Consider the following 57,671-nt stretch of genomic DNA (forward strand, 5'->3'; position numbering starts at 1 on the left):
GTGCGTGAAGCCGATGTTGCCTTGGAATTGGAATACTTCATGCGCAAGCAAGGTGCGACAGGCTCAGCTTTTGATATCATCGTGGCGTCAGGTGTGCGCGGCGCTCTGCCACATGGACGTGCGTCCGAGAAAGTGATTCAGGCAGGGGAAATGGTTACACTCGACTTTGGTGCTGCTTATCAGGGCTATCATTCCGATATCACACGCACATTGTCTGTGGGAGAGCCAGACCCGAAAATGCGTGAAATCTACGATATCGTTCTGCGTGCACAGCTGGCCGGTTTAGAAGCACTGAAGCCAGGTGTATCCGCAAAAGACGCTGACGCAGCAACGAGAGATCTCATCACAGCAGCAGGCTATGGGGATGCCTATGGACATAGCGCAGGTCATGGTCTCGGATTGGAAGTTCACGAACTGCCAGGGCTGTCGACTGTAAGCACCTTCGTATTGGAGCCAGGTATGCTCGTAACGATGGAGCCAGGCATTTATGTATCAGGACTTGGTGGCGTTCGGATCGAAGACGATGTGTGGATTACAGATGATGGCCATGAGAACCTGAACAAGTCTACGAAAGAGTTGCTCATTTTGCCTGTGTAATTTATACTTATTCTGTTATTGATTGATTTGGGAGGACTACCATGATCTCTGTAAACGATTTTCGTACCGGTTTGACAATCGAAGTGGATGGCAATATTTTTACCGTGCTAGAATTCCAACACGTAAAACCAGGTAAAGGTGCGGCATTCGTTCGCTCCAAACTGCGCAATCTGCGTAGCGGCAACACGACAGAAATGACCTTCCGCGGCGGTGAAAAAGTTAACCCTGCCCGCATCGAATCCAGCACGATGCAATACCTGTATGCGAGCGGAGACGAGTACACTTTCATGAATACGGAAACATATGAGCAAATGACGTTCACTCGCAACCAAATCGAGCGTGAACTGCGTTTCCTCAAGGAAAACATGAACGTGCAAATCATGCAGTACAACGGAGAAACAATCGGTATTCAATTGCCGAATACGGTTGAACTCGTTGTAACTGAATGTGAGCCAGGTGTAAAAGGTGACACTGCTTCTAACGTAACAAAGAAAGCAACCTTGGAAACTGGTTTCGTAGTAAACGTTCCTCTCTTCGTAGAAGAAGGAGAGCGTCTGATCATCGATACTCGTACGGAAGCATACGTTTCCCGCGCGTAAAAGTACGGATTGCAAGAAAAAGCTGTGCCCAAAAGGGTGCAGCTTTTTTTATTTGCTTCGCTATCGATGCATGATTGTAAAAATTATGCAATTGAACTACATTTAGTAGTACAGAGAAATAGTGAGGTGGAGGGGTTGGCTTTGAGAACGGAACAAGAAATGATGAACTTGCTGATTGATTTCGCTAGGAAAGATGATCGAATCCGTTTGGTAACTATAGAAGGATCACGCACGAACAAAAATATACCCGCTGATCCTTTCCAAGATTATGATATTTCGTATTTTGTGACAGAGATGGCTTCTTTCAAGGAAAATGATCAATGGCTCGATGCTTTTGGGAATCGGATCATGATGCAAAAACCGGAGGACATGGAACTTTTTCCGTCCGAGTTAGGGAATTGGTTTTCCTATCTCATGCTATTGGAGGATGGAAATAAAGTGGACCTGACGCTGATCCCGATAGACGAGACAGAGCAGTATTTTGTAGATAGCGACGGTCTGGTTGAGGTTTTGCTGGATAAAGACAAGCTTGTCAAACACGAGGTGCTCCCTTCCGATCGCCAATATTGGACCCGGAAGCCAAGTGCCAGAGAGTTTGACGACTGTTGTAACGAATTTTGGATGGTCTCTACTTATGTTGTCAAAGGTTTGGCGAGAAAAGAAATTCTGTTTGCGATTGACCATCTCAACGAAATTGCCCGACCAAATTTGCTCCGCATGATGGCATGGCAAATCGGATGCGAGAAAGGATTTACCTTTAGTGTCGGGAAAAACTACAAATTTATCGATCACTATCTTCCAAAAGAAGATTGGGAAGCGCTACTATCCAGCTTTAACGAAAACGGCTACCCGCAGATGTGGGAATCGTTATTCACTTGCTACGAGCTATTTCGAAAGTACTCCAAAGCGGTGGCAGAAAGTCTCGAATATTCGTATCCAGATTACGATAAAGCCATTACCAAATACGCGGAACATATATACCATTCATGGAAGTGATGGATGGAACTCAACCGCCTTTTATCAAGGGCGGTTTTCTTATGTTTTGTAGACGCTCGACCAACAAAGCTGACGAGAAGAAAAAGCACAGAGCTCGTAGACCTTGACAACGCCAACCCAGTCGGAACTTAAAAAAGGGGACCAAACTTGTCGAACACTTCTTCTTCGAGAAACATCCGCCCGTAGGATGGCTTTGGCTCTTCGGTCCCCTTTTTTAAGTGTAGACGGCCAGTGAATCCCCCTTGCTGGCGTGTCAGAGTCGAAGAGCACTGTGCTTTTTCTTCTCCTCCACCATGTTGACTCAAACTTTTTTTAAAAAATTGCACTCATTTGTGGAAAGAAAATCCAAAATAATCCGTTAATCCATATGAACCTGCCAAAACGAACGCTGCGCAGCGAACTTTTTTAAAACGGGAGGACTTCCTTTGCAGGATGATTGGTTGCTCATACAACAGGTACAAAAAGGGAATCGCGATGCCTACGCGTACCTGGTCGACAAGTACAAAGAACGGTTATACAGCTATCTTTATCGAATGACGGGACAGCAGCAGGATGCTCAAGACCTGACACAAGAGGCTTTCATCAAAGCGTACTGTCAACTCGATAAATATAAGCCGACAGATGCTTTTTTGGCCTGGCTGTATCGGATTGCGTCCAACTTGTGTATAGACGCGTGGCGCAAGAACAAGCACTACGCCAAAACACCTTTGGAAGAGACAAGACTGATTGAATCCGATACACCTGAAAAAGCTTATTTGGAAAAAGAAAAGCAAGATACCTTACAGCAGCAAATCATGGCGTTGGGAGAAGAATACCGCGTTGTGTTTTTGCTGAAATACCTGGAACAGATGAGCTACAAAGAGATTAGCCAAATCTTGCATGTTCCGGTTACAACTGTACAAATGCGTATCCATCACGCCAAGAAAAAGCTCCGGGCTAGTATCGCGCAAGAAATGTCAGGAGGTGCTGCTATCTATGAATTGCTCCAAAACTGAAGAGTTGCGCAGGTATTTGACTGGTGAGCTATCTGCAGGTGAAGCTAGACTGCTGGAACGACATGTCGAAGAGTGCCTGCTCTGCCAGAGGCTGATGATGGAGGAAGAGGATAGCGACGAGGAGTTCCCGAGTCTGCACGTTCCAAGCGCTTTGCCCACAGATTTTACTTCCCAGGTAATGACGGCGTTAGAGCAAGTGCAATTGCCAAAACCAAAACCAAACTGGAAAAAAAGGAGTGTAAACATTTTGAAGAAAACAGCGTTAGCTGTGGCGAGTGTCACAGCAATCATTACGTTTGGGTCCATGGTGTCTCCGACTTTTGCGAGCTACGTAAACAGTGTCATACAATCCATACAAGGTATCGACCAAGGAATGAAGCAGGCAGCTGAGAAGGGTTATGTCCAGGAGATCAATAAAAAGGTAACGGATCAAGGAATTACACTGGTTGTAAAAGAAGTAGTTGCGGATCCAGTGCGGATGGCGATCATTGCAAATATCGTGGATCAAAATGGCAAGCGTATCCCGTTTGATGAGGAAAAAGACGGATTGTCCCTTACTTACAAAACCAAGGCAGGTGAAGACCTGAATCCTGGGGGAGGGGGCTATACCTACGGTGAGGAAGGAGAGTATCTTGTCGTCAGCCATGATATTTTCCGATTCCTGAAAGATAGCAAAACATTGCCGGATGAGATCATCGTCGGTGTCGAAGCAACGATTCTGGGTGGGAAAGAAGGGAACTGGAAGGTTGAATTTCCCATTGATATGAAAAAGACGAGGGAAGTAGCAAACCATACAGAGATCGGGCAAACGTACACGACCCCGCAAGGAATAAAAATCAATTTACAAAACATCATGACGGTTCCGAGTACCAGTTTGCTAGAGTTGGAAACAGTCTGGACAAAAGAAAGAGAAGAACAAATCCAAAAATGGAAAGAACAAAATGGCTGGATTGTAAAAGAACCAAAAACAGGTGTGTTTACAGAAGCCCAGAGGATGGAGAGGTATTTCATCGACATGGGCATAGCGTTCCAAATATACGATGAAAAAGGAAATGTAGTAGCAGGTTGGGACGATGCCTTGCATGAAGAGCTTAACCAAATTCGAAAGAACAACGTAAATCATTCGTACCGAGGAAAAGTGCATAATGACGGGAAAGGAGTTACGAAATGGAATGGGATAACTCCACTGGCAAAGGATCAGACGTACAAATTAAAAATGCACTCCCTGTACCTGTATGAGCCATCGAAATTTCAGGCATCCATCCCGGTGGATACCTTGTTAAAGGATAAGGTGGCCGTGACGAACAGTGACAGTACTTATACCTTAACGGGCTTTACCTTAAAAACAACGGAGGACGAAGAAAAAATCGGGGATGAGACCTATTTTGGAAAAGGTGCTCTGATTTCGTTCTCGGCCATTCTTCCAGAAGGGATCGTCTACACGACTGAATGGTCGGCACTGGATGAGTCCAAACAAACATACAAGGTATCTCTTAACGGAACAACATATACAAGAGGCAAGGATGGAAGAGTGCATGTTGCAGGCACATTCTTCATCCGCGACCTTGAAAAACAGCCGAAAGAATTAAAGCTGTCTCACGCTATTCAACAACGCCAATACCAAGACCTCAACTGGGAAGTTCCGTTTGAGACCACAAGTAACACGAAGTAAACGGATAGAACTCGACCGCCTTTGCAAAGGGCGGTTTTTTTATGCCGAAAAATATTTTAGAAAAAATGTAATTTCGTGGAAAGAAAAAACAAAAAGAACCGTTAATCCATATAAACCACCAGATTGAAAAAAGGAGTGTAAACATTTTGAAGAAAACAACGTTAGCAGTAGCCAGTGTTACAGCAATCCTTACGCTTGGGTCCGTGGTGTCTCCGACATTGGCGAGCGATGTAGGAAGTGTCATCCAGTCGATTAAAGGTGTGGACCAAGGAATGAAGCAGGCTGCCGAGAAAGGACATGTTCAGGAAATCAATAATAGTGAGACAGACCAAGGCATTACCCTATTCGTAAAAGAAGTGGCTATAGATCCGGTACGGGTAGCGATTATTGCAAAACTCGTGGATCAAAATGGCAAGCGTATCCATATTGATAAGGAAAAAGACGAGTTTTCCATTACTTATAAAACCAAATTTGGAATCGACTATATAGTTGGGGGAGGCGGCTTTTCTTTCGTAGAAGAGGGAGAGTTTCTCGTCATTAAACATGATATCTTCCCATTCCTGATAGACAAAGAGACACAGCCAGATGAAATGATCGCCAGCATCAAGGGAACCATATTAGGTGGAAAAGAAGGAAACTGGAAAGTTGAGTTTCCCGTCGATATGAAAAAGGCAAGGGCAGTCACCAATTATACCGAGATCGGACAAAAATACACGACACATGGAATTGAGATCGCTCTGCAAAACATGATGACGGTGCCTAGCACAAGCTTGATGCAATTTGATACATACTGGACAAAAGAAAGAGAAGAGCAAATCCAAAAATGGAAAGAGCAAAACAGCTGGATTGTAGAATCGAAGCAACCAGAAGAATTTACAGAAGAATACACAGTAGAAGAAATCGTGGATCGTTATTTTACTGACATTGGATTGGCCTATCAAATCATGGATGAAAAAGGTAATGTGGTAGTTGGATGGGACGATGCCGTGCATGAAGAGCTTAACCAAATTCGAAAAAACAACGTTGAGATATGGCGCAAAAATAAAGTGCATGTAGATCGTAAGGGAGAGACGAATTGGAGTGGGTTAACTCCCTTAGCAAAAGGCGAGTCTTACAAATTGAAAATGCATTCCCTGTACCTGTATGAGCCATCGAAGTTTCAGGCAACCATCCCGATTGGTACCCTGTTAAAGGATAAGGTGACCGTGACGAACAGTGACAGTACCTATACCTTAACGGGCTTTACCTTAAAAACAACGGAGGGAGAAGAAAAAATCGGAAATGAGACCTATTTTGGAAAAGGTGCACTGATTTCGTTCTCGGCTATACTGCCAGAAGGGATCGTCAATACGACTGAATGGTCGGCACAGGATGAGTCCAAACAAAAGTACGATGTCTCCCTCAAAGAAAAGTCTACGAGAGGCAAGGATGGACGCGTGCATGTTACAGGAACATTCTTCATCCGCGACCTTATAAAACAGCCGAAGGAATTAAAGCTGTCTCATTTGCTTCAACAACGCCAATATCAAAACCTCAACTGGGAAGTTCCGTTTAAGAGCTAAAACAACATAGACAAATCCCCCTCCTGGATGTAAAAGAGGGGGATTTCGTTTTTATCTGCTTCCAAACCATTCCCACAGCTTCAACACAAACGCTGTAATACCAGCAGCCATCAAAGGCCCGACGGGAATACCCCGAAAAAACACAATGCCAATAATCGATCCAATCACTAGACCGACGATCATATGTGGCTCCGAGCGTAGCAAATCAAGTCCTTTTCCATTCATCCAGGTGGCAATGGCCCCACCAGCCAGTGCGGTTAAGCCGACAACCGTAGTGAAAAGAGGCGTGACGTCTTTCCATGATATTTTTTCGCTGGCGAATGGAACCAGTACGGAAATGGTCAAAAAGAGCAGCCCGAGCTCCAATCCGCGCCGTTCTACTGTTGGGAAAAAACGCTCCAGTGCCGTTAGCTTCAACACCAACAATATACTTGCGGCAGTCGCAATAATTGGTGAGCGCCCAATAAGACCGATAACGATTAGGATGACCAGCATTACTTCTCCAGACATCATTGGCATCAAAACCCCTGTCCCTGTTCTCTTTTCACATTATGAGACAAGGTGTGGGAGTATGCGTTTCTCCTTGATGTAGGGAACGATTTGATACTGATCCACTTGAGCACAGTACCGTATGTCGCTTGCGAGATGGTGCTGGATGAGCCTTTTTCCTGTTGTCGTGTGGGGTAACAGCTCGCTCAGTTTTTCCGCGTAATAAAGGTAGCTCGCCTTTAGCACTTCACCCAGATCACAGATTTGGATGCTCGGTAACGATTGTTGTGCCTGTGCAATCATCAAGCCGGCAGCCAGACCGTCTTCCAGAGCGAATTCCGATCGGGTACCTGCACAGTACAGAGTTATGTCGAGATGATACGAAAGAGCGTGCCGCATGCATGCAGTGGCATTCAAGAAGCAGCCAATCAAGAGAGCAGTGGCACGTTCTGCTTTTTGGATCGCGCGAGTCCCGTTCGTCGTAGTGAGAATAAGCTGGCTCCCCGTTTTCCCCAAACCTGCGATTTCGGTTGGTGAGTTATTGCAGTCGAATTCGGGGATTTTCCTGCAGTGGCGTTCCCCGGCCAAAATACAGTCGCTCGTGCGTAGGGAGTTCGCTTGCCCAATGGTTTCGACCGGGATGACGCTGCGAAATCCATTCCCTAATGCGGTGACAATCGTACTGGAGGCACGAAGCACATCGATGACGATGACTACATGATTGCTGATCTGTTCAAAACGAATTTCTTCCACGGTCGGCACCACTTCTATTCGCACGGAAAACAACTCCCTCTATCCATGATTAGGGCTGTATCGCCGCGCAATCCGCGTCGTAGCGTCTCCAAAGAGAATACATCCGTATACGCAATATTTCCGAGGTTCACGTCACTGCCAATGGCCTTGATGAAGCAGACCTGTTGATCCTTTTGTGGTGCTTCCCAGATCAGACGGGAGGCCTTTTCTTTAGCGGCCGCAACAATGTCTAAAATGAAGGAATCGTCAATCTTGCCATCCCCGTCACACACGCCGACGGTACCACTTTCCCTCGCTTCCACAATCACGTGACTAGCACCATTGTGCAGGTCGAAGCTAAGCGTCTCCAGCAATTCCTCTCGACAAGTGCGATAGTCGGCAGCTTTTTTTCCGACCTCTGTGTAGACCACCAGATCGTTGTCTAACGCGTAATTGATGGCTTCCTGTCGCTGTGCAAAAGATAAAGGGAACGTTCCATCGGATATTTCCACCGCAGAAAAACCGAGAGAGCGAATCAGCTTCATATAATCTTCGATTGTATTGTGGCGAATGGCGACTTCAAAAAAAGTTCCTCCTGGCATGATGTGTACACCATATTGTTTTGCGAGGGTCAGTTTTTGGTTGAGTATTTCGAGGGGGTACAGAGCAAGAGTGCCAAAACCGAGTTTGTATAGATCGATATAGGGAGCAGCCAGCGCTAACAAGTCGGTATATGCAGTAAGTCCAAGCCCTTTGTCAATCACCATGGTTAAGCCCTTCACACGGGGCTTTTCTCGTATTTGCCCGGACGGGTTTGCCCAGCTATCAGGTAAAAACGATTGATCACACTCTACCATCGGCAAGTTCCTCATTTCTTCTAGGCGTATGGTTCAGTGTATGCCCAGTGAAGGGGAGGAGTGAGGGCAAAAGCCTATAGAGATGATTCAAAAAGTGCTGAAATGACGTGGTACAGGCATAGAGTGAAAGGAGGGGAGGACGAGACGGTATGTTGGAAAAAGCGATTATGGGTATGGCAGCACTTAGGGTCTTTTCGGGCAGTATCGAGATCATTGCAGCTTTGCTCATTTTAAAAGTGAACCAGGTCGAAAAAGCTCTGCTCATTAATTCAGGGCTTGCGATTGTTGGGCCAATTATCTTGATCACCACTACGACAATCGGTTTGTTAGGCATGTCGGATCGGGTTAGCTTCGCCAAAATAGCTTGGATTCTGGTGGGGATCTCGTGCATCTTGATTGGCGTCCGTAAATGATTACCCATTTCCTTCCATTTGTAAATGACATCACGATGGGGAACGATAAGTGGGAGAGATTGGATGGGAGGGAATGTGGATGCAAGAATCATTGGCGAATCGAATCGCATACTTGCAAGGGTTGGCAGATGGATTGGAAGTGGGGGAGAAGAGCCCCGAAGGAAAAATTATGGTAGAGATGATTGAGCTTCTAAATGAGGTGCAGGGTCAGCTACGAGAGCTTCACGCGCGAGTGGAAGAGACGGAGGATTATGTGGAGGCCTTGGATGAAGACTTAGAGGACATTGAGCTCTACCTTTTTGAAGATGATGATGACTTGTATGAAACCGTTGTTGATTGTGAGGATGATGACGACGAGTATGCGACTTTCTACGATTTGGATGATGATGAAGACGCACAACAATACGAAGCACAAGTAGATCCCCATCTCGATACGACTTACGAGTTTGCATGTCCAAGCTGCCAGAAAGAAATCTATCTGCACGAAGGCAAAGATGAGGAAGGTTTCAGACACTATGTAATAGAGCCGGTGGACAACAAGAAAACGAATAATCGGTGATTCCAATAGGAAAAGCTTGCACTCGTCTTTCTAGCACGAGAGCAAGCTATTTTTTTTGCATAAATCTCGTCCACCTCTGCATAGGATGGAGGTAAGTCAAAGTGGACAAAGACAGAAGGCTGCAAAAAGGAGGGTACCTGATGAATGAGATCTTGACGATATTGCCAGCAACTTTACGAACGATTTTGACGGCCCTTCCTATCGCGGTAAGAGAGAATCTGGAAGAAATTCGGCTTCGGCAAAACCAGCCGCTAGAAGTCCGGTTTGGCCAACAATCCAGCTATGTGACATCGTCGGGGCAAATCACCTCGATACCCGCACAAGGATGGCTTTTTTCAGCAGAAGAGGCAGCAAAACTCTTAAACCAGGTCAGCCAGCATTCTCTTTATGCCTTGGAAGAAGAGTTGAAAAGAGGTTACATCACGGTAGTTGGCGGTCATCGCATTGGCATTGCGGGGAAAGTGGTGCTGGACAAAGGAGAAGTGAAGGGAATTAGAGATGTGACCAGCTTCAACATCCGGATTGCCCGCGAGAAAAAGGGCGCGGCCAAAAAGGTCATGTCGTATTTGTTTGAGGATGGCAAATTGCAAAACACGCTGCTCATCTCCCCACCCCAATGCGGGAAGACAACCTTGTTGCGTGATATCGCACGAACCATCAGCTACGGGAGCGAGTGGTCTTCAAGTCGCAAGGTAGGAATTGTGGACGAGCGTTCTGAGTTGGCGGGATGCTTGCAAGGAGTTCCTCAACGAGATGTCGGTCCGCGAACAGATGTGCTGGACGCTTGCCCAAAAGCTGTCGGGATGATGATGCTGATTCGCTCCATGTCTCCTGATGTACTGATTGTGGACGAGGTAGGTAGAGCGGAGGATGGCGACGCAGTCTGGGAAGCGATTCATGCGGGTGTAGCCGTCATTTGCTCGGCGCATGGAGCGAGCGTCAAGGAAGTTGCCGAACGCCCTATGTTAGGCAAGCTGATTCGATATGGTGCCTTTTCCCGTTATATCGTACTCAGTCGCTCAAAAGGTGTCGGAACGATCCAGGCCATCTACGATCAAAGCATGAACCTGGTTGAAAGGGAGAAGGCTGCATGGTCAAGCTGATGGGAGCTGTACTCATCCTGTTTTCGGCGTCGATGGTTGGTTGGCAGATCGGCAAGTATTACGCGAATCGTCCCGTTCAGCTTCGGGCACTGCTCGTTGCTCTACAAATGCTCGAAACGGAAATTGTGTTCGGGATGACGCCATTACAGCGGGCGTTTGTGAAGGTCGGTCATCGCGTTTCCGAAGAGGTAGGGAAGGTATTTCTTCTGGCCGCGGAATTCCTACAGACAGAAAAGGCGCATTCGGCTGAGGAAGCCTTGCAACAAGCAATGAATAGACTCTGGACCCAAACCGCCTTGCGCAGACAAGAGCGAGAGGTGCTTGAGAGTCTAGGTCAGGTACTCGGATCATCCGATCGGGAAGACCAGCAAAAGCATTTGCGCCTAGCTGTCACCCACCTGCGAGGGCTGGAAGAAGAGGCTCGTGCTGAACAGGAAAAGTACGAAAAAATGTACAAGAGTTTGGGCTTTTTAGGTGGACTCTTGGTCGTCATCCTGATGTTCTAAAGGCGAGGTGTTCACAGTGGATTTTGATTTGACACCTGTTTTCCAGATAGGAGCAGTAGGTTTCATAACAGCCATCCTGCATACGGTCCTGAAGCAGGCGGGCAAGGAAGATATTGCGCATTGGGCAACTCTGGTCGGATTCATCATTGTCCTGTACATGGTGTCCCATTACATCGGAGACTTGTTCTCCGAGGTAAAACGCGTCTTCCTGTTCAACTGAGGAGGGGCTCCAGATGGAGATTGTACAAATTGTCGGACTAGGACTGGTGGCTACGATTCTCGCGCTAGTCATTAAGGAACAGAAGCCGATGTTCGCCTTTTTGCTGGCGATCGCGAGTGGGGTCATCATCTTTTACTTTCTCGTCGGAAAAATAGCAGATGTTATCCGGATTTTGGAAAGATTGGCGGTTCAAGCAGATTTGAACCTTGTGTTTCTGGAAACGATTCTAAAAATCATCGGAATTGCCTACATCGCTGAATTCGGTGCACAGATGACCCGAGATGCTGGACAAGGTGCGATTGCCTCGAAAATCGAGCTCGCAGGAAAAGTCCTCATCCTAGTTATGGCTGTACCAATCATCCAAATCATTATCGAAACAGTGATCGACTTGTTGCCGGCATAAGGGAGGTGGGATGTCCGTGGCACACACTTGCAAGCTGATCCTGTTCTGGTTCCTGCTCCTTGCCTTGTTTCCAGTTGCCGTGTCAGCTACTGCGTCACCCGCTGTGGCACCCGCAGCCGGTCCGATCAATCAAATCGTGCAACAACAGGTCGATCACTTGCAGTTAGACCGAGTCGAACAATATTGGAAACAGTTGTTGCGTGACTATAAAGGGTACTTGCCCGATTTGAAATCGGAAGGCTTTATCCAAATCCTCATGCAGCAAGGTGACTTCAGTATTTCAGGAGTCCTGCAAGGAATGGGCAAGTTCATCTTTCATGAGATTTTGATGAATGGCAAGCTGCTCAGCTCCATTATTATCATTACGGTCTTCGCGATGATTCTCGAAACGATGCAGAACGCCTTTGAACGTAATGCGGTATCGACCGTAGCGTACTCGATTACGTATCTCGTCTTGATGGTACTTGCGATTAACAGCTTTCATGTCGCTATTACCTATGCAAAAGACGCAATCGCGAACATGTCTGATTTCATGCTGGCCATGATCCCGCTCGTCATCGCGCTGCTGGCTTCGGTAGGCAATCTGGCATCCGCCACAATGTTTCACCCGCTGATTATCTTCATGATCAACACCAGCGGCATGATGATCTCTTATGTCGTGTTCCCGCTTCTGTTTCTCTCTGCGATGCTCTCTATCGTCAGCCTGTTTTCAGAGAGGTACAAAGTCACGCAGTTAGCGACCTTGCTACGCAATATTGCAATGGGTGTCCTTGGTTCATTTCTGACGATCTTTCTCGCCATCATTTCCATACAAGGAGCGACTTCAGCCGTTGCGGACGGGGTCACACTCCGAACAGCGAAATACATCACGGGCAATTTCATCCCGATAGTAGGTCGTGTGTTCTCCGATGCGGCAGATACCGTACTCAATGCCTCGCTACTGGTCAAAAATGCCGTAGGCTTGGCGGGTGTTTTGATCCTGATCATGCTATGCGCGTTTCCGGCTTTGAAGATACTGGTACTGGCTCTGATCTACAATCTGTCATCTGCCGTACTCCAACCGCTTGGAAACAGCCCAATCATCAGTGCGCTAGGTACGATTGGGAAAAGTCTTTTGTTCGTCTTCGCTGCTTTGGCAACGGTCGGCTTGATGTTCTTTCTGGCGATTACGATCATGATTGCGGCGGGCAACATCTCCATGATGGTTCGGTAGGTGATGAGATGACGTGGTTAACCCTGTGGTTGAAAAAAATTATCCTGCTCGTCCTTTTGGCTGCCTTCCTCGATCTGATCCTGCCCAATACGACACTGCAACGCTACGTAAAAATGGTGATGGGCTTGATTCTTTTGCTGACGATCATTTCTCCCGTGTTCAGTCTGTTCAGCCTCTCGCAGGAAGATCTGGCCTTTCGTCTGGATCGATACCAACAAGAGCTGAACAAGCCTGCTTCGGCAGAATGGAAACGCATCACTGACAAGCTGCTCGGTCAACAAAACCAACAGATGACGGCTTACGTTCAGTCACAGGTAGCATCCTCAGTAAAAGCCAGTGTCAAAGAGCAGTACGGCGTAACTGTCGATGATGTCACGATTACCGTCAATCAGCAAAATCCGGAACAGCCAATCCTTGAACGAATCGAGCTGGTAGTCAGTGACACGAACAAGGAAGAGCAAAAAGGGCAGAGCACGATTGAACCGATTAAGCCTGTCCAGCCTGTTGAGATTTCGATTGGCAAACCCATTGAAATGCAACCTGATCCCAAAGCAGATATGGCAGCAGCAGCTCATTATGACAATCCACTTTACGCGCAAATCACAAACGATGTCGCCAAAGAGTGGGGGCTTTCGAAGAGCCAGGTCATCATCAAAGACGATTCGAGAGAAAGAGAGAAACAGTAGCGGATACAGTCAGTGAAGCGAGGTGAAAACAATGAACCAATTGTGGGAAAAGCTGAAAAGTCTGCTCATGAAGAAACAAGGCGAGACGATGCAGGAAGAAAAGAAAATCGTGGTGGGGAGCAAGGGGAAAAACCAAAAGCTAAAGCCGCTGCATTATTTCATCGTCATATTGGGAATTGGCGTTGCCATCATGATTCTGACGGACTTTCTCAGAGTGGAAAAAGACCAGCCACTCGGATTTGGAGATATAGGGAGTGAGGCGCCGGGTCCTCCTGGAGGCGATACAACTTCCCAGGTGTTGGGGGGATCACCGACTACAGATATCATTGCAGAGTATGAAAACATTTACGAGACACAGCTTCGTGAGATCCTCGCTTCCGTTGTCGGTGTCGGTGAAGTACAGGTCATGGTCAATCTGGAATCAACACCAGAGCTGGTTGTAGAAAAAAATCGAAACATTCGTTCCTCAACCAATCAGGAAATGGACAAAGAAAAGGCAACCCGCAATCAAAATGACCAGTCACGAGATGAGCAGGTCGTCATCGTGCAAGGCGGCAAGCAAGATGCCCCTGTTATTGTGAAGACGTTGAAGCCGAAAGTCCGCGGGGTCCTGGTAGTAGCAAAAGGGGCCGATAACATCCAGGTTAAAGCGTGGATCACTGAAGCCGTTCAAAAGGTTTTGGATGTTCCCGCTTATAAAATATCCATTTTGCCCAAAAAAGGGTAGGAGGTAATGGCGAATGATTCTGCGAAAGCAAACGGTTTGGTTGTTGACAATGCTTGCTGTCATGGTTGTGCTCTCTGGATATTACTTGGTGAAGGGACCGCAAGATCAGGTCCCAACATCAGGACAAGAGCACGCTGTCCAGAAGCAAGAGCAAATTTCCGGTGTGGTGGTTGAATCCAAGCAAGTAGATCACGCCCCACAAGCAACGCCTGTCGATCAAGCTCCAAAGGCAAACCCTGTAGAAGGAAAAACTGGCACGCAAGGAGCGAAAACTCCTGCTGCACCAGAAGCAAAACCAGCCACATCGAACACGGTCGTCCCAGTAGCAGAAACGGCGAGTGAAATCTTCCAAGGTTTCAAAATGAAACGCGGAGCCATGCTGGCGCAACAAAAAGACGAACAGCTAGCAATCGTAAACAGCACGGAGTCCTCTCCGCAGGCAGTCGCTGAAGCGATGGCCAAGTTTGAAGAGCTGTCCAATATGGAAAGTGCTACGATGACTGCAGAAGAAATGCTCAAGGCGAGCGGCTATCAGGATGCGGTCGTTACTGTCCAAAATGACAAGGCGACAGTCATTGTACAAAAAGATAAATTGAGCGCAAATGAGGTAGTGGAAATCATTGCCAGCGTGAAGCAACACTTGAATATCCCGGCGACAAACATTAACGTACAATACAAGGCATCCTAATCAAGCTACGGCACTTTTCTCGTTATAAGGGATAGGAGAATCGGGCATGATGGTAAGGATTTTCTCGCTTCTGTTAGAAAAGAAGCGGGGAAATCCTTTCTTGACGTGGTTTAGGCAACAGGCTACCATGGATTTATGGTTTGCCAAAAGGATACATACTGGACTTCACGAACCTCTATTGAAAGAAAAGAAGGAGTGCTTGTTCGTAATGAAAATGCATGAAATCCGTGAAATTATTAAGTTAATTGATCAATCATCCATTCAAGAATTTAACTTGGAAACAGAAGGTGCCAAGGTGTCTCTGAAAAAATCCAATGGTACGGAAACGATTGTCGTCACTCAACCAGCGGTTCAAGCTCCTGTTGCAGCACCCGTAGCACATATCCCGGCTCAGCCAGTTATCGCGGCAGCGCCAGTCGCAGCAGAAGCTCCGAAAGCAGCAGCTGTACAAGCAGCGGATGACGCTAATCTCCACAAGATTGTATCTCCAATGGTAGGGACTTTCTATAGCGCACCAGAACCAGGCAAGCCGGCTTACGTACAAGCTGGTGACAAAGTGAATGCGAGCAAAGTCGTTTGCATCGTGGAAGCGATGAAACTCTTTAACGAAATCGAGGCAGAAGTAAGCGGAGAGATCGTGAAAGTGCTCGTAGAAGACGGCCAATTGGTTGAGTATGGCCAAGCATTGTTTTTGGTGAAGCCAGAATAAGGTGGGGGAGAGCGGAATGTTTCAAAAAGTATTGATTGCCAATCGCGGGGAGATTGCCGTGCGTATTATCCGTGCATGCCGCGAGCTGGGCATTCGTACGGTCGCCGTCTACTCCGAAGCGGATCGTGAAGCGCTTCATGTGAAGCTGGCCGACGAAGCCTACTGTATTGGTCCCAAGGCATCCAAGGAAAGCTATTTGAATATAGCAAACATCATGAGTGTAGCGACCAAGGTAGGGGCAGACGCCATCCATCCTGGTTATGGCTTCTTGGCAGAAAACGCTGATTTTGCCGAGATTTGTGCCGCATGTAACATTACCTTTATCGGTCCAGACCCGGAAGCCATTGTGAAGATGGGGGACAAGTCCACAGCGAAGGATACGATGAAAACGGCAGGTGTACCTACTGTACCAGGTACGGAAGGGCTGATCGAAGATGTGGCTGACGCTGTCGTTACTGCAAACGAGATTGGCTATCCTGTCATGGTTAAAGCGACGGCGGGTGGCGGCGGACGTGGTATGCGCGTAGCCGTTGACGATGAAGATTTGGAAAAAGCGATCCGTCAGGCGCAAAACGAAGCGAAAACGGCTTTTGGCAATCCAGGTGTTTACTTGGAGAAGTTCGTAGAAGGCCCGCGCCATGTGGAAATTCAAATCATGGCTGACAAGCACGGCAATGCCGTATACCTGGGTGAGCGCGACTGCTCCATCCAACGCCGACACCAAAAGCTGATCGAGGAAGCGCCATCTCCAGCATTAAGTGAAGAGCTGCGCCGACAAATGGGTGATGCTGCTGTTGCGGCGGCAAAAGCCGTTTCTTATCACGGTGCGGGAACTGTCGAGTTTTTGTTGGACAAACATGGGAAGTTCTACTTCATGGAAATGAATACGCGTATTCAGGTAGAGCATCCTGTAACCGAGCTGGTGACTGGCTTTGACCTGATCAAGGAGCAGCTGACCGTAGCGGCAGGCCAACCATTGTCCTTTACGCAAGAGGATATCGTATTGGATGGCTGGGCTATTGAATGCCGCATTAATGCTGAGAATCCTGCGAAAAACTTCATGCCTTCGCCAGGTCGTATCACGGAATATTTGGCGCCAGGCGGCTTTGGTGTGCGCGTAGACAGTGCAGCGTATGCGGGATATTCCATTCCACCATACTACGACTCGATGATCGCCAAGCTGATTGTGTGGGGCAAGGATCGTAACGAAGCAATTGACCGTATGAAGCGTGCTTTGGGTGAATTCGTCGTTGAGGGTATTACGACAACGATCCCATTCCATTTGAAGGTATTGGAGCACGAAGTATTTGTCAGCGGGAATTTCGATACGAAATTCTTGGAAACCTACGACTTGAACCTGGATGAAGAGTAAGTAGGGCTGATTTGTAAAAATACGGTGTGCTTGGTATAATGAATTACAAATTAGAGGGAGGTGCGAAGCATGGAAGAGTTTACTCCAGACTTAGATAGAACAGAACTTGGTAAAGTCCAGATCGCTCCCGAAGTGTTGGAAGTGATCGCCGGCATGGCTGCGTCCGAAGTAGAAGGTGTAGCGCAAATGAGCGGCGGTTTCGTAGGAGAAATAGCTGAACGATTAGGCCGTAAAAATATAGCACGTGGTGTGCGTGTAGAGGTTGGCTCCCGCGAAGCGGCGGTGGATGTTTCGATCATTGTCAAATACGGACATCGCATCCCGGAAGTCGCTCGAAATATTCAAGATAGTGTACGCAATGCGATTGAGAGCATGACAGGTCTTTCTGTAGTGGAAGTAAACGTACATATCGTTGATGTTGAATTGAAAGCAGAAGAAAAAGTACCGGCTCCAGTACCGGTTGAAGAACACCAGCGCGTGCGCTAACAAGCAGCGGATGGATGCCCCCTACGAACAGGGGGCATTTTCCTCATTTGAAAACGTGATTTTTGTTTAGGCGTAGAGCATTAATTCATGGAGTTTTCTGGAGCATGCCGTGTTTGTCTCCTTCTTCAAACATGGCTGAAAGGAGAGGTGCTTGTGAACTTGTTTGACCGCTTTATCTTAACGATTTATAGCTTTGCGCTTATTGTTTTGTCCTGCATCGCGATAGCAGCGACCAGCGGATTGATCTCGCAAGATTTTTTCCGTCCATATGTAGATCAGATGCTGGCGGGTACGAACATCACCTATCTCATTGTCGCGATCATTTTCCTCGTAGTCAGCCTTCGCTTCTTTTTCAGTTCTTTCCGCTCTAACAAGCCTAAAGTAGAACGGGGAATCCGTCAGCGCAGTGATTTGGGTGAGGTCAACATTACGATTCAGACGATCCAGACCATTGCAGAGCGTGCAGCCCGCCGAGTAAAAGGCGTGCGCGATATGAAAACGACAGTCAAAGCACTCGAGAGCGGCAATATTATCACCTTGCGTGTTTCGGTAGATGGAGAAACGCCATTGCCTGAACTGACACAGAAGCTACAGGCTGACGTGAAGGAGCAAGTCGAGGGGATTGCTGGTGTTGTCATTTCTGAGGTGACCATTGTCGTGACGGAAGTAGCTCAGCAGGAAAACTACTCGTCTCGTAAACGGGTGGAATAGAAGGTGAAGTAAATGATGCGGGAGTTAATGTGGGAACACAAGGGGAAGCTAATGGGGGTTTTTGCCGGACTTTTTTTTGGCATCATCTACCTTCTCGTGGGATTTTGGGATACACTGGTTTTTGTTGTGTTTGTCGGGACCGGTTATTATATTGGACGAAAGCTCGATCATAAAGAAGACTTGCGTGAAATACTCGACAAGATTTTGCCAGGCAAGTTTCGGTGAAAGAAGCAAAGCCGAGCTCATTTTAATTAGTAGGTGAATGAATGGTATGAAACGAAGAACAGCACGAGAAAAAGCAGTTCAATGTCTTTTCCAAATTGATATGGCGGAGGTTCCGCTAACAGATGCGGTTGCCCTCGTCATGGAAGAATCCGAGGAAAATGCACAGTATTTGCGTTATCTCCTCGACGGTGTATTGAAAAACTTGACTGAGATTGATGAAGAAATCAAGAAGTATCTGCGTGGATGGCAATTGGAACGCATCGCCAATGTAGATCGCGCTATTCTTCGTCTGGCTTTTTACGAGATCATGTTTGAGCAAGACACACCTGACAAAGTCGTGATGAACGAAGCGATTGAGGTCGCGAAGCTCTTTAGCGACGAGCAGTCCCACCGGTACATTAACGGTGTGTTGTCGAGCTTCTTGCAATCACGTGAAACCAAGCAGGCGTAATAGGTAGGAGATACAAGCATGAGTAAGGTAATGTTGGGAATCGACACGAGCAATTACCGGACATCACTGTGCTTGGCTGGGGAAGACGGCCGAATTGTCGCAGAAGCAAAACGCCTTTTGAAAGTAAAGGAGGGCAAGCGCGGACTGCAACAATCCGAAGCCGTCTTTCAGCATGTGATGAACCTGCCGGAATTAAGTGAAGAGATGAAGTGGAAGGACTACGAGATTGCAGCGATTTGTGTGAGTGAGAAGCCACGCCCGCAAGACGGGTCGTATATGCCTGTATTTAAAGTAGGAGAAGGCTTGGCGAAATCGTTGGCGACTTATTTGCGCGTTCCGCTACACTTGACGACACATCAAGAGGGACATATCGCGGCAGGGGAATACACTGCTGAGGTGCGTCCGACAGAAGACCGCTTTTTGGCTGTGCATTTGTCTGGAGGTACCAGTGAGTTGCTGTTATGCGAGCGTCATGCAGCAGGTTATACCATTGAGAAAATCGGTGGGACGATCGATCTGCACGCAGGTCAACTGGTAGATCGGATTGGTGTGGCACTTGGTCTGTCCTTTCCTGCAGGTCCTGCATTGGAGCAGTTAGCAAAGGGAGCAACAGGTGAGTTTCGGGTTTCTTCGGCAGTTGATGGACTTTCCTTTAGTTTTTCTGGTCCAGAAGCATCGCTTTTACGGGAAGTGGAGAAGGGGAGTACGAGCCCTGCTGAGATTGCGCGAGCGACAGAGCAATGTATTGCCAATGCACTAGAGAAGTCCTTGCGCCATGCAGTAGAGCAAGGCTACCCGAAGGACATCTTGATTGTCGGAGGAGTAGCTGCTAATTATTACATTCGTGAGCGGCTGATCAAACGACTGGAACACCCTGCCGTGAAGGCGAAGCTGTACTTCTGTGACCCCGTTTACTCCGGTGATAATGCCTATGGAGTCGCAATGTTGGGTTGGATGAAGCAAAAGACGAACATTAAATAAATAAGAACTTTTTATAATTCGCCTTTACAGCTGGGGGAGAAATCGGTACACTTAACGTATCGACGTTGATAAAGGAGGCATTTTCTCCATGGCTGCAACCATTCTCCAGGGAAAAGAAGTCGCACAGAGTATTCGGGCCGAATTGGCGAACGAAGTAGCTGAAATGAAAAAACAAGGGGTCGTACCGGGTTTGACTGTTGTCATTGTAGGAGACGACCCAGCTTCTCACTCTTATGTACGGGGTAAGGCAAAAGGCTGCGAGGAAGTCGGTATTTCATCCGAGATCATTCGGAAGGACGCTGACATCACAGAGGAAGAGTTGTTGGTTATCATTCAACAGTTGAACGAAAATCCGAACGTTAATGGGATTTTGGTTCAGCTTCCTCTTCCTGCTCATATTTCAGAGCATGCGGTCATTGAAGCCATTGCTCCTGAAAAAGATGTAGACGGTTTCCATCCGATTAGCATAGGCAACATGGTATTGGGAAATGATACGATGCTTCCTTGCACACCGCATGGGATTATTGAATTGATTAAGCGCACAGGCACCCAGATGGCAGGCAAACACGCAGTGGTAATCGGACGCAGCAACATCGTTGGTAAGCCGGTATCATTGCTCTTGCAACAGGAAAATGCTACGGTAACCATGTGTCATTCTCGCACGCAAAATCTCGAGGAATTCACCCAAAAGGCAGACATCCTCGTCGTTGCAACTGGTAGGGCTCATATGATCGGCAAGGAGCATGTTAAACCGGGCGCTGTCGTCATTGATGTTGGTGTGAATCGTATTGAAACGGGTAAGCTGGTTGGAGATGTCAAGTTCGACGAGGTCAAAGAAGTGGCTAGCTTCATCACCCCAGTTCCAGGCGGTGTTGGCCCGATGACGATTACGATGCTGCTGAAAAATACTGTTGCAGCAGCGAAAAAGCAAGCAAAACAATAGAAGAAAATCGGCAACTTATTATAGAATGGATAAGGCATAAGCTTTATCCATTCTTTTGCATAGTCCTTGTTGCATGCACGGCAAAGCCAAGTTTTTGTAAAGGAGGGGCCGCATGGCATTACAAGATATTTTATCCGTCAGTGATCTCAATCGTTATATTAAGCTGGTGCTGGAAAAGGAACCCCACCTGCAAGATATATGGGTGAGAGGAGAAATCTCCAATTTTACCCACCATTCCAGCGGTCATATGTATTTCACACTAAAGGACAAGCAGTCACGAATCAAAGTCGTCATGTTTGCGAGTTATAATCGCTTCCTGCGTTTCTTGCCCAAAGATGGAGCAAAAGCGATTGTGCGAGGTTCTATTTCTGCATACGAACGGGATGGCGCATATCAGTTTTACGCCAAAGAGATGCAGCCAGACGGTCTTGGCTCGCTTTATTTAGCATTCGAGCAGCTGAAAGAAAAATTGGCGCAAGAAGGGTTATTTGCAGCAGAGAGAAAGCGGATGCTCCCGCGTTTTCCCAAACGTGTCGGTGTCGTCACTTCTCCGACAGGAGCTGCCATCCGAGATATTTGCACGACGATTCGCAGACGGTATCCGCAAGCAGAAATCGTACTTTCACCAGCCGTTGTCCAAGGTGTGGATGCACCTGCATCGATTGTCTCCGCTATTCGGATCATGAACGATCAGCCTGACATTGATGTTCTCATTGTAGGGCGTGGTGGAGGTTCCATCGAGGAGCTGTGGGCGTTTAATGATGAAAACGTCGCAAGGGCAATTGCTACATCACTCATTCCCGTCATCTCCGCTGTAGGACACGAGACGGATGTGACGATCGCCGATTTCGTAGCAGATGTACGGGCAGCTACGCCGACAGCCGCAGCTGAATTGGCTGTACCGCATTATTTGGAATGGGTCGAAAGAGTGCGACAGCTCGAGATACGGATGCATCGAGCCGTACGTGGCACCATGACCGAGCAGAGAAGCCGTTTGACACGCTTGAGCAATTCGTATGCGATGCGCCAACCGGAGCGGAGGCTGGAGGAAGCGGCTGAACGATTGGATCGGGCACATTTGCGGATGCGTCAATCCATGAAGCATTTGCTAGACAGAAGACGCGAACGCTATACGCGATTAGATGAACAGATCAAGCGCTATCGCCTCGTTGATCAAATTGGAGATAAAAGAAAAAATCTGTCTAAACTCCGCTCCACCTTGGACGAACGGATGCTGGGTCGTCTCAACCAAAAAAGAATGGCGTTCGCAGCTCGTATAGCGACGCTGGAAGCACTGAGTCCACTGAAAGTCATGCAGCGTGGATTCTCACTCGTATACACCAATGACAGGCTCGTGAAATCAGTGGAACAGTTTGCCCCTGGCGATGAGATCATGGTACGATTAAGTGATGGCAGTGCGACTGCACGTGTGGAAAAAGTGAATCGGGAGGAGGAGAAGCAGAGTGGCTCGCAAGAAAACGGAACAAGAGACTGATATGCAGTTCGAGGACGCGATGAAGCGCCTGGAAGAAGTCGTCAATCGACTTGAAGAAGGAGATATTCCCCTCGAAGAAGCGATTACCTTATATCAGGAAGGAGTAACTCTTTCCAGAATTTGTGGTCAAAAGCTGGATGCAATCGAAGCGAAGATTACCCAGTTGGTGGAAGAAGACGGACAGGTAAAGCAGAAGGCGTTTCGCGTGGAAGGAGAAGCATGATCGGCGTGCATACATTCGAGAGTTATTTGGTGGAAAAGACCGCCTATATAGAACAAAGACTCCAGCCAGCCCTTGAGCAGCAAGGAGTTCCGGAAAACTTGTACGAATCCATGAAGTATTCGCTCATGGCAGGCGGAAAAAGGCTGCGTCCCATGCTGGTGTTGGCGGTCCTCGAAGCATTGGACAAGCCGATTGAACGGGGCGTGGCATTTGCGGTTGCCCTGGAAATGATACATACGTACTCCTTAATTCACGATGACCTCCCTGCGATGGACGACGATGATCTTCGGCGCGGTAAACCGACCAATCACAAAGTATTCGGTGAAGCGACAGCCATTCTCGCAGGAGATGCCTTGCTGACGCGTGCATTTGCATACATTGCAGAGGCTTACATGGATCGCACCGATGTTTCAGCGGCTACGACCGTGAACCTGATTGCGGAGCTGGGAAAACGTGCAGGAGCAACTGGCATGGTCGGCGGACAGATGGCGGATATCGAAGGGGAGAGCAAGCGCCTTAATCTGGATCAGCTCGAATTTATCCATCGTCACAAAACAGGTGATCTTTTGATTGCAGCCTTGCGCGGGGGAGGCTACCTCGCAGAAGCATCCGAAGGCCAAATGGAAGCATTGACACGCTATGGTGTCTGCATAGGTCTTGCTTTTCAAATTCAGGATGACATCTTGAATGTGGAAGGGGATGCCCAAGAGCTGGGGAAAGCAGTTGGCAGCGATGCGGATCGGGAAAAGGCAACGTACCCATCGCTTCTTGGTCTAGCCGAATCGAAGGCGCGTCTTGACGAATTGATTGCCGAGGCAAAAGCAGCGCTTGCGGATGCGGGAATCGAGAACTCTGCACTCAGCCCGTTGGCGGACTACGTGCGTGATCGCAATAAATAAGGGAAAGCTGGCAACCCATACGGGAACTGCCAGCTTTTTTTGTATACCTACCGATTACAAGCTTTTATCGTCAATGCTATTTAAGAATTGTTCAATCTCGCCAATCACTGATGGAATGCAATCGTCCTCAAATGGAGAATAGAGCTTCGCCACTTGCACCAGCTCGAGGAACGATTTACTTCCGCCTTCGCGGCAAAGCGTCAAATAATCCTCCCAAGCTTGTTTTGGCTCAGATTGAGATCGTTTCCAAAATTGGAAGGCGCAAATCTGGGCTAGTGTGTAGTCAATGTAATAGAAGGGGCTTTGGAAAATATGGGTTTGCTGCTGCCAGAACCCGCCCTCCTCAAGATACGCATTCTGCGAGTAATTGCGATGCGGTAGGTACTTGCGCTCAATTTCACGCCAAGCCTGTTTACGCTCTGCCGGGGTCATATCTGGATTTTCGTAGACAACATGCTGGAACTCATCAACAGATACGCCATACGGTATGAACTGCAGTCCGCTGCTCAGATGTGAGAATTTGTATTTGTCGGTATCTTCCTTGAAAAATTGCTCCATCCATGGCCACGTCAAAAACTCCATGCTCATCGAATGGATTTCACACGCCTCATAAGTTGGAAAATGATATTCAGGCACCTCAAAATCTCGGCTTACATACACCTGAAACGCATGTCCTGCCTCGTGCGTAAGTACGTCGATATCACCGGAAGTACCATTAAAGTTAGCGAAAATAAAGGGGAGCCTGTATTGGCTGATGTATTCACAGTAGCCGCCAGTTGCCTTCCCTTTTTTGCTCAATAAATCTAAACAGTCATTGTCCAGCATGAAGTTGTAAAATTCGTCCGTTTCAGGTGATAACTCGGCATACATCTTTTTCCCGTTTTCCACAATCCATTCCGGCGGGCCTTTCGGGCTTGGATTCCCTGTAGCAAAATCAAAGGAAAGATCGTAATACTCAAGTGTATCGACACCAATGCGTTGTCGTTGACGTTCGACGAGCTTTGATGATACTGGAACGATGTGCTCAAGCACTTGCTGGCGGAAACTGGCTACCATTTCTGCATTGTAGTCGGTACGATTGAGACGTGCATAAGCTAGCTCCACAAAGCTATTGAAGCCAAGTTTTTTGGCGATGCGTGTACGTACCTTGACGAGCTGATCGTAGATGCGATCAAATTCGTCCGTATGTTGCCGCATATAATCATACTTCGCTTCATTCGCACGTTTGCGCATGTCTCTATCTTTCGCAATTGTAAAAGGAATCATCTCTGAAAGGTTTCGCTCTTCTCCTTCAAACATGATTTTGGCAGAAGCTTTTAGTGCGACATATTGACTGGCCAAACGGTTTTCTTCTTGCAAATCAGAAATAACTTCTGGCGAAAATGTACGCAGTGTGCTCTCCGCGATGCGAAACAGTTGTGCACCCCATTTTTCTTCCAATTGTGCGCGGAAGGGAGAATCGACGATCGCCTGATAGTAGCGGGAAACGATGCCGGTATACACAGGAGTGGCTTCATCCCAGTAATCCTGCTCCGCCTTGTAGAAGGAATCTTCTGTATTGATCGTGTGGCGGATTTGTGCGACGTGCCGCGCAGATTCCACTTCTTGTCGCAGTTTGTTCAATTGAGCCATGATCGAATCTTGCTCAGAGAAGCTTGAAGCATGTTGAAACGCTTCCAATAATTGCGAGAATTGTCCTTCAACTTCGTTCATATCCATGCGCTCATACTGAATTTGTGAGAACTTCACGGACGTCCACCTCTTTTATTCGGAGTATGTATTCCAAATCATCTTACCAGAAAATACAAGATATCGCCTTCATATTCGTATATGTTGATCAAAAGTGGTGTTTTTATTAAGAAACCGTTATAATGAATCAAGCTGAAAATAAGCGGAATCGGCTATAGCAATAAGGAAAGCCGGGTTTTCTAGTGGCTTGATTGATATGCAGCATGCACAATCGCCGGAGAACGAACAGTGGAAAGTGAGGAATACCAATGCTGCTTACTACTATAAATGATCCTCAAGACTTGAAAAAGTGCACGCAACCGCAGTTACATACATTGGCATCTGAGATCCGTCAGTTTCTAATTGAAACGCTCTCGAAAACAGGCGGACATCTCGCGCCGAATCTGGGAGTTGTCGAGCTGACGCTGGCGCTGCACTATGTTTTTGACAGTCCCAAGGACAAGCTGATTTGGGATGTCGGACATCAAGCATACGTACATAAAATGCTGACAGGACGCCGGGAGATGTTTCCGACCTTGCGCCAGTACAAAGGTCTGTGCGGGTTCCCTAAAATGGTGGAAAGCCCGCATGACGTCTGGGAAACCGGGCATAGCAGTACGTCGTTGTCTGCCGCAATGGGGATGGCGACTGCGCGGGATTTGAAAAAGGAAAAGAACCATGTCGTTGCTGTGATCGGTGACGGTGCCTTGACAGGTGGTATGGCTTTAGAAGCCTTGAACCACATCGGTCATGAGCGCAAGAATGTCATCGTTGTGCTAAATGATAACGAGATGTCTATTGCGCCAAACGTAGGTGCCTTGCACAACTACTTGGGGAAAATTCGCTCGACGGAGAACTATCAGTGGGCGAAGGATGAAGTCGAAGGATTGCTGAAATCGATACCGGCTGTAGGGGGCAAATTGGCTCACATGGCTGAGCGCTTTAAGGACAGCATGAAGTACCTCCTCGTATCTGGCGTTCTTTTCGAAGAACTCGGCTTTACGTATATTGGTCCGATTGACGGTCATAACATGGAGCTGTTGCTCGATACATTGAAGACGGCCAAGCATACCAAAGGACCTGTATTGATCCATGCGATCACGAAAAAAGGACTTGGATATGCGCCAGCTGAAGCTGACTCGGTCAAGTGGCACGGTATCGGTACGTATAAAATCGAATCAGGTGATACACCGAAATCTGCACCAACCTATACATCCGTTTTTGCCGATACCATGATGAAGCTTGCGGATGAAGACCATTCCATTGTAGCTGTGACTCCTGCGATGCCAGCGGGTTCAGGCTTGATCCCATTTGGACAGAAGTATCCTGACAGACTGTTTGACGTTGGGATTGCAGAGCAGCACGCATGTACATTTGCGGCAGGATTGGCGACACAAGGCCTGAAGCCGGTCTTTGCAATTTATTCGACCTTCTTGCAAAGAGCCTATGATCAGTTGATCCACGATGTCGCACGCCAAAAGCTCCATGTGATTTTCGCCGTTGACCGTGCTGGACTCGTTGGAGCAGACGGGGAGACACACCAAGGGATGTACGATGTGGCATTCATGCGAATCATTCCGAATATGGTCATCATGGCACCGAAGGATGAAAATGAGCTGCGTCACATGATGAAGACAGCAGTGGAATATAAAGGCGGTCCGATCTCTTATCGTTATCCGCGATTGCCGACTCGGGGCGTCAAAATGGATGAAGAACTGCAAGTGCTCCCAATCGGAAAAGCGGAGATTGTACGCGAAGGCAAACATGTGGCGATTCTCTCCTTCGGTCACGTATTCGAAATTGCTGAAGCGGCGGTCAATCAGCTTCAAGAAGAAGGAATCAAACCGATGCTGGTCAATGCACGTTTTTGCAAGCCGTTGGACGAAGAGCTTCTATTCCGTCTGGCAAAGGAAGGCTACGATATCATTACGGTTGAAGAAGGCAGTGAAATGGGCGGCTTCGGTAGCGCTGTCATTGAATGCTACAGTCGTGCAGGCTATCATGGCATGAATGTACAGGTTGTCGCGGTACCAGATTATTTTGTTGAGCATGGAAGTGTGAAGGAACAGCGGCAAGAGGTAGGGCTCACAGCTGATCATATCGCTGCTCGTGTCCGATCCTTGATGCCAATTTCGAAGGGCGTAGTGGAAGCATGAGTGTAAGAAAAGAACGGATTGATGTTCTCTTGGTCGAAAGAGGCCATTATGAGACCAGAGAAAAAGCAAAAGCAGCCGTAATGGCAGGCCTTGTACAGGTAGCTGGCGACCGCTGTGACAAGCCGGGAACCAAATTTGCCGAGGATGTTGCGATTACGGTGAAGGGCGAGGTACACCCGTATGTGAGTCGAGGTGGCCTCAAGCTGGAAAAAGCATTACGTGTCTTTGAAATCGACATGAAGGATCGTGTCATGATGGACATCGGGGCCTCCACTGGCGGATTTACAGACTGTGCGCTACAGAACGGTGCGCGGCTTGTATACGCCATTGATGTCGGGTATGGACAACTCGCGTGGAGCTTGCGACAGGATGAACGAGTGGTCGTCATGGAACGGACGAATTTCCGTCATATGGACCCGGAAGCGTTTGAACACGAACGGCCAAACGCCGCATCGATTGACGTATCGTTTATTTCGTTGCGATTGATCTTGCCAGTGCTGTACCGTTTTCTGACGGATGGCGGTGACGTCGTCGCGCTGATCAAGCCTCAATTTGAAGCTGGCAAGGATAGAGTCGGAAAGAATGGAATCGTTCGTGATCCAGACGTGCACGAGAGCGTACTGACTGACATCGGTCAATTTGCCAGTGGATTGGGTTTCGCACTAAAGGGCTTGGACTACTCTCCCATTACAGGGGGAGAAGGAAATATTGAATTTGTTATGCATGTCCAAAAAAGTGAAGGCGGCATGGATTCGGAAGCTTGGCTGCAATGCGTAACAGAGGTAGTTGCGTCTGCTCATGCGAATTTGAAATAGGATAAAAAACCAAAGCCTCGGGAGTTTTGTCACAATCGAGGCTTTTTATTTATGCATGTGAAGTTGTATACTTGTATATGAGGTTGTTCAAGAAGGATTTCCAACCAACCAGTTTTGGGGTGGACCAAGTGAAGAAAATTGGAATCATAGCGAACAAAGGAAAACCCGAGGCACGTATCGTTGCACGGGAACTGCTGTATTTACTGGAGGACAGAGGGGCGCAAGTATTCCTGGATGACCATATCGCATCAGATGTAGGGCATCCAGAACTGGGCACATCTGTAGAAGAGATGGGGAAGCAAGCGGATTTGGTTTGTGTATTGGGAGGCGATGGCACGCTACTCAGAATTGCTCGCCAGCTTGCCGGTCACTCTATCCCGATCTTTGGAATCAATTTAGGCACGTTGGGCTTTTTGTCGGAAGCGGAACCGGAGCATCTGCCTCAGGCTGTCGACAATCTCCTTTCAGGAAAGTACGACATTGAAAAGAGAGCGATGCTGGAAGCTTGTTTGGTGCGAAAAGGAATCACACTGGGGACATACACGGCCATGAATGATATAGGGATTGCCAAAGGGTCATTTTGCCGGATCATTCAATGTGCGGTCTTTCTCGATGATGAGTACGTCGCGACGTTTAGCGGAGATGGTGTCATTGTCTCCACGCCGACAGGATCAACGGCATACTCACTTTCTGCAGGCGGTCCAATAGTGGCTCCCAATGTGGACATGCTATTACTGACACCAGTGGCTCCTCATTCCTTGACGGCTCGACCAATGGTATTGTCAGGCAATCAAACAATTCGAGTCGAAGTGGATGCTATTCATCAGGAGATGGGACTGTCCATTGACGGTCAGTTTGGTTATCGACTCGAGGGTGGCGATCAGATTTACATTAAAAAGTCACCGTGTGTGACCCCGCTGATCAAGTGGAAAAAAGGTGGCTTTTTCGAAGCGATACGAACGAAATTACAAGGGGAATGGGAGTAATCCATATGAACAAAGGGCAACGACATATTCGTATTCGGGATATCATCAGTAATCAAGAGGTGGAAACACAGGATGATCTGGTGGACCGCTTGCGGACTGCTGGCTTTAACGTAACGCAAGCGACTGTATCCCGAGACATCAAGGAACTACATTTAGTAAAAGTGCCGCTCCCTGATGGACGATATAAGTATTCAATGCCTGCTGAACAAAAATTCAATCCACTGCAAAAGCTGAAACGCATGCTTGTGGATTCCTTTATTAGCATTGACCAAGCCGATCATTTTATTGTACTCAAGACACTTTCGGGACATGCGAATGCGGTAGCTGAACTGATTGACAACCTTCCCTGGGAAGAAATCATGGGGACAATCAGTGGCGACAACACCATCCTGATTATTTGCCGTTCCAAAGAAAATACCAATGAAGTGACAAAACGCTTAATGGAAATGTTGTAGAAGGTGGTCGCTTGCGATGCTAGTGGAACTCTCGATCCGAAATTTTGCCATCATCAAATCAGTGACGGTCTCATTCCAAAAAGGCTTAAACATCCTGACAGGGGAGACTGGTGCGGGTAAATCCATCATTATCGATGCGCTAGGACTATTGTTAGGGGGCCGGGCTTCAGCTGATTTTGTCCGATATGGTGAGCCTCGTGCAGAAGTGGAAGGACTGTTTGAATTGCCGCCTAGTCACCCTGGACTTGACGTTTGTAAGAATGTCGGCGTCCAGATTGAGCAAGACGGAATGCTCGTGGTACGCCGAGATATATCAAACCAAGGGAAGAGTATCATTCGAATCAATGGACAGCTCGTGACTCTCGCGATGCTGCGTGAATTGGGGCCATGGCTAGTTACGGTGCATGGACAACACGATACGCATATGCTGATGCAGTCAGACAAGCATATCAAATGGCTCGACGCGTATGGGGAAAGTGAGTTGGGAGCTGCCAAGCAAGAATACGGTACCCTGTATACGGCGTACCGTAAAACAAAGCAAGATCTGGAGCGTATGGCACGCAATGATCGAGAGCTGGTACAGCGTATCGATCTATTGCAATATCAGCTCGATGAAATTGAATCGGCAACCCTTACGCCTGGTGAAGACGAGAAGCTCATGCAGCAGCGGAAAAAGTGGATGAACATTGAAAAAGTTTATTCAACGATTCAAGATGCATACCGCGCATTGCATGGTGACCAGAAGGGCATGGATTGGTTGGGACATGCGATGGGAGAGCTCGAGCGTGGTGTGAACTACGAAGAACAGCTCGTTCCGATTTTGGAGATAGTCCAATCGGCATACTATCAGATAGAAGATGTGGTGCATAACCTTCGTCAATTATCGTACCAAATGGATTTTGAACCGGAGCAGCTAGCAGAAGTAGAGCGTCGCCTAGATCAAATCCAGTCGCTAAAGCGCAAGTATGGCAAAAGCGTAGACGATATTTTGGAGTACGCGGCCACGATTCAGGATGAATTGGATGACATGCATCATTACGAAGATCGTCTCCAGCAGGTGGAAAAGCAATTGCAGGAGCTGGCAGCCGATTTGGCAGTAGAGGCATTGGAGTTGTCGGTTATTCGTTCCGAATGTGCAGGAAAGCTCGCACAAGAAATCGAGCAGCAGCTAAAAGAACTGCACATGGAGCGTGCTCGTTTTGCCATCGACGTCAGACAGACACCTGATGATGACGGGGTAGAAATTGACGGAATCAAGCGCTTTGTAGATGCGAACGGAATGGATCAAATCGAGTTTTTAATCTCACCTAACCCGGGTGAACCATTGCGTTCCTTGGCGAAGATTGCTTCTGGTGGGGAGTTGTCTCGCGTCATGCTGGCCATTAAAACGATTTTGGCGGGCACGGATCAAGTGGAGACCCTTATTTTTGATGAAGTCGACACGGGTGTAAGCGGAAGAGCAGCTCAAGCGATAGCAGAAAAGCTCGCTCGAGTCGCTGGTCAACGACAGGTCCTGTGTATTACTCACTTGCCACAAGTCGCATCCATGGCAGACGCGCATTTTCTGATTAAAAAGGAAATGAGCGAGAATGAAACCGAGACGCGGGTGAATCGTTTGTCTGATGATGAACGGGTATCAGAGCTGGCTCGTATGCTAAGCGGGGCAGAGGTCACAGCAAAAACAGAAGAACATGCGCGCGAGATGATCCTCCTCGGCCGCGAACGAAAGACTGTCAGCTAATTTGGCTGGCGGTCTTTTTTTATTGGAGGCAAGTACAACGATGGCTTCGTCAAGGACTTGTGAAGGCTGGGTTTCTAATGTTTTGAGTGGGTTATTTTCCTGACATAATCCGCTTGGCTGGTGGCAACATTAAAGGTACACAAGGTGGAGGTGTCCCTCATGACCGCTTTCGGTCAAACAAAATGGACCTGACCGTTTTGTTTTGTAGGTGTAGGTAGGGAACGGTAGGAGTGATTACTGGTGATCCGACAAAACAAAAGAAAATGGATGGGAAGTCTCCTTCTCCTCATCACGGCGCTTGTCGTGAGTTCCACCCCGTTCCGCGATCTGTCCTCCTTTCCCCGTGAATTGCGTTTGATGGAAGGGTCCCACGAGCAACTACGGGTCTCTGTGCCGGTAATGGGCACGCTAATCAATAGCAATCCTGATATCTTGCACGTTAACGGGACAGAGGCGCGTGAGGTATCCGTTGATTTGAGCAGGCCTATGTCTGTAGAACCGCGCAGGGCTGGGGAAGCCCAATTGCAGGTGAAGTGGCATAACATTCCGCTGACTGCTGTAAAAGTAAATGTATTGCCAGATCTGCGGTTGTACCCTGGTGGACAGTCAATCGGGGTGAAGCTGCAAACAGCGGGTGTTTTGGTTGTCGGTCATCATTTAGTAGACGATGGGAAAAACAAGTTTTCTCCAGGTGAACAGGCAGGTATACACGTCGGTGACATGATTATCAAAATGAACGACATGTACATCAATGACATGAACGACGTAAAGAAATTGATTAACGAAACGGGGAAAAAGAACCATTCCGTTCAATTGCTTGTCGTTCGTGGCAAGGAAAAGCTATCGCTCACTTTGCACCCGGCAAAGGATAAAAAAGACAGTGAATACCGTATGGGTCTCTATATTCGGGATTCAGCGGCAGGAGTAGGGACACTGACCTTTTATGATCCAAATTCCAAAGCGTACGGGGCATTAGGACACGTCATATCCGACGTAGATACTGGTCAAGCCATTGTCGTAGGAGATGGCCAGATCGTGCAAGCAAGTGTCACATCGATTGAAAAAGGACAAAGTGGCAATCCAGGGGAGAAATTTGCACGTTTCTACAATGAAAGTGAAGTTCTTGGAAATATAACGAAAAACACCCCTTTTGGCATTTTCGGCAAAATGAAGGACGAGCCCAAACGCAGCTATTATCAGGAGCCGTTACCAATCGCTCTTGCTGAGCAGGTAGAGGAAGGGCCAGCTAAAATTCTTACTGTCGTGGAAGGTCAAAAGGTAGAAGAGTTCGATATTGAGATCGCAAACGTGGTCAAGCAGCATTTTCCTGCAACCAAAGGGATGATTATCAAAGTCACGGACAAACGCCTTTTGGAAAAGACAGGTGGCATCGTACAAGGAATGAGCGGCAGTCCCATCATTCAAAAAGGGAAGATCGTCGGTGCTGTCACGCATGTGTTTGTCAATGATCCGACTTCGGGATATGGCTGCTACATTGAATGGATGCTTCAGGATGCTGGCGTGAATGTCCGAGATACTGCTGAATCCCGAACCCATACACCTAAGGCTGCCTAAATGAAGTGCCGTCACGCGAACGAAGCGAGGCGGCTTTTCCGATTTTTGCAGTCCTTTGACGAATCGGTTAGGTATGAAAGAATTCTTTGTCGAAATATCAGTTAAATCATTCAATCTTTCGTCATTGGCAGGAATGGAATTTGCTTTGTCGAATAATTTTTGTAGAGAAAAAGATGGTATGGACTAATCCCGTTAGATTTGTTAACTTCTAGAACGCCACCTTCTTTCCAAAAGACCGTCCATTGTTAGGAGGAACGACCTTGAGCAAGATTGAAGTGTTGTTGGCAGATGATAACCGAGAATTTGTGAATCTGTTAGAAGAGTACATCAGTAGCCAGTATGACATGAATGTTGTGGGTGTTGCTTACAACGGCAATGAGGTAGTTCGACTGCTGCAGGAACGTGTACCCGATGTATTAATTTTGGATATCATCATGCCACATCTGGATGGCTTGGCTGTTTTGGAGCAAATTCAGGCCATGCGCTTAAGTCCTCAACCTAAAATTATCATGTTGACTGCTTTCGGGCAGGAAGAGATTACGAAGAAAGCAGTAGAGCTTGGAGCAGCTTACTACATTTTGAAACCGTTTGATATGGAGGTGCTGGCTCAGCGCATCCGTCAAATCATTACCACCAAGCCTGCCTCTTCTTTTGTTTCTTCTGCAAAACCGCAAGCTACCTTACAAATCCGCGGTCGCAATTTGGACGCGAGCATCACCAGCATCATTCATGAGATTGGAGTTCCCGCACACATCAAAGGTTATTTGTATTTGCGGGAAGCGATTACAATGGTATACAACGATGTCGAGCTGCTCGGTTCGATTACCAAAGTCCTGTATCCGGACATTGCAAAGAAATTCAATACAACCGCTAGTCGTGTAGAACGTGCCATCCGTCATGCGATTGAAGTAGCATGGTCCCGTGGGAATTTGGACTCCATCTCCAGCTTGTTTGGTTATACGATTTCCAACACCAAGGCGAAACCGACCAACAGTGAGTTTATTGCGATGGTGGCGGACAAGCTGCGGATTGAGGCGAAGATTAGTTAGGGCCTAGAGCCGCAAGGGTTTGAATGTGTTTGCAAATATGGCTACTCATATTCGAAATGAGCCATTTTGTGCCGATAAACCTCTGAATAGCAATCCAACTAATACCGCTCTTTATTGGTTTCCCAAGACCAATGAAGGAGTGGTATTTTTTCTGACCAATTTTGAATTTCAACTAGATAACTTTATGCTAGAATCCGAAGGTGGAGCGGATAGTAAAGAACACATTGACACATGAGGAAATACAGAAGGTTTTGGGGTAATTTGTTACAAGGCTATTTCTTGATACAGGTTGGAAGGTATAGTAAACATATATACGAACGTGTAATTAAACACTTTTACTATTAATCACAAACGATTTTTAGACAATATCGTTACTTCGGTAACTCTGTGTTTATAGGTTGTAATACTTGTGCCCTGTTCAGAAGAATTCCCTTCAAAGATAATAACCATATCATTGGTTCCAATTGAATAGCTAAAGTCAGGAGGGATACTGATGGCTTTTGATTTCACTGGATATAAAGAGACTTACAACCTGATGCCTTTGGAATTACCAGAGAAAAAAAGTTATTATAGTGACCTTGTGAATCTTGAACAAAGTTGGACTGGGAGGGTAGATGCACAACTAGCCAATACATTTATTCAAGAATCTGTTCAATTAATCATTAATGCAATAGTCTTATTTGAAAAAGGGTATCTCGACTGTGCCTACTATTCGCTGAGGCAGTCGCTAGAGGTTTCAACTACAATGGTTTACCTAATGGAACTTGAACCGGAAGTGAAGAAGGAAGAATTGAGAAAATGGAAAAACAAAAGTAGATTTCCGATGTATGGTCAAATGTTAAAGTTTTTGAATGAGAACGGAAATGCATTTTCTGATATAAAGCAAAAAATGGAAAACTATTTCAAAGAAATTCAAAAAGTGAAGGAACATTTGAACAAACACGTACATAAGCAAGGATTTAATACATTTTATGTTGCAAGAAACCGTATCTCTGCGAGAAATAACGACAGAACACATCTTATTAAAGATTTTGAAAAATGCCTAGTTAGTTGTATAGGTGCGATAGCTGTTTTTAGACTCGCAATAGACCCATTTCCAGTGTTGCTTATGGATTATGAAATTTACTCAAGAACAGAAGAATTGTTGACCGAATCTTATACTGAGAAATTTGTTGATAAATATATTGGTTTGGAGGCAATAGAAGCTTATAAGCAAACAGAAATATATCTTGCCCACTACGAATATTATATCAACGAGGAAGAGAGACAGCCGTGTGTGCTTGATGTTGTTAAATATCAACACATAGATAAGGAAAGCATTGATGAAATTCTGAATCAAGTACATTTGTTAACAAGAAATGACTTTTTAGCTGTTACATTAGCTAGTCTATCCGATAAAACAGCATCTATTTATTGTTTAGATGGTTTGTATCATTACACTACGAGCACCAAGTCACATAGGACTGATTTTAGCTTTAGTAGTCTTACCTTCAAAAATATTAGAGAATCAAATAATCATCTGAATATACCATATGATGAAGCGTTTCTGTCGTATCTTTACTTTGAATCGGACGATTTTTTTGTAGAGCATAACGAGGAATTTACATCTGAGGAATTTAATAATATACGAACTCTTGTCATGGCTTTAGTACAGTTAATGAATCAAATAAGTTTTAACAACAAATAAGATAAAGTTACTTTCAATAAGAAGTTACCCTAATAAATCTAAACCCTCCGAAAGCCTTGGTACACAAGGGCGGCGGCAATCTAGACTCCATCTCCAGCCTGCTCGGCTAAACTAGCTCCAAACACCAAGGCGAAGCCGACCAACAGTGAGTTCATTGCCATGGTGGCGGACAAGCTGCGGATTGAGGCGAAGATTAGATAGGATGTAGGCAGGACAAGGGGTTTGGCACATGGATTAATATCGGATGCTCTCGGTTTTTGCTATAAACTTCTTTTTAGAGGCGATTAGTTACCGAGAGTATGACCAACTAATTTTCCCTGTTTATTGGTTCAAAAAACCATGAATAGGGTGTTTTTATGACAAGACTGGATTTCCAAATTGACAGTTTTATGATGTACTGTTCTTCAAAGAATTTAGCAAAAAAGACCATAGGGAGTGTTACATTTGATATTCTGGAAGAGTGTGAAGAGAATGAACTTCGAGAATAAGAAAGTGAATTGATTGAAAAGCTGAGGGATGAGACTTATAACATGATTCATAAGGCGTGCTAACAAGATTAATGATAAAGAAAGCCGCACGAGATTATGAAATCAAGTGCGGTGAGTCTTAGAAGCGTATGTTTTGAAACTCAGAAAAGTCGTATTCTTCCCCTAGGACTTTTTTTGCATGCAATTTAATAGTCTCTATAGTTGATGAATATGCACGCCTATCACGGATTTGGGAGTTCCTATTTATTGCCTTTAGGAGGTCTTTCATTTGCTGGGCTGAAAAATCAGAAAAGTGCGGAACTATTAGATTTTCATAATTAACGTCTGCCGAATTATAAGAGCCACAATAATGGAATTTTTTAATCATCCAGTCTAAAACAGTGGACTCTAAGAATTTGTCACCTTCAGCATAGTCATAGATTTTTTTGAGGCTCCAAGTTGATAGATCTTCTAAGGTTAACGGGTCTTCCTCAAATATATTTTGAAATGTCCTCATGTGTGTTCTAAGATCAGAATTCAAATAGTAAGCAATAAACTCATCGTCTTTGGACTTTCTAATTTCTGCCCTAATGTACTCTTGAGTATCGGCAGATAAGCAAGTGAAAATTTGTGGATAAAGGCAAAGAGTTTCGTTGATAAACTCAATGTTAATGTCAGTGTTAAGTTTACTGAAGTATGTCGAATTTGCTCTAATGAATTCAATTATTTCAGTTTTATTTCTCTTTATCATCAAATTTAGCACAGTTAGGCATGTATATCTATGTTTCTTTGATTTTTCACTGGTATCAGAGAAGGTAATTCTCCATAAACTTTTAAGCAACTCTTTGTATTCGTTCATTGCAATTTTTCTGAAATATCGAGATTCTAAAAAACGTTCAAGTTCGGATTGAGTAAATTCGGTTGAAGATAACCCAGCTATATCTTCAATAAAGAATGTGAACACTTTTTTAGAAAGCATAGATGGTTTTGTTAAAACACCATCTAACATATTTCTGATGTGTGAGCGAGCATTTTCTAGACTTGGATTAAAAAGATCGAAATTTTTATTCAAGACAGGGTGAGCGGATAAATTTCGATGGTCTTTTAAAGATGATATATTGGCATAATCGCTTGCTTCTAAAAGTTTAGTCCTTTTATATATTTCCTCGACTAACTTCATTTCCCATGCAGAAAGCTGCTTATTTGTTTCTTTCTCACTCTCTACCTCTTCTAATATTTTTGTCGCGGTATCATCGCTATAAAGGTCTTTTAGCTCTTCAAGTTTGTATAAGAGGTCGGTTATTACAATACTGTAGAGAATAACAATGCAAGAACGATAGTTCCCTGATTGGTATGTTTGCAACACTTCTTTAAAGTATTCTTTTGTTTTTGGGTGATGAATTTGTTCGCTTACGTATTCAAATGAGTAGTTCATATGAAAAGCCTCCTACAATTATTGAGACTATTGTATGTTAATTTAGAAAAATATCCAATATATTACATCGAATATAGGGAAAACTCGCTATCTGTCGAATTTTTATATAGATAGGAGGGGTATTGTGAAAAAGAAGGACAGACTTAATTTACTGAAAGAAGTTTATACTACTCAGCTAGTGGAGGGTAAGTTCACATTTGAAAAATTAGTATGTGGTGATAAAGACTCATTCTTGAGGTATACTATGTACCTCTATCTAGAGGATCATGGTTGGGTGACAATAAATCAATTGGATCAAAATGAATATGTGGTTAGGATTACAGGTGCTGGAATTGATCTTGTTGAAAAAATAAGTAACAAGGTTAAACGAGGTATAGGGAACATTATGATGGTATTAGCTCTCCTGTATAGTATAGCGGCATGCATTCCGCTCTATGGGGTATTAAAGAATGGAGAAGAGCTTTCGGCACTTAATGCAGGCTTCTTCACACTAACCGGATTTATTTTTACAGTTTTAGGAACGGCTGTTACATTAAAAGCAAGAAGCGAAGAATAACTTGACAAAGTGAAAATGGATATATGGGCAATACAGGCTTTAGCGTTGGTTATTATCTTCATTAATAAAGTAAGGGGAAAAGGTGCTTCGTATGGATATGGCAGGGATACTGATCCCGTTAGATATCTAGAGTGGTACATTGAGCAATCTAAGATAGAAAAATTGAGGGAGGTAATTGAAGCAATGTTTCAATATCCTTAACCAATACAAAAGGACATTAGCATTTGCTTGCTAGTGTCTTTTTGTATTGTTAGGACTTAGTTACCGAATGGTTTAGTCACCCGTATAGCGATACCTATTTTCTTAGCATAAATTAACAAAAATTGGTTTGTGTCATCTATAATAGAATTCTAAACAGAGTAAAAGCGAGGTACATAATGAAAAATCAAATCGAACAATGCCCAAAATGTGGAGGTAATGAGATTGGAAAAGGGAGACAAGCTGGAGATGCGGCAGTGTTTCCTTTAGGCAAGATTATCCCTCTTGGTTCTGCCATCATTCATAGAATCTGTACGAATTGTGGGTATGTTATCGAGAGTTATGTGGAAAACCCCTCGAAATACAAAGGTTAATACGATTTTGGAGATAATGAAAAATGAGCAAACTACTGTCCTACAAAGAAATTCATATCCGTTCTTCTACATCACCTATTGCATATAAGCAGGCTGGTTATCGTCAAAGGTTTCTTACCATTGAGGGAAAAGAGATCGCCAATACAGGTATAGATTGTGAAACCTGTCTTTTTTATGCCGACGCTTCAGGAATGGATATGAAAAGCGCAACAAAAATATCCAACAGATTAAATCAAGGGATAAATTCACTAGACCAAGAGTTCCTGTCTGATTTATCCTGTCTCATTCCCAATGGTCATTATATTGCAACTTTGCTCAAGGTGTATCCTAGGCTGAAAAGAGATGCATATGGGACTGAGTACTATAAGGCTGGGCTAAGGAATATTAGCAGTATGAGGAAAATGGAAGAATATATAGTACCCATTCAATCCAGTGAATCATTAAATCCTATAGCAATAAATGATTACATGGACAGAGTGGATTTAAAAGAAACACCAACAGCGTTGAGCATTTCTTTCCTAGATATAAAATATCCGTTGAATCATTTTGATGAGATATGGGTTTATAGTCATTTTATATTGGATGGTCATCACAAAATGTTTGCGGCAGATAAAGCCCAAAAACCAATTACCCTATTATCCTTTTTATCGATTGATGAGTCATTCGCAAATAAGGAACAGTTAGATAAACTTTTCCAAGTTTTAACCTGATGAATTGGCTATTGTGTCGGGGCAAGAAGTAAGCCAAGGTATTTTAACCCTGGCTTTGATCATCAATATACCATTTTACTAAATAGAATCACAGAGGTCACTTAGCTGTTTCTTTAGCTGGTGTAGTAGGTGGTTTTTCGGGGCTTGCAGCGGGTGCGTTTCTATATTCAAAGACCATTTCGGAAGTACTACTCAATCCGGTTTGTTCCATGCCTTTACTCGTCAAGGCAATTCTGCCAAATGCCGTAACAGTGGAAGGAATCCTTCCATCTGGTTTGATAATGGTCACAGAAACGGAGTTAATTTCTTCTTTCTTGTCTTTCGCTAGAGTCCGAGTATTTTCCACTAAAGCGCGCAATTCCTTTTCATCATTTGATTCTGTCGCTAAAGCAACCATCCACATTCCGGTGCTTTCGTCAAATCGGTCAATGGCTAATACATATGCAGGTAGCGGCACTTCTGGTGTGCTTGCCGTTTCACTACAGGCTGGAAGGATTAGTGCTAGTGCAAGTATCAAGGCTAGTCTAAATTTCAATCTGCAACTCTCCTAATTAAGTTTTAATCATTTTACCAAAGTTGGGGTATTTTTACTATAACTAAAAAAGTATTCTTTCCGGAGGAACTGAATCCATGTGCCTAGAATTATTGGTCATGATAAGAGAAACACCAGGAATTGAGCCTAATCCGATAGTCTCTCCTTATGTTTTGACAGGCAAGCTATCACGTGAAAAAAGTCCTCATTTTTTCAGGCGTTTTCCGAAAAAACAGGCATGGTGGGTGACAACTGAAGAGGGGTGCGCTTGCAGATTTAGCATTTCCAAGCATCCTGATAAAGTAAAACTTGGGATGTACCCAGAAGAGGAGAGGCCTCGTCGTTATCAAGAATACGTAGAGGACTATCAAAAAAGCACTGCAAGAATGATGCATCTACGTGCATGGTGCGAGGAGCTACTTGATCACGACAAGACGCAGGTTGAACTGTATGGTATATGGATCGGTGATAAATTCAGAAAAAGAGAACCCGTTTACTCGACGATCGAAGACCTCTTCTCACCAAAAAAATTTCGTTTGGACGAGCAGCATTACATCCTGACAAAATGAACCATTTGATAAGAAACTGCCAGAGTCCCTTGCGAGATTTTGATCCTCCTATGTAAAATAGAAAAGCATACGATACAAATACATACTACTAATAGCGAGGCAGGTGCTGTGAAAGTGCGCAATTTGGATAAAATTCTCGCATTTAACCGTGAATTTGTAGAGAAACATGAATATGAAAAGTACCAAACTACCAAGTTTCCTGATAAACGACTGGTCGTGCTCTCTTGCATGGATACGCGGTTGGTGGAACTGTTGCCGAAAGCCATGAACATACACAATGGGGATATCAAGCACGTAAAAAGCGCCGGGGCAATCGTGTCCCATCCTTTTGGGAGTATCATGCGAAGCATTCTCGTGGCAATCTATGAATTGAATGCAGAAGAAGTGATGGTTGTCGGTCATTATGACTGCGGGATGAGCGCGATCGACAGCAAGCGCACCATGGAGAAGATGCTGGAGCGAGGAGTCTCGGCTCAAACGTTCTCCACGCTTCAACATGCAGGGATTAACTTACACAAGTGGCTGCACGGATTTGATCGTGTTGAAGAAAGTGTGAAAAATAGCGTACATACGATTAAAAATCACCCGCTCCTCCCACCGAATGTGGACGTCCATGGTTTACTCATTGACCCGGTAACGGGGAGATTGGATGTTGTCGTGAATGGGTACGAGCGAATGAAGGACAGTGAATGATCCTAACCTTGCTCCCATTTCAAGGAAGACATTTCTCCACAGAGTCACGAAATGGGTAGGTGGATTGATTGGTCTCGGTATAGCGACTGGCGTGTACGGTCATGTATGGGAACGAAGAGCACTTGATATCGTACGATTGTCGATCACGATACCGGGATTGCCAGAAAGCTTTAAGGGGACAAAGCTCATTCATTTCAGCGATGTCCATCTCGGTCATTATTTTGAACCGAAAGAGTTGGAGCCAATTATTGCCGTAATCCAGAGCGAAAAACCGGACTTGATTTGCTTCACAGGGGATATCGTTGACGAAGTGACGCGACCTCTATTCGCCGCAGTTCCCCTTTTCAATCAGCTTCTAGCCCCATTGGGCAAATTCGCCGTTTTGGGTAACCACGATTATCGAGCTGGTGAACAGCAAAAGGTTCGAGATGGCTTAGTCGCGTCAGGCTTCGAAGTGTTGGATAATCGTCACGTTGTCGTACACAAGGATGGCCAGCAGTTATACATGGCGGGGGTTGATGATATTTTCTATGGTGTACCTGATCTTTCAAGGGCGCTCGAAAATATCCCGCCGGAGGGCAGCGTAATCTTGTTGGCGCATGAGCCTGATTTTGCTGATATTGCGTCAGAGCATCCCGTGCATCTCCAACTGTCCGGCCACAGCCATGGCGGACAAGTACGCTTGCCCTTCATTGGTCATCTTTTGGCGCCGCAATACGGACGTAAATATGTACAAGGACTGTATCGGGTAGGTGGCATGGCTGTGTACACCAACAGAGGATTGGGTACGACGATCTTACCCGTTCGTTTATTTTGCCGCCCAGAGCTTACGGTGTTAACACTACAGTAAACTTTTGTTAATAATGTTCTTTGATCCATTGGACGAATTGCTGGAAAGCATCGTCCTCTTTTTTTGGGTGCAGGTAGGCGATGAGAGTGGGGCGCACTAGTTCGCCGTTTGCGATATCGTAGGCAACCAATCTTCCGGTCGCCAGCTCTTGTTGGATGGTCCTTTCCGGCAGGATGGTGATCCCTAGCTGACGTTCGACCATTTTTTTAACAGCGTTGAAACTGTCCAATTCCATAATAATATTCGGAAAAACTCCCTGCTGGGCCAGATAGCGGTCGATTCGTTGGCGATAAGGAGCCGTATGATTCCCGAATACAATCATTTCCTCGGTTCCCCATGCCTGAAAACCTGGAAACCCGCTTGCCCAAGGATGACTGGGCGCCATGACGAGCAGGAGTCGATCGCTGGGAAGGAATTCTTGATGGATGTGCGGGTGATACATTTCACTCCCGAGAAAGGCAATATCAGCCGTTCCGGTTAACAGAGCGCTAAGGGACTCCTCGTACAACGTAGAGCGGACGTAGCAGGTAAAGCCGGGATGAGCAATCCGGTACTCCCCAATAAGTCTCGGCAGTTCGTAGGCGACAAAAGCTTTTCCTGCGACGATGTTCATCGATTGGCGCTGTTCTTTCTCTTGGATAAAGGAGCGCATTTGCTCAACGATGCTCGTCGCAACCGGTAGCAACCGACGTCCTTCACCTGTAAGACTCACTCCTGAGGCAGTACGTACAAACAGTGCACCCCCAACCTGGCGCTCTAGCTGCTTCAATCGGTGCGTCAATGTTGATTGCGCCAAAAATAATGCCTGTGCAGCGCGATTAATCGATCCATGACGAGCAATCGTCAAAAATACCTCAAGACTTTCTCGATCCATTGTAAGATGCCTCCTATTCAAATTGTCGATAACTAGTTATCTGTATTCTATAACAAAGATGACAAACATTGGAATATGATAAAGGCAGGAGGTGTTCCCGGTGAAGAATGAGGAGATCAAACAAGCTGTTCAAGCACAATTTGGAAAAAATGCAGAGCAATACGTGCAAAGCAAGACGCATGCAAAAGGCTGCGACCTGGAACTCATGGTGGAGTGGATGCAGCCAAGAGAGAACTGGCGGGCACTGGATATTGCTACAGGAGGTGGGCACGTAGCGAGGACTTTAGCTCCTCATGTGAGCTTGGTCGTTGCTACGGATTTGACTCGCCCGATGCTCATGGCGGCATCTGCGGCCAATGATACAGCACTTGTCAATAATGTGTTGTATGTGCAGGCTGATGCAGAATCTCTCCCGTTTCTCGATGAATCATTTGAGATTGTCACATGCCGAATAGCGGCGCATCATTTTCCTGATCCGGCGGCTTTTGTTCGTGAGGTGGGTCGCGTACTGACCCCTGGGGGTTTGTTTCTCTTCATTGACAACGTTTCGCCTGAGGACTCGTCGCTTTCCGCATTCATCAATGAAGTAGAGAAAACACGCGATCCCAGTCATGTTCGGTGTCTTTCCGTCGGTGAATGGCATGCTTTGTTTGAAGCGAATGGCTTAATTTTGCAAAAGCAGCGGGAACGCAAAAAAAGGTTTGAATTTTTACCGTGGGTTCAGCGTACCTCCGAATCATCTGAGCAGGAAGTGAATGTGGAAAATCTGCTGCTGAACGCTACAGATGAACAAAAGGAGTATCTTGGGATTACTACAAACGAAGGCAGAGTAATGACCCATCAGATTGACGAATGGATGGTTCTGTGCAAAAAAAGAGGGGGACAAGAAGATGATGACAACCAAGCATGAATGGATTGGGATCGACCATGTACAATTAGCAGCACCAGCAGGTACAGAGGACGTAGCGCGCAAGTTTTTCGGTGAGCTTTTGGGAATGCCAGAGGTTCCAAAGCCAGCGAAGCTTCTCGTTCGAGGTGGTGTATGGTTTCAATGTGGGGCGCAAATGATTCATATTGGCGTAGAGGAAGGATTCATCCCTGCGAAAAAAGCGCATCCGGCGTTCCTTGTGCAAAACATTGGTTCGCTGATGGAGCATCTACAAGCAAATGGGATCTCATTTCGGATTGACGAAGAAATACCTCACCTTATTCGCTTTTTCACAGAGGACCCATTTGGAAACCGTCTGGAGTTCATGGAGGCGAAGCAGGAATGACAATTGATTTTCACGCGGAAAAAAACCAGTTGAGCTATACGGGGAGAACCGCTGATGATTCGTGGAGTCAGACGATCCTGTCACTCGTCAATCCCGTGGGAAAAAACGTCGTGGACATCGGTTGTGGCGGAGGAATTTACAGTAAGGCTTGGTCTAGGCTAGGAGCTGCTTCTGTTACGGGCATTGATTTTTCCCGCGTGATGGTAGAAGCGGCGAGCGAGCAATGCGCCGACGATCCGAAGATTTCGTTTGCACAAGGGGATGCCCGCGCAACCGGATTGCCGAGTCAGTGTGCGGATATTGTATTCGCTCGCGCCTTGATCCATCATTTCCCGGAACAAGACTTGCAGAAGTTTTTTAAAGAAGTCATCAGGCTATTGGCACCGGGCGGGATTTGCTTAATCCAAGACCGGACAATGGACGATGTCAAAATGCCAGCCTCACCGACTCATTTTCGCGGTTTTTTCTTTACTCGATACCCGCGCTTGCTAACGATAGAGCAGAGACGAAGACCGGATGATACAATGGTGCAGAGCACTATGAAGCTCGCGGGGTTTGAACAGGTGAACAAGACGACACTTTGGGAGACGAGACGTGAATACGATAGCTGGTCTGAATTGGAAGCGGACTTACTTTCCAGAAAAGGCCGCTCCATTCTTCATGAATTAACCGATGAAGAACTGAAAGACCTCGTTCATACCATTCATGATCACGTAGCCGGGCAAGAAAAATGGAATGAGCAAGACTGCTGGAGTATATGGATAGGTAGCGCAGCTTGTGGCACAATAAAAGGGAAATAATTGTGAAACTTTTTGTTCACAAATTTGGATATGCTTGTCTCATAATACCTGAAGCTATATAATGGAATTGCCATTGTATTCCTGTTTGCGTTATCATGGTGAAGGAGTTGTCGTTAATGAAACTAGTTTTATTTGACGTCCTGATGTTTATCTTCACATTCTTTATCGCTTGGGGCTGTTTGAATTCCATCAAAGCGAAAAACACATTTGCAATCTTATTTGGCTTTGTATCTTTGGTGGTCTTCCTGTTCGCAGATGGTTTGATCATTTACTACCTGGCCAAGGGTGCGTAGATTAAACTGAAAACGCTTCGCTTAAAAGAGGTTGTGCATTTGATGCACAGCCTCTTTTTTTTGTGAAAAACATCTCGATGTTTTTCATTGAACATAACGGGACCGCTGGCGGTCTGCAAAAAACGGTCTGACCGTTTTTTGCATGTGGGAAGGAAATATTTAGCATACTAAAGGCGGAGGTGGAAAAGTGGGCAAACGAAAAGGTTCTGCAGCACATTCATACACCGCTGTCGTAGCGGCTGATCTGAAGACGAAGCAGTTGTGCAAACGTCTCCACTCCCATCATATCGCCATCATTGATCATCCGGACGTTGATGAGATAGCAGCACAGTCCTTACTGGAAAGAGGGGTAAAAGTCGTCCTCAACCTTTCGCCATTCATGACGGGGCAATACCCGGCTGAAGGGGCTCGCCAACTTTTAACGAACGGTGTCACCCTATATGAGGTACTAGATGTAGATGTGTCAGATTCGTTCATGGAATGGATCGAGGGCAAGTATGCAACGATACGTGAAGAAAATTTGTACATCCTATTGGAAGAGAAGTGGGTCCATGTGTACAGGCTACACCAGGTAACAGTTCCCTCTATTTTGAACCGATGGCATGAAGCGCAGGATAAGTTGGATGACACACTCTCGTCGTTTATCGACAATACACTTTTGTACGCCAGCAAGGAGAAAGACATGTTTTTAAAACCACTTTGCCATGTGCAATTACATACAAAAATGGAACAGCAACACGTCGTAGTCGTCGTTCGCGGGAAACATTATAGAGAGGACTTACTGACGCTATCTTCCTATATTCGGGAATATCGTCCTGTTTTGATCGGGGTCGATGGCGGTGCAGATGCCCTCATGGAAGCGGGTTATCGTCCAGACCTGATTGTGGGAGATATGGACAGCGTCTCGGACAGAGCACTCCAAAGCGGAGCGGAGATCGTCGTCCATGCTTTCATGGATGGGACAGCACCTGGAACGATTCGCGTAAAAGCTCTCGGTTTGCCTTTTCATGTCTTGCCAGCGCCTGGTACGAGCGAGGATGTGGCGATGCTGCTAGCGTTCGAAAAGGAGGCTGAACTAATCGTCACGATCGGTGCGCATACCAATATGATTGATTTTCTAGAAAAAGGCCGCAAAGGCATGGCGAGCACGCTATTGGTTCGCACGAAGATTGGGACAAAGCTAATTGATGCCAAAGGAGTCAGTCATCTCTATCGTCCGAGTGAGTCATGGAAGCTGTGGGGTTGGTGTATAGTTGCGATGCTCCTGCCTGTTTCAGCCGCGCTCGTTATTAATCCAATCACCAGACATGCTGTACAGATGATTTGGACCAGTTGGCGGACTTGGACGTTATGAACAACGCACTTCATGGAGGTAGACATGATACCCTTCCGCTATCATTTGATTTCACTGGCTGCCATATTTGTCGCACTTGGGGTAGGTATCTTGTTAGGAGGGACCGCCGGCCATACATGGATAACGCAAGGAACAAAAGGCATTCTTTCCAATATGGAAGCAAAGTACGATCGTGCTCTCAAAAGCAACCATGAATTAAGGCAGCAAATCAATCGTTTGCTGAAGGAAGTTGCTCGCAGCAACCAAGAAGTCGTCCGACTCATGAGCATACGCTATGTGGATGAACTGGCAGGAAGCAAGGTATATGTTTGGCAGGAGGATGGCAACGTTGCTGAACAGATTACGCAACTGATGCATTCAGTAGGCATGGAAGTGATTTCTTATCGCGAGGGCAATAATTGGAGAGATGGGGTGCTTTTGGTGGTAGCAAGACAAGTCCCGCTTTGGCTACGGGAAAAACAGGTAAATTCCTGGATACATGTCGTAGATGTGCCTGACTCTCCTGCAAAACAATGGGCACTTTTGGAGCAAGTGCAAAATAGATTGGCTGAGAGGAAGGGCTCGCGTGAAAAAAGTTAGCGTCGTCATCCCAGCGTTCAACGAACAGGCTTCCATCGGTGATACACTCCGTGCCATCCGTAAACGTTTTTTTTGTGATGAACTAATCGTTGTTGATGATGGCAGTCAGGATGAGACGGCACACATCGCAAGCAAGTGGGCGGATAGGGTGATTCGAGCATCGCGCAATCAAGGGAAAGGTGCAGCAGTTCAATTGGGCTGGAAGTATGCCAGTGGGGATGTGGTCATGCTTCTCGACGGTGATTTGCGAGACAGCGCAGCAGAAGCTGCACATTTGCTTACGCCTGTGCTACAAGATGTCTGTGATATGGCAGTAGCTGTTCTGCCACCTCCGCAAGTGAAAGCAGGTCTCGGATTAGCAAAAAGCTTGGCCCATCATGGCATCCGGATGTTGACAGGCTTTGAGGCAAAAGCACCTTTATCGGGACAACGGGCAATACGTCGCGAGCTTCTTGACCGATTGGGGAGTCAGGATAAGGGATTTGGCCTAGAGGTGGGGCTCACTGTCGATGCTTTGCGGGCAGGCTATCGTGTAGCAGAGGTCCCTGTCTTTTTTTCGCATCGTGAAACGAAAAACGATTGGGCAGGCTTCAGTCATCGCGGGAAAGAGTTTGTCGCGATTAGCCGAACGCTATGCTGGAAATGGTGGGAGGGCCAAGAGTGGAAACGAAAATCATGATGCTCATGATGCTCGTCGCGGTCGTTATTCCACTGGTGCTGGACCGTCCGCTGTATAAAATCGGCACGCAAAAGCTCAAAGCTCTGGGAATGAATCGTTTCAATTACGCTGGAGAGCCAGTACTGACAGCAGGGGGGCTTATCCTCGTATGTTCGAGCGTGATAACCGGGATCGTGCTGATCGGACTATTTTTGCTCAGAGGGGTCAAAAGCGAGCTTCTCCTGCACGGTCTATTATTTCTAACAGGTATGATCACAATGGCCTTTTGGGGATGGCGTGATGATCGTGCATCAGATCTAGATGCAAAAGGCTTTCGTGGACATTTTGGCGTGTTATGGCGAGAGAGGCGAATCACCAGCGGGATGTGGAAGTTAATTGGAGGGACAAGCACGGCATTTTGTCTCACTCTAGCTCTTTCGGATTCGTTGTGGGCAGGCTTTGTTGCCTTTGGTTTACTTGCGCTCTCACCCAATATCATTAACTTGTTTGATTTGCGGCCTGGACGAGCGATTAAAGTATTTTGGTGCCTGACAGCATTCGCAGGAGCTTTTGGCCTTTGGGCAATAGGAGCCAGTACGGGGATGACAAACTGGATTTTTTTGATCCCTGTCTTCCTTGCAAGCATGCTCATGTTCCCTCATGATGTTGGCGGCAAAATCATGCTCGGAGATACAGGGGCGAATGCCTTGGGTTTTGCAGCAGGCTTTTCCATTATCAACGGGACACCGATTTATGTACAGGCGAGTATGCTCGTGCTTTTCCTGTGTCTTCAGATTGCGGCAGAATTTTGCTCGTTTTCCCGCGTGATTGAACAGGTCAGTTGGCTCCGACGACTCGATCAATGGGGGAGAGTGACAGAAGCTGAAAATAAAAAAAACCAGACTGGCTCGTCCGGTTTGGTCTAGTCCTCGTCATCAGGTTCAGGAACCATGAAACGGGGCTGTACGCGATTTTTTTTGCGTTCATGATGGAGAATAAATCCGGCAATAAACCATACAGGGAGAGCGAAAGCCAGTATACCTAGAATGAGTTTTCCCCATAAAAATCCAACATCCGGAGAGGCAGAGTAAAAAAATGCGTCACGGATTAATTTGATTCCGTACATGGCGATTGCCGCCGGGATTACCATGATTAAGAGTGCAATGATTTTCTGAAATACCAAGGGTTTTCACCCCTTTCTCGAATGCGTAAACAACTACAACAACTACAGTATGGTCATTTCATCATAGCGAATGCCAACAGCCTTGTCCACCGTACCTGTTGCACACGAACGAGCGCACGTTAGGGAAGAACGCCTGTCCATCAACGGTTTGTTGGAGTACAATGGTAACGAGTAAGATCGTAAAGAGGTTGTTCAAAAAGTGAGGGATCTCTCGCATGCACAAGCTGCTCATCGTTGGTGCGGGACGTGGTGGAACAGCACTCCTGCGGATGCTAAACCAGATGGACCGATTACAAGTCGTTGCTGTTGTTGATCAGCGGCCTGACGCCCCAGGCATACTGCTCGCTCAATCATTGGGGATTCCTGTCGACCAGGATTATCAGCCTTATTTGGATGAGGATCTGGATGTCATTTTAGAAGCTACAGGGGACCTAGGGGAGTATGAGCATCTCAGGCAATTAAAGAAAGATAAGACGGTGCTCATCCCGGGAACGTTTACGAGAATCGTTATGAAATTGATTCGGGAACGCGATAAGCTGATTGCAGTCTTGATGCAAAATCAGCGTGAGCGGGAAACGATGCTGAACTCCACGCATGATGCGATTATCGGGGTCAATCGCCAAGGAATTATTACGTTGTTCAACAAAGCCGCAGAGCGATTGATGGGCATCGAGGCGAGTGAAGTGCTGGATACAAAAGTTTCGGAGCGTATACCGAACACTCGGTTACATATCGTATTAAAGACAGGCTCTCCCGAATTGAATCAAGAGCAGGTTTTGCCGAACCAGACGCGGATTATTACAAACCGCGTACCCGTTCGAAACGATCGGGGCGAAGTTGTCGGAGCTGTTGCCATTTTCCGTGATATTACAGAAATCATGGCGTTGGCAGAAGAAGTGACGAACTTGAAGGATTTGCAGAGCATGCTGCAAGCGATTATTCAATCATCGGACGAAGCGATATCAGTCGTTGACCAATACGGGAATGGACTTTTGATCAACCCGGCCTACACGAGGCTTACGGGTTTTTCGCAAGAAGACATTATCGGAAAACCAGCGACGGTAGATATTTCTGAAGGCGATAGTATGCACATGCAAGTCCTGAAAACGAAGAAGGCAGTGAGAGGCGTCCCTATGAAATTGGGCCCAAAGCGCAAGGACGTCGTGGTCAATGTTGCACCTGTTGTGGTCGATGGGGAGATGAAAGGAAGCGTTGGCGTTATTCACGATGTCTCCGAATTCAAGCGCCTGACAGAAGAGCTGGAGAGCGCTCGCCGTATCATCCGCAATTTGGAGGCAAAATATAGCTTTGCAGACATCATCGGCTATAGCGAGTCCATGCAGCAAGCGATCGAGCAAGCCAAAAAGGCGGCGTCAACACCAGCAACTGTCCTTCTTCGTGGGGAATCGGGAACGGGGAAAGAACTGTTTGCCCACGCCATACATAATGCAAGTGAAAGAAAATACAACCAATTTATTCGGGTCAATTGTGCAGCGATCTCAGAGAGCCTCTTGGAGAGTGAGCTTTTCGGTTACGAGGAAGGCGCGTTTACAGGTGCCCGTCGAGGAGGAAAGCGGGGGCTGTTTGAGGAAGCGAGCGGAGGAACCATCTTTTTGGACGAGATCGGCGAGCTGTCCATGAGCATGCAGGTCATGCTTTTGCGCGTCCTGCAAGAGCGAGAGGTTGTGCGAGTCGGTGGAACGAAGCCAATCAACATCGATGTTCGCGTCATTGCGGCTACCCATGTGAATTTGGAGGCTGCGATTGGAGCGGGACGTTTCCGTGAAGATCTGTACTATCGTCTCCACGTCGTACCGATTCATATTCCTCCACTCCGGCAGCGCTTGGAAGATATTAAGCCGATTGCTATGCATCTGCTACGAAAAGCCAATCTGGAGTACGGAAGAAATGTAGAGGAGCTGCATGAAGAAACATTGCAGATGCTTCTGTCCTATCACTGGCCTGGCAATGTACGCGAGCTAGAGAATGTACTGGGCAGGGCGATGATTCATATGCGGATCAACGAGCGAATCATTTTGCCCGAGCATTTACCTCCACTGGAGAGAAGAATCGTCTCGACCAAAAAGGAAGAGGTCCCGCAGGAGGATTCCACGGGTACCACGTTAAAAGAAGCGGTGGAAAAGGCAGAACGTCAGCACATATTGCGGGAACTGGCAGCAGCCAAAGGAAATCGCACCCTTGCAGCCAAACGCCTCGGAATCGCGATTCGCAGTTTGTACTACAAGATGGAAAAATTGGGCATCATGGATGTGCAGGAAGAGTAAGAAAAGAGACTATGCAAAATATTGCACGCAAATCTTTGCGCGTATATGCAAAAAAATGCAGACTTGACGTAGGGACACTCATTCCGCGTTCTTGTAAATAAAGCGCTTTCATAAGTTTGGTTTTGTTGGCATGACTTTTGCATATACCTCTTGTCGGGAAATTCTCCAAATGGAGCCCACTGTTACGCCAGCTTACCTAAGCGGAAAACGAAAGATACTAGGGAGGTTTCTTCAGTGAACATCTTTGACTACATGCAAAAGTACGATTACGAGCAATTGGTATTTTGCCAAGACGAAAATTCCGGTTTGAAAGCAATCATTTGCATTCATGATACGACATTAGGACCAGCACTCGGCGGTACGCGCATGTGGCCGTATAAAACAGAAGAAGAGGCGATTGTAGACGTACTGCGCCTCGGTCGTGGGATGACGTACAAAAACGCAGCAGCAGGACTGAACATCGGTGGAGGTAAAGCAGTCATCATCGGTGATCCACGCGAGCATAAGAGCGAAGAGCTGTTCCGTGCTTTCGGTCGCTATATTCAAGGTTTGAATGGCCGTTACATCACAGCTGAGGATGTAGGAACAACGGTTGCAGACATGGATATGATCCACTTGGAAACAGATTTCGTAACAGGAGTTTCTCCTGCATTCGGTTCCAGTGGCAATCCATCCCCTGTAACAGCTTACGGTGTCTACCGTGGAATGAAAGCTGCTGCTAAATTGGCGTTTGGTTCCGACTCGCTCTCCGGACGAGTGATTGCTGTACAAGGTGTAGGAAACGTAGCGTATAATCTGTGCCGCCATCTGCATGAAGAAGGCGCGCATTTGATCGTAACGGATATCAATCAAGAAAACGTAGATCGTGCAGTGAACGATTTCGGTGCGAAAGCCGTTGGCGTTAACGAGATCTTTGGTGTAGAGTGCGATATCTTCTCTCCTTGCGCATTGGGTGCGATCATCAACGATGACACCATTCCGCTCTTCAAAGCAAAAGTGATTGCAGGGGCAGCTAACAACCAGCTGAAAGAAGAGAAACACGGTGACCAAATTCACGAAATGGGCCTGATCTACGCACCTGACTACGTGATCAATGCTGGTGGTGTAATCAATGTGGCAGATGAGCTGCAAGGCTACAACCGCGAGCGTGCATTGAAAAAAGTAGAAACGATCTATGACAGCATCCTGAAAATTTACGAAATCGCTGAACGTGATGGCATGGCTTCCTACAAAGCTGCTGACCGTATGGCAGAAGAGCGCATTGCAAGTGTTGCAAGATCACGTAATACTTTCCTGCAAAACGGCAAGACTGTTTACAAGCGCTAATCTCGTTTTTTTAGTAATTTCATACTCCTGTCCGCTCTTCGATGGAGGGCGGTCAGGAATACATAAACGATTTTCTTTGAATATTCATATTCTCGTTAATACGCAGGTTAGCTTTCCGAATGAAAGGAGAGATCGTGGTGTCTCAAGAGTTTGATTTAGTCGTCCTCGGGGGAGGTACCGGCGGTTATGTAGCGGCAATCCGCGCTTCCCAATTGGGAATGAAGGTAGCAATCGTGGAAAAAGAAAAGCTCGGTGGTACTTGCTTACACCGTGGTTGCATCCCATCCAAAGCGCTATTGCGCAGTGCAGAAGTATTCTCCACCCTGAAGGAAGCTGACAAATACGGAGTCTCGGCAGGTGCAGTAGGCTATGACTTCACAAAAATACAAGAGCGCAAGCAGGGCATTATCGACCAACTTCACAAAGGGATTCAATACTTGATGAAAAAAGGCAGCATTACTGTCTTTGAAGGCTTTGGAAGAGTGATGGGGCCTTCCATTTTTTCTCCGCAGGCAGGTGCTGTGCGCATTGAAAAGGAAAACGGGGACCAAGAAATGATTGTTCCACGATTCCTTTTGCTGGCAACGGGTTCACGTCCACGCACACTTCCAGGTTTGGTCATCGACGGAGCTTATGTGGTAACTAGCGATGAAGCATTGCAGTGGGAGCAATTGCCTGCTTCTGTTGTCATCGTTGGTGGTGGTGTCATTGGGATTGAGTGGGCTTCCATGCTCAATGATTTCGGGGTAGAAGTGACTGTTGTGGAGTACGCCGACCGTATACTGCCGTTTGAGGATGAAGAAGTGAGCAAGGAATTGGCTCGTCTTTTGAAAAAGCGGAAAGTCAACATCGTGACGGGAGCAAAGGTGCTGCCTGAATCATTGGAAAAAGGGGAAGGCAAAGTCTCTATCCAGGCGGAAGTCAAGGATGGAGTCCAAACCTTTGAAGCTGAAAAGGTACTCGTATCAGTAGGACGCCAAGCGAATGTAGAAAACATCGGTTTGGAAGCAACAGAGATCCAAGTCGAGCGCGGAGTAGTCGTGGTGAATGAATTTTTCCAGACTGCAGAGTCCCATATTTATGCGATTGGTGACGTTATTGGCGGTCTGCAATTGGCGCATGTTGCTTCGCATGAAGGAATACTTGCGGTAGAGCACATGGCTGGACAAAATCCGCACCCGATGGATTACACCAAGGTTCCGAAATGTACGTATAGCCGACCGGAAGTCGCAAATGTCGGACTCACTGAAAAAGAAGCAAAAGAGCAAGGCTACGATGTGAAAATCGGCAAGTTCAGCTTTAAGCCGCTGGGCAAAGCGCTGATTCACGGTGAGAATGACGGCTTTGTGAAGTTGGTCGTTGATGCCAAGACCAATGATTTGTTAGGGGTTCACATGATCGGTACACATGTGACAGATATGATTTCTGAAGCGGGCTTGGCCCGTGTACTGGATGCGACTCCGTGGGAGATCGGTCAGACGATTCACCCGCATCCATCTTTATCCGAAGCAATCATGGAGGCAGCGCAGGCTGTCGACGGAAAAGCGATACACAATTAGCAAGGAGGTTATGTAACGATGACAACCAAGCGACATGAGCAAGTGGGATTGACCGATGCGCAAGTCCTTGACATGTATTATTACATGCTATTGGCCAGAAAAATTGACGAGCGCCAATGGCTGTTGAATCGTGCGGGCAAAGTACCGTTCGTGATTTCCTGCCAGGGGCAGGAAGCAGCTCAGGTGGGAGCCGCTTTTGCCATGGAGAAAGACAGAGATTTCTTGTGCCCGTACTATCGCGATCTTGGTTTGGTGCTTGTCTTTGGCCAAACAGCTCGGGATTGCATGCTGTCCGCTTTTGCGAAGGCAGAAGACCCGAATAGCGGTGGAAGACAGATGCCAGGTCACTTTGGTGGCAAGAAGTTCAATATTTTGACGGGCTCAAGCCCTGTAACTACTCAAGTGCCGCACGCAGTCGGAATGGCTTTGGCAGGGAGAATGAAGAAAAAAGATTTTGTTGTGTATACATCGTTCGGAGAAGGCTCCAGCAACCAGGGGGACTTCCACGAGGGTGCGAACTATGCGGGTGTCCACAAGCTCCCGGTTATCTTTTTCTGCGAAAACAACAAATACGCGATCTCTGTACCACTGAAAAAGCAGCTGGCTTGTGAAAGTGTAGCAGACCGTGCGATCGGTTACGGATTCCCAGGAGTCAGTGTGGACGGAAACGATCCGATTGAAGTATATCGTGTCATGAAAGAAGCGGTTGAACGTGCTCGCAGTGGTCAAGGGCCGACACTGATCGAAGCCGTGATGTATCGACTAGTTCCGCACTCCAGCGACGATGACGATCGTGTGTATCGTACGAGAGAAGAAGTAGAAGAAGCGAAGAAAAAGGACCCGTTGATTGTTTTCGCTGAGTATTTGAGAGAGATCGGACTCTTGGACGAACATAAGGAAGCAGATATGCTTGCTCGCGTACAGCTAGAAGTGGATGAAGCCACTGAATATGCAGAAAACGCGCCATATCCAACACCAGAATCGACGATGACATACGTATACGGGGAATAAGGGGGGATCTTTTATGGCAGTCATTTCTTTTATTGATGCAATTACAATGGCGATGCGTGAAGAAATGCGTCGCGATTCCAATGTGTTTATCCTCGGAGAAGACGTTGGCGTTCGCGGTGGGGTTTTCCGTGCGACAAACGGATTGATTGAAGAGTTTGGCGAGGAGCGCGTGATTGATACGCCACTGGCTGAATCCGCAATCGTCGGTGTAGGGATTGGTGCGGCAGCTTACGGTATGCGCCCAATCGCAGAGATTCAATTTGCGGACTTCATCATGCCAGCTGTGAACCAAATTGTCAGTGAGGCGGCGAAAATGCGCTATCGTTCAAACAACGACTGGCATTGCCCAATCACGATTCGTGCTCCATTCGGTGGCGGGGTTCACGGTGCACTATACCACTCGCAATCTGTGGAAGCGATGTTCACGAACACCCCAGGTTTGAAAGTAGTGGCACCTTCGACACCTTATGATGCAAAAGGTCTTCTGAAAGCAGCCATTCGCGATGAAGATCCAGTACTCTTTTTCGAGCACAAGCGCTGCTATCGTTTGATCAAGGGCGAAGTACCTGAGGACGACTATGTGCTGCCGATTGGCAAAGCGGACGTCAAGCGAGAGGGGACAGACATCACAGTGATCTCCTACGGCTTGACTCTGCACTTCGCCCTGCAAGCTGCGGAAAAGCTTGCACAAGAAGGCATCAGCGCGCATGTTCTCGATTTGCGCACACTGTATCCGTTGGACAAAGAAGCGATTGTAGAAGCGGCTTCGAAGACAGGGAAAGTATTGATCGTACACGAGGACAACAAAGAAGGCGGCGTAGGCGGCGAGGTAGCTGCTATTGTAGCCGAGCATTGCCTGTTCGATTTGGATGCACCGATTAAACGTCTTTGTGGTCCAGATGTACCAGCTATGCCATACAGCCCGCCGATGGAAAAATACTTTATGCTGAACCCGGAAAAAGTATTGGAAGCAATGCGCGAGCTGGCCAACTTTTAAGGCGAGGAGGACCAAGGATCATGGCAACGAAAGTATTAATGCCCCAGCTCGGAGAGAGCGTGACCGAGGGCACCATCAGCAAGTGGTTGGTCAATGTAGGCGACACAGTCAAGAAATACGATTCACTGGCTGAAGTAACGACCGATAAAGTAAACGCAGAGGTTCCTTCTACCGTTTCAGGACGCGTTACTGAGATCGTCGTGCCAGAAGGCGAGACCGTCGCTGTCGGCACATTGATCCTCTATATAGAAGAAAGTGGTGCGGAAGGTGGAACTGCAGCGCCTGCTAGCACGACGGAAACTACGGCACCACAAACGCCTGCAACCGAGCAGCCAAAGGCAGCAACGCCGGCTGTATCCATTCAACAAGCACCAGACGTCGATGGGCCAAAACAACGTTATTCACCTGCTGTTGTCATGCTCTCACAGCAACATGGCATTGATTTGTCCCGCGTTGTGGGGACTGGAGCAGGCGGTCGCATTACCCGCAAAGATGTCCAAGCGATTATCGACGCGGGCGGCCAAAAGCCAGCTGAGACAGTAAAAGAAACAGTGGCGCAGGCTCCTGTAGCAGCGGTTGAACAAGCTACTGTCGTTTCAACACCTGCACCGGTAGCACCAGCTACGACTTCGGCTGTTTCCGTAGATATTCCGGTTGCAAGTGGTGATCAAGTTGTACCTGTAACGTCGATTCGTCGTACGATTGCAAACCGGATGGTACAGAGCAAGCATGAAGCCCCACATGCTTGGACGATGGTCGAAGTAGATGTGACCAATCTCGTTAACTTCCGTAATCAGGCAAAAGGCGAATTTGCGAAAAAAGAAGGACTCAACCTCACGTTCCTGCCGTTCTTTATCAAAGCGGTTGTAGAAGCGTTGAAAGAGTACCCGATGATCAATTCCACATGGGCACATGACAAAATCATTGTGAAAAAGGACATCAACATCTCCATCGCAGTAGCTACGGAAGAGGCTCTCTATGTTCCTGTCATCAAGCATGCTGACCAAAAATCAATTCTTGGCATTGCGAAGGCAGTCGATGATCTGGCAGCACGCACCCGTGCAGGGAAATTGACGATGGATGACATGACAGGCGGGACCTTTACGGTTAACAACACAGGCTCCTTTGGCTCTGTCTTGTCCCAGCCGATTATCAATGCTCCGCAAGCTGCGATTCTTAGTGTCGAATCCATTGTGAAACGCCCTGTCGTCATTAACGACATGATCGCAGTGCGTTCTATGGTTAATCTGTGCATGTCCTTGGATCACCGCGTGCTGGATGGTTTGGTTTGCGGGCGATTCCTGCAGAGTGTGAAACAAAAGCTTGAGAATGTAGGACCGGATACCAAGCTGTACTAGAGTGTCGAAAAACCAGGTCAAGCAAAGACCTG

Annotated in this window: 62 protein-coding genes and 1 pseudogene (1 of these 63 cut by a window edge); 55 read left to right on the forward strand and 8 right to left on the reverse strand. The window is 46.7% G+C overall.

The window, feature by feature from the left end; genetic code table 11:
* The 6 genes from HPY31_RS01190 to HPY31_RS01215 form a co-directional block, all read left to right on the forward strand.
* Window positions 1–597, forward strand: partial view of a M24 family metallopeptidase gene (locus HPY31_RS01190; RefSeq protein ID WP_172137796.1) — the 3' portion only. 474 nt of this gene lie to the left of the window's left edge; only the last 597 of its 1,071 coding nucleotides appear in the window; its start codon lies off the left edge, out of view; the stop codon is at window positions 595–597.
* A 41-nt stretch (window positions 598–638) separates the two neighbouring features.
* A complete protein-coding gene (gene efp / locus HPY31_RS01195) occupies window positions 639–1,196 on the forward strand; it encodes an elongation factor P (RefSeq protein ID WP_012686011.1) in 558 nt (185 codons plus the stop codon).
* Between the two features lie 141 nt (window positions 1,197–1,337).
* A complete protein-coding gene (gene ant(6), locus HPY31_RS01200) occupies window positions 1,338–2,192 on the forward strand; it encodes an aminoglycoside 6-adenylyltransferase (RefSeq protein WP_172137798.1) in 855 nt (284 codons plus the stop codon).
* Between the two features lie 425 nt (window positions 2,193–2,617).
* Entirely contained in the window at window positions 2,618–3,187 is a 570-nt protein-coding gene (locus HPY31_RS01205) for an RNA polymerase sigma factor (protein WP_172137800.1), read from the forward strand.
* On the forward strand, window positions 3,168–4,859 hold the full coding sequence (locus HPY31_RS01210) for a DUF4179 domain-containing protein (protein ID WP_172137802.1): 1,692 nt from the start codon (window positions 3,168–3,170) through the stop codon (window positions 4,857–4,859). Before HPY31_RS01205 ends, HPY31_RS01210 begins: the two co-directional genes overlap by 20 nt.
* 146 nt (window positions 4,860–5,005) lie before the next feature.
* A complete protein-coding gene (locus HPY31_RS01215) occupies window positions 5,006–6,421 on the forward strand; it encodes a DUF4179 domain-containing protein (RefSeq protein ID WP_216675396.1) in 1,416 nt (471 codons plus the stop codon).
* Between the two features lie 51 nt (window positions 6,422–6,472).
* On the opposite strand, the gene HPY31_RS01220 is transcribed toward HPY31_RS01215, so the two are convergent.
* The 3 genes from HPY31_RS01220 to comA are packed head-to-tail and all read right to left on the reverse strand — an operon-like array spanning window position 6,473 to window position 8,499.
* Window positions 6,473–6,934, reverse strand: a complete 462-nt coding sequence (locus HPY31_RS01220; RefSeq protein WP_012686015.1) for a DUF441 domain-containing protein — start codon at window positions 6,932–6,934, stop codon at window positions 6,473–6,475.
* Between the two features lie 36 nt (window positions 6,935–6,970).
* Window positions 6,971–7,687: a 2-phosphosulfolactate phosphatase gene (locus HPY31_RS01225; RefSeq protein ID WP_172137804.1), complete on the reverse strand. Its 717-nt coding sequence runs from the start codon at window positions 7,685–7,687 to the stop codon at window positions 6,971–6,973.
* Window positions 7,678–8,499, reverse strand: coding sequence for a phosphosulfolactate synthase (comA, locus tag HPY31_RS01230; RefSeq protein WP_172137806.1), 822 nt, complete (start codon window positions 8,497–8,499; stop codon window positions 7,678–7,680). Before comA ends, HPY31_RS01225 begins: the two co-directional genes overlap by 10 nt.
* A 149-nt stretch (window positions 8,500–8,648) precedes the next feature.
* Here comA and HPY31_RS01235 point away from each other — a divergent pair, with 149 nt between their 5' ends.
* From HPY31_RS01235 to HPY31_RS01335, 21 genes are all read left to right on the forward strand, one after another.
* Entirely contained in the window at window positions 8,649–8,912 is a 264-nt protein-coding gene (locus HPY31_RS01235) for a YqhV family protein (protein ID WP_007725730.1), read from the forward strand.
* 79 nt (window positions 8,913–8,991) lie between these two features.
* Complete coding sequence (locus tag HPY31_RS01240; protein ID WP_172137808.1) at window positions 8,992–9,471, forward strand: CD1247 N-terminal domain-containing protein; 480 nt, start codon at window positions 8,992–8,994, stop codon at window positions 9,469–9,471.
* 140 nt (window positions 9,472–9,611) lie between these two features.
* On the forward strand, window positions 9,612–10,574 hold the full coding sequence (spoIIIAA, locus tag HPY31_RS01245) for a stage III sporulation protein AA (protein WP_172137810.1): 963 nt from the start codon (window positions 9,612–9,614) through the stop codon (window positions 10,572–10,574).
* The gene (gene spoIIIAB / locus HPY31_RS01250; protein ID WP_012686020.1) at window positions 10,562–11,080 is read left to right on the forward strand and encodes a stage III sporulation protein SpoIIIAB; all 519 of its coding nucleotides are present in this window, start codon (window positions 10,562–10,564) and stop codon (window positions 11,078–11,080) included. The genes spoIIIAA and spoIIIAB overlap by 13 nt, the downstream gene beginning before the upstream one ends.
* Before the next feature lie 16 nt (window positions 11,081–11,096).
* Window positions 11,097–11,300, forward strand: coding sequence for a stage III sporulation protein AC (gene spoIIIAC, locus HPY31_RS01255; protein WP_007725726.1), 204 nt, complete (start codon window positions 11,097–11,099; stop codon window positions 11,298–11,300).
* Between the two features lie 13 nt (window positions 11,301–11,313).
* Entirely contained in the window at window positions 11,314–11,703 is a 390-nt protein-coding gene (gene spoIIIAD / locus HPY31_RS01260; RefSeq protein ID WP_016739903.1) for a stage III sporulation protein AD, read from the forward strand.
* A gap of 16 nt (window positions 11,704–11,719) precedes the next feature.
* A complete protein-coding gene (gene spoIIIAE / locus HPY31_RS01265) occupies window positions 11,720–12,916 on the forward strand; it encodes a stage III sporulation protein AE (RefSeq protein ID WP_172137812.1) in 1,197 nt (398 codons plus the stop codon).
* A gap of 8 nt (window positions 12,917–12,924) precedes the next feature.
* Window positions 12,925–13,602 carry a stage III sporulation protein AF gene (gene spoIIIAF, locus HPY31_RS01270; protein ID WP_172137814.1) on the forward strand — a complete coding sequence of 226 codons (678 nt, stop codon included), beginning with the start codon at window positions 12,925–12,927 and terminating at the stop codon, window positions 13,600–13,602.
* Window positions 13,603–13,633: 31 nt separating this feature from the next.
* Window positions 13,634–14,329 (forward strand): stage III sporulation protein AG, encoded by a 696-nt coding sequence (gene spoIIIAG, locus HPY31_RS01275; RefSeq protein WP_172138880.1) that lies wholly within the window; start codon window positions 13,634–13,636, stop codon window positions 14,327–14,329.
* Between the two features lie 13 nt (window positions 14,330–14,342).
* Window positions 14,343–15,017, forward strand: a complete 675-nt coding sequence (locus HPY31_RS01280; RefSeq protein ID WP_172137816.1) for a SpoIIIAH-like family protein — start codon at window positions 14,343–14,345, stop codon at window positions 15,015–15,017.
* Between the two features lie 208 nt (window positions 15,018–15,225).
* Window positions 15,226–15,726, forward strand: a complete 501-nt coding sequence (gene accB, locus HPY31_RS01285; RefSeq protein WP_172137818.1) for an acetyl-CoA carboxylase biotin carboxyl carrier protein — start codon at window positions 15,226–15,228, stop codon at window positions 15,724–15,726.
* A gap of 16 nt (window positions 15,727–15,742) precedes the next feature.
* Window positions 15,743–17,098, forward strand: a complete 1,356-nt coding sequence (accC, locus tag HPY31_RS01290; RefSeq protein WP_172137820.1) for an acetyl-CoA carboxylase biotin carboxylase subunit — start codon at window positions 15,743–15,745, stop codon at window positions 17,096–17,098.
* A 69-nt stretch (window positions 17,099–17,167) separates the two neighbouring features.
* Window positions 17,168–17,584, forward strand: coding sequence for an Asp23/Gls24 family envelope stress response protein (locus tag HPY31_RS01295; RefSeq protein ID WP_012686027.1), 417 nt, complete (start codon window positions 17,168–17,170; stop codon window positions 17,582–17,584).
* A 153-nt stretch (window positions 17,585–17,737) separates the two neighbouring features.
* Window positions 17,738–18,295, forward strand: coding sequence for an alkaline shock response membrane anchor protein AmaP (gene amaP, locus HPY31_RS01300; protein ID WP_087343749.1), 558 nt, complete (start codon window positions 17,738–17,740; stop codon window positions 18,293–18,295).
* 12 nt (window positions 18,296–18,307) lie between these two features.
* A complete protein-coding gene (locus HPY31_RS01305; protein ID WP_016739911.1) occupies window positions 18,308–18,520 on the forward strand; it encodes a DUF2273 domain-containing protein in 213 nt (70 codons plus the stop codon).
* A gap of 46 nt (window positions 18,521–18,566) precedes the next feature.
* Entirely contained in the window at window positions 18,567–18,971 is a 405-nt protein-coding gene (gene nusB / locus HPY31_RS01310) for a transcription antitermination factor NusB (RefSeq protein WP_172137824.1), read from the forward strand.
* A gap of 18 nt (window positions 18,972–18,989) precedes the next feature.
* Window positions 18,990–19,952, forward strand: a complete 963-nt coding sequence (locus HPY31_RS01315; protein ID WP_172137826.1) for a tRNA (adenosine(37)-N6)-threonylcarbamoyltransferase complex transferase subunit TsaD — start codon at window positions 18,990–18,992, stop codon at window positions 19,950–19,952.
* 88 nt (window positions 19,953–20,040) lie between these two features.
* The gene (gene folD / locus HPY31_RS01320; protein ID WP_172137828.1) at window positions 20,041–20,895 is read left to right on the forward strand and encodes a bifunctional methylenetetrahydrofolate dehydrogenase/methenyltetrahydrofolate cyclohydrolase FolD; all 855 of its coding nucleotides are present in this window, start codon (window positions 20,041–20,043) and stop codon (window positions 20,893–20,895) included.
* A 112-nt stretch (window positions 20,896–21,007) separates the two neighbouring features.
* Window positions 21,008–22,390 carry an exodeoxyribonuclease VII large subunit gene (xseA, locus tag HPY31_RS01325; RefSeq protein ID WP_172137830.1) on the forward strand — a complete coding sequence of 461 codons (1,383 nt, stop codon included), beginning with the start codon at window positions 21,008–21,010 and terminating at the stop codon, window positions 22,388–22,390.
* Window positions 22,359–22,613 carry an exodeoxyribonuclease VII small subunit gene (gene xseB / locus HPY31_RS01330; RefSeq protein ID WP_016739916.1) on the forward strand — a complete coding sequence of 85 codons (255 nt, stop codon included), beginning with the start codon at window positions 22,359–22,361 and terminating at the stop codon, window positions 22,611–22,613. The genes xseA and xseB overlap by 32 nt, the downstream gene beginning before the upstream one ends.
* Window positions 22,610–23,512, forward strand: a complete 903-nt coding sequence (locus HPY31_RS01335; RefSeq protein ID WP_172137832.1) for a polyprenyl synthetase family protein — start codon at window positions 22,610–22,612, stop codon at window positions 23,510–23,512. The genes xseB and HPY31_RS01335 overlap by 4 nt, the downstream gene beginning before the upstream one ends.
* Window positions 23,513–23,566: 54 nt before the next feature.
* Here the strand turns inward: HPY31_RS01335 and HPY31_RS01340 are convergent, their stop codons facing one another.
* The gene (locus tag HPY31_RS01340; protein ID WP_172137834.1) at window positions 23,567–25,261 is read right to left on the reverse strand and encodes a M3 family oligoendopeptidase; all 1,695 of its coding nucleotides are present in this window, start codon (window positions 25,259–25,261) and stop codon (window positions 23,567–23,569) included.
* Window positions 25,262–25,509: 248 nt separating this feature from the next.
* On the opposite strand from HPY31_RS01340, the gene dxs reads away from it, so the two are divergent.
* The 9 genes and pseudogenes from dxs to HPY31_RS29110 all read left to right on the forward strand — a co-directional run.
* Window positions 25,510–27,396: a 1-deoxy-D-xylulose-5-phosphate synthase gene (gene dxs / locus HPY31_RS01345; RefSeq protein ID WP_016739918.1), complete on the forward strand. Its 1,887-nt coding sequence runs from the start codon at window positions 25,510–25,512 to the stop codon at window positions 27,394–27,396.
* A complete protein-coding gene (locus HPY31_RS01350; RefSeq protein WP_016739919.1) occupies window positions 27,393–28,211 on the forward strand; it encodes a TlyA family RNA methyltransferase in 819 nt (272 codons plus the stop codon). Before dxs ends, HPY31_RS01350 begins: the two co-directional genes overlap by 4 nt.
* Window positions 28,212–28,339: 128 nt before the next feature.
* On the forward strand, window positions 28,340–29,197 hold the full coding sequence (locus HPY31_RS01355; protein ID WP_012686039.1) for an NAD(+)/NADH kinase: 858 nt from the start codon (window positions 28,340–28,342) through the stop codon (window positions 29,195–29,197).
* 5 nt (window positions 29,198–29,202) lie between these two features.
* Window positions 29,203–29,652, forward strand: a complete 450-nt coding sequence (gene ahrC, locus HPY31_RS01360) for a transcriptional regulator AhrC/ArgR (RefSeq protein ID WP_012686040.1) — start codon at window positions 29,203–29,205, stop codon at window positions 29,650–29,652.
* Window positions 29,653–29,668: 16 nt separating this feature from the next.
* On the forward strand, window positions 29,669–31,393 hold the full coding sequence (gene recN / locus HPY31_RS01365) for a DNA repair protein RecN (RefSeq protein ID WP_172137836.1): 1,725 nt from the start codon (window positions 29,669–29,671) through the stop codon (window positions 31,391–31,393).
* Window positions 31,394–31,633: 240 nt separating this feature from the next.
* Complete coding sequence (gene spoIVB, locus HPY31_RS01370) at window positions 31,634–32,968, forward strand: SpoIVB peptidase (RefSeq protein WP_012686042.1); 1,335 nt, start codon at window positions 31,634–31,636, stop codon at window positions 32,966–32,968.
* A 260-nt stretch (window positions 32,969–33,228) separates the two neighbouring features.
* Window positions 33,229–34,017: a sporulation transcription factor Spo0A gene (spo0A, locus tag HPY31_RS01375; protein WP_016739922.1), complete on the forward strand. Its 789-nt coding sequence runs from the start codon at window positions 33,229–33,231 to the stop codon at window positions 34,015–34,017.
* Between the two features lie 493 nt (window positions 34,018–34,510).
* Window positions 34,511–35,704 carry a teicoplanin resistance protein VanZ gene (locus HPY31_RS01380; protein ID WP_172137838.1) on the forward strand — a complete coding sequence of 398 codons (1,194 nt, stop codon included), beginning with the start codon at window positions 34,511–34,513 and terminating at the stop codon, window positions 35,702–35,704.
* A 74-nt stretch (window positions 35,705–35,778) separates the two neighbouring features.
* A pseudogene (locus tag HPY31_RS29110) lies at window positions 35,779–35,905 on the forward strand (sporulation initiation factor Spo0A C-terminal domain-containing protein); the annotation flags it as partial.
* Window positions 35,906–36,310: 405 nt separating this feature from the next.
* On the opposite strand, the gene HPY31_RS01385 reads toward HPY31_RS29110, so the two are convergent.
* On the reverse strand, window positions 36,311–37,606 hold the full coding sequence (locus HPY31_RS01385; RefSeq protein ID WP_172137840.1) for a hypothetical protein: 1,296 nt from the start codon (window positions 37,604–37,606) through the stop codon (window positions 36,311–36,313).
* Window positions 37,607–37,730: 124 nt separating this feature from the next.
* Here HPY31_RS01385 and HPY31_RS01390 point away from each other — a divergent pair, with 124 nt between their 5' ends.
* Together HPY31_RS01390 and HPY31_RS01395 are read left to right on the forward strand one after the other, a co-directional pair.
* On the forward strand, window positions 37,731–38,162 hold the full coding sequence (locus HPY31_RS01390) for a hypothetical protein (protein ID WP_172137842.1): 432 nt from the start codon (window positions 37,731–37,733) through the stop codon (window positions 38,160–38,162).
* 595 nt (window positions 38,163–38,757) lie between these two features.
* A complete protein-coding gene (locus HPY31_RS01395; protein ID WP_172137844.1) occupies window positions 38,758–39,444 on the forward strand; it encodes a hypothetical protein in 687 nt (228 codons plus the stop codon).
* Window positions 39,445–39,541: 97 nt separating this feature from the next.
* Here the strand turns inward: HPY31_RS01395 and HPY31_RS01400 are convergent, their stop codons facing one another.
* Entirely contained in the window at window positions 39,542–39,979 is a 438-nt protein-coding gene (locus HPY31_RS01400) for a hypothetical protein (RefSeq protein ID WP_172137846.1), read from the reverse strand.
* A gap of 95 nt (window positions 39,980–40,074) precedes the next feature.
* Here HPY31_RS01400 and HPY31_RS01405 point away from each other — a divergent pair, with 95 nt between their 5' ends.
* From HPY31_RS01405 to HPY31_RS01415, 3 genes are all read left to right on the forward strand, one after another.
* Window positions 40,075–40,545 (forward strand): hypothetical protein, encoded by a 471-nt coding sequence (locus tag HPY31_RS01405; RefSeq protein WP_172137848.1) that lies wholly within the window; start codon window positions 40,075–40,077, stop codon window positions 40,543–40,545.
* Window positions 40,546–40,659: 114 nt separating this feature from the next.
* Entirely contained in the window at window positions 40,660–41,238 is a 579-nt protein-coding gene (locus HPY31_RS01410) for a beta-class carbonic anhydrase (RefSeq protein WP_172138882.1), read from the forward strand.
* Window positions 41,231–42,088, forward strand: coding sequence for a metallophosphoesterase (locus HPY31_RS01415; protein ID WP_172137850.1), 858 nt, complete (start codon window positions 41,231–41,233; stop codon window positions 42,086–42,088). The genes HPY31_RS01410 and HPY31_RS01415 overlap by 8 nt, the downstream gene beginning before the upstream one ends.
* 7 nt (window positions 42,089–42,095) lie before the next feature.
* Here HPY31_RS01415 and HPY31_RS01420 read toward each other — a convergent pair whose 3' ends face one another.
* Entirely contained in the window at window positions 42,096–42,962 is an 867-nt protein-coding gene (locus HPY31_RS01420) for a LysR family transcriptional regulator (RefSeq protein WP_012686051.1), read from the reverse strand.
* Between the two features lie 100 nt (window positions 42,963–43,062).
* Between HPY31_RS01420 and HPY31_RS01425 the strand changes: the two genes are divergently transcribed.
* The 8 genes from HPY31_RS01425 (at window position 43,063) to HPY31_RS01460 (ending at window position 48,846) form a co-directional block, all read left to right on the forward strand.
* The gene (locus HPY31_RS01425; RefSeq protein ID WP_172137852.1) at window positions 43,063–43,872 is read left to right on the forward strand and encodes a class I SAM-dependent methyltransferase; all 810 of its coding nucleotides are present in this window, start codon (window positions 43,063–43,065) and stop codon (window positions 43,870–43,872) included.
* A complete protein-coding gene (locus HPY31_RS01430) occupies window positions 43,856–44,236 on the forward strand; it encodes a VOC family protein (RefSeq protein ID WP_172138884.1) in 381 nt (126 codons plus the stop codon). The genes HPY31_RS01425 and HPY31_RS01430 overlap by 17 nt, the downstream gene beginning before the upstream one ends.
* Window positions 44,233–45,036 carry a class I SAM-dependent methyltransferase gene (locus tag HPY31_RS01435; protein WP_172137854.1) on the forward strand — a complete coding sequence of 268 codons (804 nt, stop codon included), beginning with the start codon at window positions 44,233–44,235 and terminating at the stop codon, window positions 45,034–45,036. Before HPY31_RS01430 ends, HPY31_RS01435 begins: the two co-directional genes overlap by 4 nt.
* 116 nt (window positions 45,037–45,152) lie before the next feature.
* Window positions 45,153–45,329 (forward strand): DUF2759 family protein, encoded by a 177-nt coding sequence (locus tag HPY31_RS01440; RefSeq protein ID WP_012686055.1) that lies wholly within the window; start codon window positions 45,153–45,155, stop codon window positions 45,327–45,329.
* Window positions 45,330–45,516: 187 nt separating this feature from the next.
* Window positions 45,517–46,683: a putative cytokinetic ring protein SteA gene (steA, locus tag HPY31_RS01445; RefSeq protein ID WP_172137856.1), complete on the forward strand. Its 1,167-nt coding sequence runs from the start codon at window positions 45,517–45,519 to the stop codon at window positions 46,681–46,683.
* Window positions 46,684–46,707: 24 nt separating this feature from the next.
* On the forward strand, window positions 46,708–47,262 hold the full coding sequence (locus HPY31_RS01450; RefSeq protein ID WP_172137858.1) for a copper transporter: 555 nt from the start codon (window positions 46,708–46,710) through the stop codon (window positions 47,260–47,262).
* Entirely contained in the window at window positions 47,249–47,941 is a 693-nt protein-coding gene (locus HPY31_RS01455) for a glycosyltransferase family 2 protein (RefSeq protein WP_172137860.1), read from the forward strand. The genes HPY31_RS01450 and HPY31_RS01455 overlap by 14 nt, the downstream gene beginning before the upstream one ends.
* Window positions 47,923–48,846 carry a UDP-N-acetylmuramyl pentapeptide phosphotransferase gene (locus HPY31_RS01460; protein WP_371811655.1) on the forward strand — a complete coding sequence of 308 codons (924 nt, stop codon included), beginning with the start codon at window positions 47,923–47,925 and terminating at the stop codon, window positions 48,844–48,846. Before HPY31_RS01455 ends, HPY31_RS01460 begins: the two co-directional genes overlap by 19 nt.
* On the opposite strand, the gene HPY31_RS01465 is transcribed toward HPY31_RS01460, so the two are convergent.
* Window positions 48,843–49,103: a DUF2627 domain-containing protein gene (locus HPY31_RS01465; RefSeq protein WP_172137864.1), complete on the reverse strand. Its 261-nt coding sequence runs from the start codon at window positions 49,101–49,103 to the stop codon at window positions 48,843–48,845. The two genes, HPY31_RS01460 and HPY31_RS01465, sit on opposite strands and share 4 nt — an antisense overlap.
* Before the next feature lie 215 nt (window positions 49,104–49,318).
* Between HPY31_RS01465 and HPY31_RS01470 the strand changes: the two genes are divergently transcribed.
* The 6 genes from HPY31_RS01470 to HPY31_RS01495 all read left to right on the forward strand — a co-directional run bounded on the left by HPY31_RS01470 (window position 49,319) and on the right by HPY31_RS01495 (window position 57,639).
* Window positions 49,319–51,388 carry a sigma 54-interacting transcriptional regulator gene (locus HPY31_RS01470; RefSeq protein ID WP_172137867.1) on the forward strand — a complete coding sequence of 690 codons (2,070 nt, stop codon included), beginning with the start codon at window positions 49,319–49,321 and terminating at the stop codon, window positions 51,386–51,388.
* 234 nt (window positions 51,389–51,622) lie between these two features.
* Window positions 51,623–52,714: a Glu/Leu/Phe/Val dehydrogenase dimerization domain-containing protein gene (locus HPY31_RS01475; RefSeq protein ID WP_007720838.1), complete on the forward strand. Its 1,092-nt coding sequence runs from the start codon at window positions 51,623–51,625 to the stop codon at window positions 52,712–52,714.
* A 137-nt stretch (window positions 52,715–52,851) separates the two neighbouring features.
* Window positions 52,852–54,273, forward strand: a complete 1,422-nt coding sequence (gene lpdA / locus HPY31_RS01480) for a dihydrolipoyl dehydrogenase (protein ID WP_172137869.1) — start codon at window positions 52,852–52,854, stop codon at window positions 54,271–54,273.
* Between the two features lie 18 nt (window positions 54,274–54,291).
* Entirely contained in the window at window positions 54,292–55,284 is a 993-nt protein-coding gene (locus HPY31_RS01485; protein ID WP_172137871.1) for a thiamine pyrophosphate-dependent dehydrogenase E1 component subunit alpha, read from the forward strand.
* A gap of 13 nt (window positions 55,285–55,297) precedes the next feature.
* Complete coding sequence (locus HPY31_RS01490) at window positions 55,298–56,281, forward strand: alpha-ketoacid dehydrogenase subunit beta (protein ID WP_007720847.1); 984 nt, start codon at window positions 55,298–55,300, stop codon at window positions 56,279–56,281.
* Window positions 56,282–56,301: 20 nt separating this feature from the next.
* Window positions 56,302–57,639 (forward strand): dihydrolipoamide acetyltransferase family protein, encoded by a 1,338-nt coding sequence (locus HPY31_RS01495; RefSeq protein WP_216675400.1) that lies wholly within the window; start codon window positions 56,302–56,304, stop codon window positions 57,637–57,639.
* Window positions 57,640–57,671: the final 32 nt, after the last annotated feature.

The sequence above is a fragment of the Brevibacillus sp. HB1.3 genome, assembly GCF_013186635.1.
GTDB classification, from domain to species: domain Bacteria; phylum Bacillota; class Bacilli; order Brevibacillales; family Brevibacillaceae; genus Brevibacillus; species Brevibacillus brevis_D.

Coding starts and splice junctions, on each gene's coding strand:
- efp (WP_012686011.1), top strand. CDS start 639: ATGATCTCTGTAAACGATTTTCGTACCGGTTTGACAATCGAAGTGGAT.
- HPY31_RS01210 (WP_172137802.1), top strand. CDS start 3,168: ATGAATTGCTCCAAAACTGAAGAGTTGCGCAGGTATTTGACTGGTGAG.
- HPY31_RS01220 (WP_012686015.1), bottom strand. CDS start 6,934: ATGATGTCTGGAGAAGTAATGCTGGTCATCCTAATCGTTATCGGTCTT.
- comA (WP_172137806.1), bottom strand. CDS start 8,499: ATGGTAGAGTGTGATCAATCGTTTTTACCTGATAGCTGGGCAAACCCG.
- HPY31_RS01235 (WP_007725730.1), top strand. CDS start 8,649: ATGTTGGAAAAAGCGATTATGGGTATGGCAGCACTTAGGGTCTTTTCG.
- HPY31_RS01240 (WP_172137808.1), top strand. CDS start 8,992: ATGCAAGAATCATTGGCGAATCGAATCGCATACTTGCAAGGGTTGGCA.
- spoIIIAA (WP_172137810.1), top strand. CDS start 9,612: ATGAATGAGATCTTGACGATATTGCCAGCAACTTTACGAACGATTTTG.
- spoIIIAB (WP_012686020.1), top strand. CDS start 10,562: ATGGTCAAGCTGATGGGAGCTGTACTCATCCTGTTTTCGGCGTCGATG.
- spoIIIAD (WP_016739903.1), top strand. CDS start 11,314: ATGGAGATTGTACAAATTGTCGGACTAGGACTGGTGGCTACGATTCTC.
- spoIIIAF (WP_172137814.1), top strand. CDS start 12,925: ATGACGTGGTTAACCCTGTGGTTGAAAAAAATTATCCTGCTCGTCCTT.
- spoIIIAG (WP_172138880.1), top strand. CDS start 13,634: ATGAACCAATTGTGGGAAAAGCTGAAAAGTCTGCTCATGAAGAAACAA.
- HPY31_RS01280 (WP_172137816.1), top strand. CDS start 14,343: ATGATTCTGCGAAAGCAAACGGTTTGGTTGTTGACAATGCTTGCTGTC.
- accB (WP_172137818.1), top strand. CDS start 15,226: ATGAAAATGCATGAAATCCGTGAAATTATTAAGTTAATTGATCAATCA.
- accC (WP_172137820.1), top strand. CDS start 15,743: ATGTTTCAAAAAGTATTGATTGCCAATCGCGGGGAGATTGCCGTGCGT.
- HPY31_RS01295 (WP_012686027.1), top strand. CDS start 17,168: ATGGAAGAGTTTACTCCAGACTTAGATAGAACAGAACTTGGTAAAGTC.
- HPY31_RS01305 (WP_016739911.1), top strand. CDS start 18,308: ATGATGCGGGAGTTAATGTGGGAACACAAGGGGAAGCTAATGGGGGTT.
- nusB (WP_172137824.1), top strand. CDS start 18,567: ATGAAACGAAGAACAGCACGAGAAAAAGCAGTTCAATGTCTTTTCCAA.
- HPY31_RS01315 (WP_172137826.1), top strand. CDS start 18,990: ATGAGTAAGGTAATGTTGGGAATCGACACGAGCAATTACCGGACATCA.
- folD (WP_172137828.1), top strand. CDS start 20,041: ATGGCTGCAACCATTCTCCAGGGAAAAGAAGTCGCACAGAGTATTCGG.
- xseA (WP_172137830.1), top strand. CDS start 21,008: ATGGCATTACAAGATATTTTATCCGTCAGTGATCTCAATCGTTATATT.
- HPY31_RS01335 (WP_172137832.1), top strand. CDS start 22,610: ATGATCGGCGTGCATACATTCGAGAGTTATTTGGTGGAAAAGACCGCC.
- dxs (WP_016739918.1), top strand. CDS start 25,510: ATGCTGCTTACTACTATAAATGATCCTCAAGACTTGAAAAAGTGCACG.
- HPY31_RS01350 (WP_016739919.1), top strand. CDS start 27,393: ATGAGTGTAAGAAAAGAACGGATTGATGTTCTCTTGGTCGAAAGAGGC.
- ahrC (WP_012686040.1), top strand. CDS start 29,203: ATGAACAAAGGGCAACGACATATTCGTATTCGGGATATCATCAGTAAT.
- recN (WP_172137836.1), top strand. CDS start 29,669: ATGCTAGTGGAACTCTCGATCCGAAATTTTGCCATCATCAAATCAGTG.
- HPY31_RS01380 (WP_172137838.1), top strand. CDS start 34,511: ATGGCTTTTGATTTCACTGGATATAAAGAGACTTACAACCTGATGCCT.
- HPY31_RS01385 (WP_172137840.1), bottom strand. CDS start 37,606: ATGAACTACTCATTTGAATACGTAAGCGAACAAATTCATCACCCAAAA.
- HPY31_RS01395 (WP_172137844.1), top strand. CDS start 38,758: ATGAGCAAACTACTGTCCTACAAAGAAATTCATATCCGTTCTTCTACA.
- HPY31_RS01405 (WP_172137848.1), top strand. CDS start 40,075: ATGTGCCTAGAATTATTGGTCATGATAAGAGAAACACCAGGAATTGAG.
- HPY31_RS01420 (WP_012686051.1), bottom strand. CDS start 42,962: ATGGATCGAGAAAGTCTTGAGGTATTTTTGACGATTGCTCGTCATGGA.
- HPY31_RS01430 (WP_172138884.1), top strand. CDS start 43,856: ATGACAACCAAGCATGAATGGATTGGGATCGACCATGTACAATTAGCA.
- HPY31_RS01435 (WP_172137854.1), top strand. CDS start 44,233: ATGACAATTGATTTTCACGCGGAAAAAAACCAGTTGAGCTATACGGGG.
- HPY31_RS01440 (WP_012686055.1), top strand. CDS start 45,153: ATGAAACTAGTTTTATTTGACGTCCTGATGTTTATCTTCACATTCTTT.
- HPY31_RS01450 (WP_172137858.1), top strand. CDS start 46,708: ATGATACCCTTCCGCTATCATTTGATTTCACTGGCTGCCATATTTGTC.
- HPY31_RS01470 (WP_172137867.1), top strand. CDS start 49,319: ATGCACAAGCTGCTCATCGTTGGTGCGGGACGTGGTGGAACAGCACTC.
- HPY31_RS01485 (WP_172137871.1), top strand. CDS start 54,292: ATGACAACCAAGCGACATGAGCAAGTGGGATTGACCGATGCGCAAGTC.
- HPY31_RS01490 (WP_007720847.1), top strand. CDS start 55,298: ATGGCAGTCATTTCTTTTATTGATGCAATTACAATGGCGATGCGTGAA.
- HPY31_RS01495 (WP_216675400.1), top strand. CDS start 56,302: ATGGCAACGAAAGTATTAATGCCCCAGCTCGGAGAGAGCGTGACCGAG.